Origin of the sequence: Vibrio floridensis, from assembly GCF_021852965.1 — a bacterium.
GTDB classification, from domain to species: Bacteria; Pseudomonadota; Gammaproteobacteria; order Enterobacterales; family Vibrionaceae; genus Vibrio; species Vibrio floridensis.
On sequence record NZ_JAKGCY010000001.1, the window covers coordinates 1 to 57671 of the forward strand.

A 57671-nucleotide genomic window follows, 5' to 3' on the forward strand; every position below is an offset into this window, starting at 1 on the left:
TCTGTGCTGCCGCTCGACTTGCATGTGTTAGGCCTGCCGCCAGCGTTCAATCTGAGCCATGATCAAACTCTTCAATTTAAGATTTTGTTCGGCTCAATGAATACTGACTTCAAAACTACTAATGTAATTTTAAAGCTATTATCGTTCCAACAGAACGATAATGAATTGACTGTGCCAAGACTAAGTAAACTTAATCTCGATTGGTCACTCAGTTCATTGATACCTAATTTGAAACCGAAGTTTCTAATTGGATTATCATCAACGAGTGCCCACACAGATTGATAGGTTTATATTGTTAAAGAGCTTGCTTTTCGAGAAGTTTTTCTCTCAAAGCGGAGGTGCATTCTAGCGAGTTAATTTGAAGAGTCAAACACTTTTTCAAATTTATTTTCTCAGAAGTTTTTACCTCACCCGACCTTGCTGAAGCCTTACGCTGTCTGCCGTGTCGGTGGATGCGCATTATAGGGAACGAAGTTTCTTTGGCAAGTGCTTTTCGATAAAAAATGTCACAAAACCGTTCGTTCGCGCAAGAAACAATCAAAGGGTTATTTTTCTTGGTTCCATGTTAAAAAAAAGCATCTGTTTTCGTCAGAAATCGTTCAACCAAACAGCTTGGAAATCGGATGCATTGAGCACTCTGTGGTTTTGTTCCCACTGACGAATCCTTTCCAGCTCATTCAATACACTCTTTATTGTCAGTGTATTGTTGTCTAACTCGTACACTTGCTGCTGAGTTTGATAGTAAAACTTAAGAATGGTCATTGCTCTCTCATTGTGTTCGTTATGAGCAGCATGTTTGAGGATAGTCACTTTACGATAGATCTTTAAATGAGTCTGTTTAAGCTTCCATACATACAAAAGCTCATCAAAATAGCGATGCGTCTTTATTTGATTCAAGATTGAAAGCGTACTGACAAGAGCAATAACTACTCCGACTAGGTTCCAAACAAAGTTTCCCGTTGATTCGCCTTCAACAATGTCTGTATTACCAAATAGGGCAATCAACAATGTACTAAATGCAATGGCAGAACAGGCAAAAGCCAGTAGAAACGCCACTATCACCATGTTCCCTTTCTTTCTATATGCTTCTTTATTTATTTGACGCACGAATACCGCCCTCCTTCTTTTAGTGCCAGACTAGTTTAACCAAGCAATACGCACTCGCAACGTTTCCTTTGTAAGCTTTCTCTCAATTGCTCTCTCTTTCACTCTACTTCGAATACTCACTTTGATAACAGCATGACTCGCAACAAACTATTTGTTAGGTATATACTCCGTGCATTCGAATTCACTGCAAAGGTCTATCATGCGTACATTTGTATTACGCGCACGCGCAGCGCCGACAAACAGTCGAGCGTTATTAGAAGGGGTCGGTAACGAGGCTCATACTGAGATTCTTGCACATACTCTGATGAACACGATGTTTGTTGCTCAGTCACATCGTGAAGACATCATTGTTCATTTAGTGCTAGAAAGCACAAAAGATTTCTCTCGTACCATAACGATAAACTCAAATGAGATCTCAAATGTCGGAGGGTTTCACGAGGCAAACTTGTTGAACATTGTTGTTCGTGCGCTTGATGCTTCTACGGGTATGGGCAAAGAAGAATTAAGAAATGTCGAACCGGGTGTGACCGTTCGTACAATTAGCTTTGAACGATTGGTCCAGCAGCTGGCTGAAGACCATCAGTTATATATGTTAGAAAAGAAAGGCGAGTTTGTTCGCGACATTAAGTTTGCTGCCAATCCTTGTTTTTTACTTACTGACCATATTCCGATGCCAAAGAAAACCTTTAACAGTCTCAAGCGCCTCGGGACGCAAAACATTAGCCTTGGCCCTAAAATGTTGTTTGCCTCCCAATGCGTCACTCTGATTCAAAACGAACTGGATCTGCAACAATAGCAACGCTCTTGCGAGCATTAAACTCGCAAGAGAATCGCCTATTGTGTGTCACGATTACGTACGGATATGCGATACCACACCGTTGAGGTCATCAACATTACGTTGCAGATCGACGACAATTGGACCAAGTTGATTGATCGCTTCATTCATTTCTGAAGAGAGATTTTTGATATTAGCCAAGTTACTGGAGATCTCGTCACTAACCGCCAATTGCTCTTCGGTTGCCGCCGCAATCGCGGTGTTAAGTTTATGTATTTCAACCGCAGAGCCTTGAATCGTTCCTAGTGCATCGTTCGCCACACCCATATTCGAGCGTGTTGACTGCATCTTATCGGCACTGCTTTGTATGGTCGACGTTGACCGCTTAGCTTTCTCTTGCAGTGTCATGATGATGCTTTCAATTTCTCCTGTAGAGTCTTGCGTGCGTTGCGCCAACGAACGCACTTCGTCAGCAACCACAGCGAAGCCGCGACCTTGTTCACCCGCTCTCGCGGCTTCTATCGCTGCATTGAGTGCCAACAAGTTGGTTTGCTCGGCTATTGCCTTGATGACATCCAATACATTGCCCACGTTATTGGACTCTTCCGCCAACTGTTGGATGATCTGCGATGTATTGGTGAACTCCCCTTCCAACTGGCTAAATTCTCGGGTGGTCTTGTCGAACACCGATTTGCTGGTTGATGCTTCTTTTTCTGCGCTACCTGCGTACTGTTCCGCCATCGTTGTGCTTTCTGCCACATTCGACAAAGCTACGGTCATCTCTTCCATTGCGGTAGCCGCCATTTCCATCTCTTGGTTCTGCTGACCCGCCATCGAGATATTTTGTCGGGTAATACTCTGAATGGCTTCAGAAATATTGGAGATAGTGGTATTTACTTGGTTGATCTTGCTGATGGTTTTCGCATAGCTGATCAACACTTTGTTAATGGTGGTGCCGATGACGCCAAGCTCGTTATTGCTCTTGTCATCCACACGCAAAGTCAAATCAGAGTTAACGTCGACCTCTTTCAAAATATTGGCCATTTGGTCGATGGGTTTTACCACTTTGCGGTTAACCAAAATGTAACCGATGATCGCAATAACAAACACCACGATGAGAGAGACATTACCAATCATCACCGTGGTTCTTACATCGTGCGCCGCCGCTTCAAACTGACGATTTGTCCGTGCTTCCAACTCTTTAAAGAAATCATCAATCGGTGCCATGATTTTGGCTTTTTCTTGGTGATATTCTTTGCTGTGCAAGAGTTTCGCCGCCATTGCCATATCTGGCTCAGCTCGACGAGTGTAGTTGCCTGCACTATCTGGATAGAGCCCCTTGACTGCATTCATCGCTTTGACTTCCATGTTCACCAAAGCATCGGAGTTTTGTTGGGCTTGTTTAAGAAGTTGAAACTCAGATTGGGTGAAGCCCAGATTTTCCATCATTTTCTGCAATGAGATTCTTGCACCATCGGCTTTGGGTTTTTGCCCATAGTTCAACACCAAATCCCAGTAGATGGTGTGGTAGTTTTGCGGTCTCGGTTTGTCACCATTTCGAATGGCAAGGATGTCCATGTACATTTTTTCGTAGGTTTCATCACCTGTCAGCACATAGGTACGTCCTAAACGTGTTAGGTCATCAGAGCTTTGGCGTAGCTCATCCGCAGCTTGGTAAGATTGATAACGGACCTGCGACATCTGATTTACTGTTTGCAGTAATCCGTTAAGCTGCAACACCGTTACCACACTGATTACGATGCCAAGGCCAATAACCCCAAACACCAGTTTCATCGTGCTATTGATATTCATACTGTTCATTCCTTGTTAATTTAACTTTGCCAACTACGTTGTTGTTATAGGGAATTAGGGAACAGCATCCCTCCAGTTATCATTAACGCTTCGCTCTTCGTCGTTGCGCTTTTTCTCCGTTTACTCAGGTTTTGGAAATGCCGTCAGCATCTCTTTGGCCTGCTCAAACTCAAAACTTTCAATGGCATTGATAAGCAGCTGCTTTTGCTCATCCGTCCATACATCGCAATCTTTGGCCTGCTTAATCACATCCACCGCCGCCACATCGTATTGCTCAACGAGCTCGACCAGCCGTTTGTAGAGCTCTGCCGCTTCTCCACATTCTTGCTCACTCACATTGACATGCCGCTTTTGCCATTCCGATAATTGTGCGTGAAGTTTGTCGAGCGCGACGCCTGCTAATTCCAACTCGCCAATCACGGTTTTACTGCGATGGTCGATGCTCTTTTCCATTTTTACTGCCAACTGAGCAAGGGGAGTAACGCCAAGATTGGCCGCAGCGCCTTTGAGGGTATGAGCCATACGCGACGCCATATCCCAATCTTCTTTTTCCACTACCTCTTTAAACATAGGCAACTCTTCCAATTGCATCTCTAAAAAACGACTTAAAATCGACAAATAACTTTCCTTATTCCCGCCAGTGTTAAAAATCGCTTCTTTTATATTAATACCGGATAAGGTGGGTAAATCGTCTTCATCGGCAGAGGCTGGCCGATCTGGGTTGCTCTGTGAACCCGAGGTCGAACATGATGACGAGGTGTGACTCGCTGCATTAGCGACATTGCTTGCTGACAAGTACTGAGAAAGCACTTGGTAAAGATTATGCACATTGATGGGTTTTGCGACATGGTCATTCATGCCCGCGTCATGGCAGCGCTCTACATCGCTTTGCATCGCGTTGGCCGTCATGGCGACAATCGGCAATGTCGCCCACTCAGCTCGCTCACGGATCGCTTTGGTGGCGGTAATGCCATCCATCACCGGCATTTGCATGTCCATCAAAACAAGATCAATCGGATGATGCTCGAGTGCTTCTATGGCTAACTTGCCGTTATCTGCGGTGATAATGTTGAGATTTGTACCATTAAGAAGACCAATCGCCACTTCTTGGTTCACTTCATTGTCTTCCACCAGCAACAAGGTTTGTCCATCAAACACCGGTTTCTCAAACGTCGTGGTCGTGCTGCTTCGTGTCACATGTTCAATGCCATAGCTGTCCATAATGGCATCTAGCAAATTGGACGGATTCACCGGTTTGACGATTAAAGAATCCACCAGCTTACTGCTGTTTTCATCCATGGAAATTTCGCGTCCATAGGCGGTCACCAAGAAGTTTTTCGTTTCTGCGAGTAATCGCTCTTGATGGGCCGTTTGCAACAGCTCTAACCCGTTCATGCCCGGCATGTTCCAGTCAACAAACACCATATCAAAGGTGCTTTGACGGAGCTCATCTAAGGCTTCGAAGCCATTGCTCACCGCTTTGGCATCAAATTGCATCGCGCTCAGTAGCGTCATTAAAATGTTTCGTGCGGAATCGTTATCATCGACAATCAAGGCACGTTTGCCTGCCAAGCCACTAATTGGTTTAGCAATGTCACGCATTTTCGCTTCTTGCAAACCGCAGTGAATCGTAAAGGTAAACGTCGAACCCATACCGACTGCGCTGCTGACCGACAACTGCCCGCCCATCAGTTCCACCAACTGCTTGCTGATGCTGAGCCCTAACCCTGTGCCACCAAACTCGCGAGTAATGCTGGTGTCCGCTTGTGAGAAAGCGTTAAAGAGATCGGCTATTTTCTCTTTATCGATACCGATGCCAGTGTCTTTCACCGAGAAGCGAAGCGTCACATCATCACTGGATTGCGACTCCGGCATTACCGACACCAAGATCTCGCCTTTTTCGGTAAATTTCACCGCATTTCCACACAAATTCACCAACACTTGGCCAAGACGAAGTGGATCACCCACCAAGCCGACAGGCACTCTTGGGTCGATATCCAACAAGAACTCAATGCCTTTTTCCTGTGCTTTAAACGAAATGACGTTGGTCAAGTTTTCAAACACTTCATCCAAGCTGAAATCAATCGACTCGACACTCAGTTTGCCCGCCTCAATTTTGGAGAAATCGAGAATGTCATTGATGATGCCCAGTAAGTTCTTCGCGGACTCATTAATGCGTGTGAGGTACTTGCGTTGGGAAGGGTCCAGTTCGGTATTGAGCGCAAGGTGCGCCATGCCTAAGATGGCGTTCATCGGGGTGCGGATTTCATGACTCATATTGGCGAGGAAATCCCCTTTCGCTCGGCTCATCGCATCGGCGGTGTCTTTCGCATCTCGCAGTTCTGACTCCATCTGCTTGCGCTCGGTGAGATCCAACAAGATCCCCACGATCCCAGAAACACGACCTTGGCTATTATTGAACGACGCTTCGCAAACCAACATATCGCGGCATCCACCTTGGCTATCAAGCAGCGACAGCTCATAGTTTTTACTGCACTGCTCTTGGCTAAGCTCTTGATGTACTTTGGTAAAATGATGCGAGGCCTCTTGCTGACTGAACACTTCTATCGGGGTGCGTCCGACAATTTCGTGCATCGCCAAGCCCGTCAACTCACTGAATTTGGCATTGACGGTTAAATACTTGCCTTGCGCTGAAAGGCAGTACATCGGATTGGGGGTCGCGTTGAGGATTTCTTGATTGAGCTGTGACTGTTCCAGTACTTTCTGCTCCGCTTTTCTTTGCAGCTCCACATTTTGGCTCAGCTGAATACTCACAGAAAGATCATCCAGCATCTGTGATAACCATTGATACTGTAACGGAGTAAGCGTATCGATCGTACCAATTTCCAATAGCGCCACCGGCTGTTTGTTCACACACAACGGGAAATAGTAAATTTCATTCAGTTCCAGCACGCCGCCATTGACGTGCGTGGTGTATTTTCCCTGCAATGATTTCATGCTGTAGGGTTTATCGGACAGCAACACGCTCAGCTGCGTTGAGCTCTGATCGCTGATCTCACGGCTGATGGTGTCGTCGTAACCCGCCCCGGCGATACGAATCAGTTTGTCATCGCGGTAGATCGCAATACTGACTTGCTGCACAGGAAATTGATGAAGCAGAAACTGGGTGACTTCATGGCACAAAGACTGCGTCGATTGGCTGGTTCGCAACACGATGTTGAAATCTTTCACTAAAGTGTTTTGGCTCAGCTGCTCGGAAATATGGTGGAAGACCACATTCAAACTGTCGATGAATTTTTGCAGCTCGGCATACGCGGTTTGCGTAATCGTAAAGGCGTAATCTTGCGCTTTCACTTGATTCACCACCGTACGCAGTAGCTTACTCAATGGGCTGATGTACAAACGCCACAACAGCGTGAACGAAACAACGATCGATGCGAGTAAAATGGCCACCAACACTCGATACACATACTGATATTGCAGCTCCTGAGTGTCGGTTTGTTCTATGTTACCTTCAATACGGTGAACGATCGCTTGATGCGCTGAGCCGATCGCTTTCATGATCTTGGCTTTTTCTTCAAAGTAGACTTTGCCGTACAGCAATGATTGCGCATAAGGCAGATCCGGTTTGCCCGTATAAAGCTCTTTACCATCGGGCTCTAACTTAAATCCCTTTACCGCTAAAAACGCTTCACGCTCAATATTGACCAAGTTATCCGACAGCATTAAGGCGCTTTTCAGCTCTAAAAACTCGGTGGCGCTGATGCCAGAATCACGTAATCTTTGCAGTAGCGGAATGCCTGTCTCACTGGTAAACGGTGGAACATATTCGGCAGAGCTGGCAGCGAGGTCCCAATACTCGTATTCATTTCCCACTGGCAAAGGCAATTTGCCGTCACGAATATCCAACACCTTGTTGAACAGCGCTTCCCAGTCATCATCTCCGGTCACCACATAAGCTCGTGCAAACTTAGTCAAATGATCTGAGCTTTGCTTGAGCTCTTGAGAAAGACGGTAAAACCGATGAAGGTCTTGCTGATAATCCCGACTTTGGGTTCGAAGCTCCGCCACCTTTTGCGTGACAGACAACATGGCAATAGAACAGATCCCCATCGCCAAAAACAGCAGCATAAATAAAGTTCTAATTGAGCGCATTCGCTGGGCCTTTTTGCAAGGTAACAGTGCAATAAATCGATGCTTGTCTATAGTTACTGATAAGTTTAGTTATTGTTCAGCAAGTTGCAGGAAAACTTTTTCAGGATTGATATATGCCTATTGAAAATCTGGATGATTGCACCGTTTTGATTGTCGACGACTCCGCAGACAATCTGGCGTTTATGGCTCAAGGACTCTCCAGTCGCTACCACGTGAAAGCGGCCAAATCTGGGGAGATGGCGTTGCATATCTTAGAGCAGTTTGAGATTGATTTAGTGCTGCTCGATATCGTGATGCCCGAGCTATCGGGTTATGACGTGATCAGAAAAATTCGAGCCAATCACAAAACTCAAGACATTCCTGTGGTCTTTTTGACGGGTAAAGATTCACCCGAAGATGAGAAACTAGGGTTTGAGCTTGGCGCTGTCGACTACATTCACAAACCTGTCAGTATTCCTTTGCTGCGCTCGCGAGTACAAACCCATCTGCAAAATAAACGCTCGAAAGATTTTCTGCGCGATCAAAATGGCTACCTAGAGAAAGAGGTACTCAAACGTTCACACGAGCTTGACCGCATGCAAGATGCGGTGGTGTTTGCCTTAGCCAGTTTGGCAGAAACGCGCGATCCGGAAACGGGCAACCATATTTTGCGTACTCAGCATTATGTGCGTTTACTGGCGGAGCAGTTGGCGTTGCTTCCCAAGTATCAAACGGTTCTTACCCCCAAAATTGTGGATACCTACTTTAAAGCCGCGCCGCTGCATGACATCGGCAAAGTGGGCATAGTTGACTCCATTTTGCTCAAACCTGGCAAGCTCACCGCAGAAGAATTTGAAGAGATGAAATCTCACACCACACTGGGATTATTGGCTCTAGAGAAAGCAGAGAAACTCTCCGGCGCGCAAAATGAACTCATCTCTGCGGCAAAAGAGATTGCTTATGGGCACCATGAAAAGTGGGATGGCTCTGGTTATCCCAATGGTTATGCGGGTGAGCGTATTCCGCTCAGTGCTCGGCTCATGGCCATTGCCGACGTGTATGACGCGCTGCGCTGCAAACGTGTGTATAAAGGCCCGATGAGCCATGAGGAGACACGCTCAATCATTCTCGAAGGCAATGGGACACATTTTGATCCCGAAGTGATTGAAGCTTTTTTGGAGCAAGAAGACATGTTCATCAAAATCGCCAGCGAATTCGCGGATGAATAATTCATCAAGAAAGAAACACAACGCCACAATTACCATGATCTGCTCCAGCCAAACTGAACACTTCATTAAGTGATATTTTGCTGTTCAAAGTTAACTGGGCATAGATACGTTATGTCACCCGCCCATTTTTGATTCAGAGCCGTTACATGAAAGTATTGGTCATGTAGACAACCCTTAAACACGGCAGATTTTCGAGCATAAATTCATAGCTATCTACTTTAGATTTTTCGCGAAGTCGGTGACGGCATTTTTAAGATATCTAGTTCTTCTGCTTTGTCTGCCATCGGTCGAACTTGTTGATGGATTAACAATACTCTTCTCAGTCCAGCTTGTGCTAAACAGCCAAAACTATGACAAAAATTATTCATATTATATAAATACAGAAATGTCATTTGCATACTTAAGTGATTCAAGCCCAAAAAATGACATTATAGTTTGTATAAACATTTAACTAATAAGAGCATGTTTCTGCAGGATTCTTGGCGAAGAACATTATCATGTATAGACTTTTCTTCATATTACTCACTTTATCTTTTCAGGGAAAAACAGACCAAATGCAGTCAATTTTAAGTCCAGAAATAAGAGGAAAAATTGTTCTAAATGGAGAGTCATTTAGCGGATTAAAAATTGAAAGAACCATTATTTACAATGGTGTTTTAACTGACGAAGCGACAACTAACGAAGATGGCTATTTCTTTTTCAATTCAGTGGAACCCGAAAAAAAACATAAGCAAAGTAACTTACAAGACATTAGGGTGCAAGTCATTGTTAGAACTAATATCTCCAACAATGACATAACGATATGGCAATCTAAACTTCATACTTTCAGTCCATCGAATGTGATTGTAGCCTCTCTAGGAAATCTTTACTGCAATCTTACTAATCCCCTTAAAGTATATACTTATTCAGAAACGGAAGAGGAACCTGTAACGAACGAAGTTTATAGCATTTGTGATTTAGAAAAGTTGACTTTCGAGGAACTATACTAATGAAAACACTATCCCCTAAAGATGCACTCACTTTTGCAGAGCAAGCTTATGATATTGAGTTTGAAACAAATACATTTCGACCTGAACGCAGATTGGCAAAGAAATTTAACTTTGATGCAGGGAAAACAACTGTTAAGGCAAAAACAGGCTCTCCACTAGGATTATTATCAAATAGAATCTCCAATTTTGTACTTTGTGCTCAAGGTTATGGCTCTATGGATGGACAGTATGTGTTTGCATTTCGTGGAACGAATTTTGATTTTACTGCAGATAAGTTAACGGACATTAATATTGGAGTGAAAGGCAGCAGCAATGGTGCTTATGCTCATGCGGGATTTGTGAACACATTTAACAGCATAAAGGCATCACTAGCTCATTATATTCAAGCAAATTTAAATAATATAAAAACCATTCACTGCGTCGGACATAGCTTAGGCGGTGCGATTGCATCTTTGTGCGCTGACTGGGTTAAAGAAAAATATAAGATAAGTGTTGTTTTATATACTTTTGGTGCACCAAGAATAGGACTATTCTCATACGCTCAAAAATCTTCGTCATCTAACTTATGTATTTTCCGTTGTACCAATGGAGCAGATCCTGTCCCAATGGTGCCTTTATGGCCGTTTACACACGCGCCAACCAATAGCCCAGAGTATAGGCTAGATAACTCTTTTGGTATAAAACCAGAAGCTCACAAATTGGCATCATCGATTGGGTACAAAAAAGCCTTAACTTCTGACAGTTGGCAGCACATAAAAAGATTTTCTTGTGAAAACATATATAAGTCTACCCGACTAAAATTGCAAAACAGCCACAAAGTAATATTCAATAACTACTGGGCTGATAAGATCGCTTCCGCAATTAGAACACTGCTAAGGGATGCTGGCTATGTAGCGTTATTGTCTTTTCAGAACATGGCAATGAGTGGTTTGACTTTTTATGATCTAATTGCACAAGCCATTGAAAAAATTGCCAATATATCTCAGCGATTTAGAGAGCAGACCGAAGGGTTACTTGGACATATGCTAAAATTCGCTGGCAAGATTGTTCATAAATTGACTGATTTATCATCTAGATTCATAAAAAATGTATTTGGCTCGGTTTTGAAACGATTAAAAAGTTCAGTTTTTAACGCGATCAAGTGACTCGAATATTGAGAAAAACAACTGGAGTTTGATAACTAATCATTTATTCGAGTTTCGATAAATAGCTCGAGAAATTGACGCAATGAATGCTATGACACGCTTTTGACGTCCTGACAAATATTTTGCAGTAACTAGACAGCTCTTTACGTAGCTTGACGGATTCTTTACATAGAAATCTCTAGTATGGATTGGGTAGACAATAACACCAACCATAGAAGGTGATGACCATGAAAAAGACCATTCTGCTTGCTACCACGTTAATGCTCAGCTCGACCGCATTCGCATCCGTTGAAACTCAAATCGGCGAAACGTCTCTTCACACGGATACGTTCGCAAACAAACAAGCGGCCTATGATGCAGGTTTAATGAAAGCACAAGAGCTGCGCGCGATGACGCCAACTGAACTGACTCACGAGCTTTCCGTATTTAGCCAACGCCCAGTTTACGATTCACTGAAAATTTCAGACATTGAAGTGAAAGTAGAAGAATTTGCGAAAGAGAGCGGCAAAGTGGCTTACCGCGCGATTGTCGATGTTGACTACCAATACCAATACCGTGAAAGCAGCAATAGCTAGGTTCTAGGTTCTAGGTTCTAGGTTCTAGGTTCTAGGTTCTAGGTTCTAGGTTCTAGCAGCTAGTCTCTACTTCCAAGTTGCTAATTTCTAGTCCCTCGTACCTAATTTCTAGTCCCTCGTACCTCGCTTCCTAGTTCCTAGGTTCCTAATTCCAACAAACGGGCACTCATTTGAGTGCCCCTTTTCTTTTCAGCTTGGTGTTGAGTTTCCGCCTTAAAGCTTCGCGTCAACTTTATTGCAGATGTACTCTCCAATTGGCATCGCCGATGTCGCCGCAGGTGAGGGAGCATTGCACACATGTAAGCTGCGTGGACTTTCGGCAAAGAGAAAATCGTGCACCAACGAACCGTCTGAGAGCACCGCTTGGGCGCGAATCCCTGCGGGATAAGGCTGCAAGTCTCCAACTTGGATCATCGGACAATACTTGTTCACCAGTTTGAGATACCCCGCCTTCCACCAAGAGTTAATCAACTCTTTCACCCCGGTAGCAAAGTGCTGTTTGGTGACCTTCCAAAACCCAGCAAAGCGCAACATTTGCCAAGTGTCGTGAATGCTGAAGTTGAGTCGGCCATAGCCTTCACGTTTCCAACCTTGCACCGCATTCGGCCCAACCGTCACTGAGCCGTCGATCATGCGCGTTAAATGCACGCCCAAGAACGGTAAATCCGGATCAGGAATCGGGTAAATCAGATGTTTCACCACTTGGTTGTGTTTAGTCGGCAAACGGTAGTATTCACCGCGATAAGGGATGATCTGAAAGTCAGTCTCAATACCCAGCATCTTGGTCAATCGGTCCGCCATCAGCCCACCACAGGACACCAAAAAGCGCCCGTTAAGCTGCACCGTTTCCCCCGCACACTCACAGGTAACTTGCACTTCATCCGCATGCTCTTCAAGCGCGATCACCTTAGCGTTGAGGCGCACCTCTCCTCCTAAATCCACCAGTTCCTGCGCCATTTTTTCCGTCACCAAACGGTAATCAACAATACTGGTGGACTTCACATAAATGGCCCCTAAACCGACAATATTGGGCTCCGCCAGTTTCAATTGCGCCGCATCAAGCAGCTCGACCTCAATGCCATTCACATGGCAGCGCTCATAAAGCGCATTCATCCTTTCCACTTCTGCTGCCGTCGTCGCCACCAGCAACTTGCCACAGTTTTCAACCGGAATCTGATGCTTGGTGCAAAATGCCTTGGTGGCTTCCACGCCACGTTTACAGAAATCCGCTTTTAGACTGCCCGGCGCATAGTAGACCCCGGCGTGAATCACACCACTGTTATGCCCTGTTTGATGACGAGCAAAGCCCGATTCCTTTTCGACCAATAACACCGATTTTTCTGGATAACGCTGCTGCAATTGCCAAGCCGTTGAGACCCCAACAATCCCGCCACCCACAACAATAAAATCGTACACTTCACTACTCCCTTCTCATTCAGGATGCGCATTTGCACTACGCTCAAACGATGAGCGCAGGAGAATTAAGAAACCGCTGCCGCTTGTTGCGCCTGATATTGGCGACCACTGTACACGAAAATGACGGCGAATATGATGAGTGATGCCACACGTAACCAAAGTGGCACATCATGCCACACCATCAACGCACCAGAAGCGGCAAGCGCGAGGCGCAGCAGCCAATTGATTTGGCCTTCTAAATAGCCTTCCAGTGCGCCAATCAAGGCATAGGTACCAAAAATGGCGAAGAATCCCGTCACCAGCACCGTGGTCACGTCCCAACTTACCAAGCCGGTATAGGCAATCAGCAGTGGCACGAGATAAAGCCCTTTGGCGATTTTCCACGCGGTAAGCCCAGTGCGCATCGGTGGCGTTTTGGCGATGGTGGCGGCGGCAAAGGCGGTTAAGCACACAGGCGGGGTAACATTGCTGTCTTGTGAAAGCCAGAAAATAATCAAGTGTGCGGCTAAAAGTGCCAAACCTACGGCTTCTATACCCAAACTTTGCTGAAGTAAGGTTTCTTTGAAGTCGACGGGCACCAAAGCCAACATCTCTTTCGCGGTCTCGATGGCCATCGGGGCATTGAGCAAATCGAGCTTATCGGGCGCAGCGAGCATAAAAATTGCTTTCGCTTGTTCTGGCAATTGCCCCGCCGACATCAGGCTCAACAGTTGGTTTTCCGCAATCAATTGATACAAGGCAGGGGCAGAGAGTGTGCCCAACACGATGTAAGCCGCGGTAACTGGCAGGCCCATGCCCAACACCAGTGAGGCCAATGCAATCAGCACTAGCATGATCAACAAATCTCCCTGCGACCAACCGTTGATCATCAATGAGAAGGTATTGCCAATCCCGGTGGTGCTGATCACGTTGATCACCAAGCCAATGCCCACCAGCAAGACCGCAGTCGTCGCCATGTTCTTTGCCCCTTGGGCAAGTGCATCGATGATCTCTTTGGGCCCCATTTTGTGGTCTTTCGAGAACCAAGACGCCACCACCACCGAAAGGATAGACAAACCGGCCGCGTAGGTTGGAGTAAAGCCCTGTACCAATAGGGTAACCAGCACCGCCAGAGGGATCAGATTGTGCCAACCAGACAGCAGCACCTTGCCCAATGATTCATCGCTGGTGGTGATTTTCTGCACGCCGCTGCGTTTGGCTTCGATGCGCACGAAAAACGCCACCGACAGAAAGTAAATCAAAGCAGGGACAAATGACACCGCGACAATATCGACATAAGGAATCTGCGTGTAAGAGGCCATAATGAACGCCCCCGCGCCCATCACCGGAGGCATCAATTGCCCACCCGTTGACGCCGCGGCTTCTACCCCCGCGGCAAAGCGCGATGGAAAGCCCGCTTTTTGCATCAGCGGAATACTGATCACGCCAGTCGAAACGGTATTGGCGACACTAGAACCCGACACCGACCCCATCAGCCCAGAGCCCAACACCGCAATAAAACCGGGGCCACCGATGATTTTACCCGCCGCCGCACGCGAGACATTGATGATGTAATCCCCCACGCCCGATTTCACCAAAAACGCGCCAAAGAGGATGAACATGAATACGAAGGTCCAACTGATGCGTGAAATCGAACCAAACATCCCTTCAGAGGAGAAGAAACTGCGGTAGAGCAGGGTTTCCATGCTCAAACCGGGGAAATGGAAAATGCCGCCCGCCCATTTGCCCCACCACACCACGTAACTCAAACAGATGACGATCAAAACAGGAATAAACCAGCCCATGGTGCGACGAATGATCTCAATCGCGATTAAAATTGCGGTAATAGAAACCACCCAATCCGAGGTGACAAATTTCACACCACGCTGGTATAAAGCATCTTCCGCAAAGGGGATATAAATCAAACACGCCAGTGCTGCAATGCCAATCAGCACATCTACGGCTAACGCAATACGGCTGCGCTTCAAACTGGCGTGCGCCGGGTACCACAGCAAACATATCAGCGCAAAGCCGGCAAAATGAGTCGCGGAGATCCACAGCTCCGGCAAGGTCGATAAGGTGTTGAACCAAATATGCAGCAGGGAAAGCACCACTCCAATGCCAGTGATGGCGGCGGTTACCCACGGAAAATCCGTTCGTGTCGGTAACTCAAACTGCTGCAACTGTTGTTGTAAAGAATCACTCATGGTCAGACTCCGAGGGAACAAGAAACAATAACAAGCCTCACGCCCACCAACGTTCATTGGTGGGCAAAGTCGCTTACTTGCTCATCAGAGCATCAGGAATGGTGATGCCCACTTCTTTGTAGTAACGCGCCGCACCTGGGTGCAGCGGCAATGGCAGACCCGCAATCGCTTTTTCTATCGCCATCGCTTTGGTTGCTTTATGGATGCCTTGTAAGAAGGTAAGGTTTTCGTAAATCGCTTTGGTGAGCTGGTAAACGTCTTCGTCAGAAATGTCATCACGAACAGCAAGGAAGTTAGGCTGAGCGATGGTCGTCACTGGCTTATCCACACCTGGGTAAGTGTTGGCTGGGATGACGTATTTGGTCCAGAGCTGATATTTGCCGTTGGCTTGTTTGATTTGCTCATCGGTAAACGAGAGGAGCTGGATATCGTTCCCCAACGCAGCAAATGCTTGTGTTACCGCGCCCACTGGCACGCCAGCCGGGGTGTTCATACCATCGATGGTGCCATTTTGCATCGCACTTGCACTCGCGCCATAGCCCATGTATGCCAGATTGAACTCATCCGGATTGACACCTAAACCCGACATAATTTGACGACCTGAACTTTCCGTGCCTGAATTTTTGGTACCGATAGAAAACTTCTTATCTTTCATATTGTTCAGATCGGCTACGGTACCAGAGCTGGTTAGGTCACTGCGCACAATAAAGTGTTCGACGTTTTGCCACAGCATGGAGACTGAACGCAGTTTGGTTTGCGGGCCGCTTTGCGCGTATGGGCCATCACCGGTTGAAGCCCAAGCGCCATAAAGACCTTGCAGGATGGCGAATTGCGCTTCGTTGTCGTTCATCAGCTTGATGTTTTCGCCTGATCCCGCCGAGCTGATCGCAGAGAGAGAGAACTTATATTGAGGCTCAAGCTTCACTTTGCTTAGCGTCGCCAGTGCCACCCCTACTGGATAATACGTCCCGCCCGTCGAGGCCGTGGCCAAAATATAGCTGCGGTTATCTGCGGCGGCGACATTGCTGGCCGAGAAACAGACCATGGCGACAGCGAGAGATTTCATCAATAGGTTCTTTTTCATGGTTACACTCCGTTGTAGGGTAGTTGTTATGGTTTTGTTACCTACAACCTTAGAGCAAACAAGATGCCAATTTTTAAGTGATTGATATATAAAAGATACGTAACAATAAATCAGGAAAATGAGCAACATTTGGCTGATTTACTCTGCTGAAGATGAGCAAGATCTTGCTTATTGCGCGTGAAAGAAAGAAAGAAACAAAAAAGCAATTTAAAATCAAACAGTTAAACTAAAAAGAGCTTGAACCGTTCGCATCTGTATTCGCACTTCGTGATCAAGGTTATAAAAATGTTAACACTCGCAATGAGCAAAATCTTGCTCATTGCTTGTATCTGATTGTCTGCTCATCTGATCGTCAGCTTATCGATTTGCCTGCTGACCGATTTGTTTAATCAGTTATCGGTGTAATCGGCGCGATTCAGACCGAGCTTCTGCATTTTTTGATTGAGGGTGCGGCGAGGAAGATCAAGCTCGTTCATCACCTCCAAAATGCTGCCTTGGTGGCGCACTAAAGCATCGTGAATCACCTTGCGCTCATAATTGTGCAGTTGGATGGCCAGCGGCACACCAACGGGCAAGCTCTCTTGCACCATCGCCGCGCGGCTCGAAAGGATCTCCATCACCGACAAACTCTCATCCAGCGCAAAACGCACCGCGACATTGCGCAGCTCACGCACATTACCCGGCCACGCATAACTCAAGAGCGATCGTGATTCCGCTGTGCTAAGTACACGTTTGTTTGGGTTCGCTTGCGAGGCAAAGTGCTCAAACAAGAGCAACGCGTCTTCCTCTCGCTCACGCAATGGCGGCAAGTGCAACTGCGCCACATTGAGGCGATAAAACAGATCCTGACGAAAAGCGGGATGATTAAACAAGTTCTCTTTTGCTGCCGCCACCACGCGTAAATCCACATTCACTGGTCGGTTGGCACCCACGCGTTCCACCTGATTTTCTTGCAAACTGCGCAGCACTTTAACTTGCATCGCCATCGGCATGCTTTCAATTTCGTCCATGAACAAGGTGCCTTTATCGGCATACTCAAGCTTGCCAATGCGGCGCTTACTGGCCCCCGTAAACGCCCCAACTTCATGACCGAACAGCTCGCTTTCAAAGAGATTTTCTGGAATCGCACCACAGTTGATCGCCACAAATGGATTGGCTCGTCGAGCGCTTTCAGTATGTAAACTGCGCGCCACCAACTCCTTTCCGGTTCCCGTTTCGCCATAGATGATCACATTGGTGTCCATGCTGGCAACGCGTGCGACTTGCTCACGCAACTGGCGCATGATCGCGCTTTGACCAATCAAGACCTGCTCAATGCCACTGAGCTGCTGCAGATAATGGCTGCGATTGCCATAGTCTGCTTGCTGCTGATATTCACTCACCGCACGCTGCAGTGTCGACGCGAGGCGATCGGGATTAAACGGTTTCTCAATGAAATCGTACGCGCCATTTTGCAGCGCCTTAACCGCCATATCGACATCGCCATGCCCAGTGACCAAGATGATCGGACAGCCCACTTGTTCGCGCTGCAACTCCGCCAGCAGAGCGATACCATCCAAATCCGGCAAACGCACATCACTGACAATGCCGTCAAAATCGCCGGTTTTGATCGCCGTAAGGGCTGGAAGGCCATGACTAAATGCCTCAACGTGGAAGCCAGCCAATTGCAACCATTGGGCGGTTGCTTGGCGGACGATTTCATCGTCTTCAATCAGGGCGATATGGGGGAAAGAAACTGCATCCATCGAGAAATACCACTTGTCCATCGTGTCAAATTTTCCTGCTGCTACGTTAGCAAAAAGCACCGTTGGGAAAAGGAGCTGGATCTCACTTCTTAACAACAAAGCTTTAACAAACCCGACAAGCAGAGCAATCTTGGGCCAAGCAAGCAAGGAGGCAACGCGATGAAAAAACGAGTGGTAGTGCTCATCGCTATCGTCATGTGGTTGTTTGTCAGCCAATGGATGGGGAAGGAGTTGGTGCGCCAGTGGCAAACCTCGCGTTCAGTGGTTGACGCGCAGCAACATTTTCTCGATTACATTGGCGACGTGCGTCGCGCCTTACAGCGTTTTTATCACTTGCCCTATCTACTCACCAGCAACAATCACAGCGAGCGGTTTCTCAATGGTGAGCGCTCACTCTATTCTGAACTCAGACGAGAGCTGACTCTGTTGGATAAAGCGGCCAATACCAAAGGCTGGTATCTGCTCTCTGCCAGCGGCGATGTGCTGGTATCCAGCTTGGAAAACGAAGCGTTGAGCGAGCAAGATCTCGATGCCATTGTGGAACAAATTCACGCGCAAGGAGAAGGAGTCGCTCTGGTCAGCAAAGCCAAGGGTGCGTCACCGTTTTTCTATTTGGCGGCGCCGGTATACCTCGACTTTGGCATCGCAGGCATTGCCGTGGTGCAAATCAATTTGCGCCTACTCACCGAACAATGGCTGCTCAGTAGTGATGCGATTTTGTTTCAAAACCAGCGTGGCCACTATTTTCTTTCCAGCCACCCAACACTCACCGCCGATGAACTCAATGATCGCCTAAGTGTGATCCAGCAAAGCGAGGCGACACTGCGCGATGACACGCGTTTGCAATTCTGGCAACTCGAGCAACGCCGCTTTCTCGCCCAAACCATTGTGCTGGACGATCTCAAATGGCAGCTCACCTACCTCACGGATTACCAACCGATACAGCAAGCGAGCAACCGCGCAGGTTGGGCGATCCTACTGGCCAACTTTGTGTTGCTGTTGGTGGGCGTAATTGCCTACCAGCGCCATCAAAAATCGCTCAGCAACCAACGCATCCAGCGTTTATTGGATGAGTCGCGCCAGCGAATGAGTCAGATGATCAACAAAACTCATGTGGGGCTGTTGCTGCTCAATGGTCATGGTGAGATTGAAGATCTCAACCCGATGGCCAAACGCTATTTCAGCGTCTCCGATTCGATGAGTAAACTCGCCCCCGCATGGCAACTGTTTGATACCGGCAATGCCACCTCCACCACCTTGCAACTGCTGAGAAACTTACCCAAGCATCGCGATCTTGCGGAAGTGAGTGCGGTGGAAACCATGGGCAGGCGCAGTGATGGCAGCCAATTTCCATTGCTGTTTTCTCTCACCGCTTTTCCCTGGCATGGCGAGCTTTACTACCTCGCCACAGTGCTCGACATCAGCAAACGCAAAAAAGCCGAACAAGCTCTGCAAAAGGCCAACCACGAGCTGGCGGAACGGGTGGAAGAGCGCACCGCGGCGCTGCGTTCAGCGCAACAAGAATTAATCGAAAGCAGCAAATTGGCAGCGCTGGGCAGGATGTCGAGCGCGATTACTCACGAACTCAATCAACCGCTGACAGGGCTAAAAACCCTGCTCACCAGTAACGAGATATTGCTTGAACGTGGTGAAATGGCGATGTTGCAAGCCAACAATCGACTTATCCATCGCCTCATTGATCGCATGGGCAAAATGACCAGCCAGCTTAAATCCTTCGCCTATCAAAAGCCGGAACAGCTTTGCCCTGTCTCCCTGCCGGATGCGTTACAAGAAACCTTGCGCATTTACCAAGCCGAGCTCGCGCCCATTGATGTGCGGGTGCGTTTACCGCATCCACTGGCCGATGTGTTGGGAGAAGAACAGCGTTTACGACAAGTGCTGGGCAATCTCATCTCCAACGCTGTGGATGCAATGAAAAATACCGAGCAGCCTCAATTGATGATCTCAGCCACCACTTCAGAAACAGAGCTTACGCTTACCTTGAGTGACAACGGCTGTGGCGTCAGCGAGGCACAACTGAGCCAGATGTTTGAACCCTTTGCGACAAGCAAAAAAATTGGCGAAGGGCTGGGCTTGGGCCTGTCGATTACCGCCAACAACATGCGCGATATGCAAGGGCGTATTGCGGTCAACAAAAACGCCAGTGCCGGACTCACCTTTACACTGACGTTTTTACTTGCAAAGCCTTCCATATCCTAAATAGGCTTCTAGGCTTTATGCCCGCTAAATGGCTACTAAGCGGTTGCGCGAACGACTGTGCAAACGACTTTGCACATTACGGCGTCATGGTCTGCACAATCTGCAGCTCATGGGCCTGCTCGTAGCTGAGCTCATTATTGATTAACGCGCCAAGGGCCGCCTCACTTAATAGCATCACCTGTTGAGCATTTTCAGGCGGAGGAACATGAATGGTGAGCCCATCCGTTTGCCGCTTTGACCACAATTGGCTGTCCACCAGATAGATGTAGCTTTCCGCTGCGGCCTTATCCGGCCATTGCTTGTTGAGCAAGGTTAACCACCACTGCGCACGAGCCAGCCCTTTGCTGCCCGCCAATCTCTGCGGTTTGGTAATGTGTTGCGCATCAATCGCTTCGCGAGTGGCTATCGCGATGTCTAACGCGCCGGGATAACTCTCCGCAAACGGGTTATTAAATTGACCATCATAAGAACAAGCCAGCACAGGCTGGCTTGCCATTAAGGACAACAAACCCAAGAGAGGTAAGTGCCTACTTCGCACCATAACAATGCCCTCTCTATGGCGTCACGATGTTGAACCAGAAATCAAACTTATCCAGCATGCCAACAAAGTCTTTAAACACCTGCTTATTGCCTTTGAGTTGCACATCACCATCGGCAATCGCTTTCTCCAAGGTAATGTTGCCAAGCTGAACATCGTCCAAGGTCGCTTTGGTTAAATTCAACGTCACGTCGGCTTTTTTCGCTTGCTTACGCGTGTGATTGAGCACCGAGTTTTCCACATACAAGGTGTACTGCTCATCTAAGTCGGTGAAATTGATGTTGATGGCGAAGGTTTTACCCGCGGCTTTTTCTGGCAAAATGCGCACTGCTAGGTAATCAAACAACATCTCTGGCGGCATGTTTTTGATGATGTCGGGCGAGGCCGTATTGGTGCCTCCCGCTTTAGGCGTCCCGTTTCTCAGCTCATAAGCCCCTTGCAAGTAAACCGAGCGCCACGGGCCAGATTCCGCTTGATACCCCAACTGCTCGTAAGTATCGGCGAGCAACGCTTTGCCGCGCTTACTTTGTGGGTTAGCAAACACAACATGTTTGAGCACTTCCGCCACCCAGCGGTAGTTGCCTTGATCGAAATCCGCTTGCGCCTTGTCAATGGTTGCGCTTTCACCACCCATGTACTCAACGTATTTCACCGCTGCGTTGGTTGGCGGTAAGTTGTTGAGATCGGAAGGGTTGCCTGAATACCAACCCATGTAGCGCTGATAGACCGCTCGGCTGTTGTGGCGTAAGGTGCCGTAGTAACCACGTGTACTCCAGTTCTTCTCCAACTCCTCTGGGAATTGAATCACTTCCGAGATTTCAGAGCCGATGTACCCTTGGTTCATCAAGCGTACGGTTTGGTCGTGCGTGTACTTGTACATATCACGCTGGCCTTTAAAGTAAGCAACAATCTCTTTGCTGCCCCACATTGGCCAGTGGTGACTTTGGAATTTCACTTCCACCTCATCACCCCACATTTCAATGGTTTCGTTGAGGTAAGAGGACCACTTGAGCGCATCACGCACCTGCGCTCCGCGCAACGTGAGGATGTTGTGCATGGTGTTGGTGGAGTTCTCTGCCATCCACAACGCTTTTTTGTCTGGGAACCAAGTATTGATTTCGGTTGGTGCTTCCGTGCCTGGGGTGTATTGGAACACCATGCGCACGCCATCCACCGTCAGCTCTTCACCGGTTTTTTCAATAATACGGGTGGGGACAATCAAGGTTGGTAAGCCCGTTGACGTGGTTTGGCCTAAGCCGCCATTAACCCCGCCACGTTCATTGCGCGGCAGCAAAGCACCATACATATAGATAGCGCGTCGGCCCATCGCATTGCCTGCAATCACGTTTTCTGACACTGCATGTTCCGTGAAGCCGTGTGAGGCAATGATCTCCACCTTGCCCGCTTTCACATCTTCTTCATTCACGATGCCGCGAACCCCACCAAAGTGGTCAATGTGACTGTGCGAGTAGATCACCGCCGTCACTGGGCGCTCACCAAGCTGAGCGTTAACAAACTCCAGCGCCGCTTTAGCGGTTTCTTGGGAAATCAACGGGTCGAAGACGATCCACCCTTTGTCCCCTTTAATAAAGGTGATGTTGGAAAGATCGTAAGCGCGCACCTGATAAATGCCCTCAGTCACCTCAAACAGACCATTGATCATATTGAGCTGCGCGTTACGCCATAAACTGGGGTTCACGCTATCTGGCGCTTTATTTTCTAGCGAGATGAACTGCTTGTACGCTTCCAGATCCCACACCACATCGCCATTGGCGTTTTTGATGGTGACAACATCTTGTTTGGCGATCAAACCTCGTTGAGCATTCTTAAAATCGGTTTCATCCTTAAAATTTAACGCTTGATACACCGCCTGATTGGCTTCAATCGTGGCTTGTGTCGCCGGTTTAGATGGGATGGGTTCGGCCAGAGCGGCCCCTGACGTGAGCGCGAGCGCGATATACAAAGAGAGTGGTTTCATTGTCATTCCTTTTATGAACCTAACTGCACTCCAACAACGTAGACCACGCTCATCGCGTTCGCCATTTTCTACTGTTTTTTCATTGAGATATCGGGCACAGAATCAAACTTATCTTGCGAATGAGAGCCGTTGCACCCACGCAACAAAACAACATGACAAATTTGTCATCTCAACGACCCTTTCTCGTCAGCGCCGATCGATACACTTTGCTTAACCCCTAGATAACTAGAGTTAAGGAAACAACAATGAAAAAAGTAACCACCACTCTTCTTGCTTCTGCTGGCTTAATTTTCGCGTCAACCAGTTGGGCGGCGCTGCAAACGCCACCGCCAAACTACACGTTTACCACTAAGCACTACAGCAAAACCACCGAGTTGTATGGCAGCCAGCAAGCGGCTTACGACGCTGGTGTGGTGCTACTGGCCAACTTGCAAGCCGCATCGCCACAAGAACTAAAGGGCAAATTCAATGTCATAGCCTATGACCCAACGGAAACCAACAGTATTGAGCTCAAAGATGGCGCAGAAATCAGCACCAAAGTGATCATCGATGAGCAAGGTGACACCCGCTACCAAGGTGTGGTCAACGTGGGTTATCAATATTTGAAACGAGATGAGAACAGCTAATCTCCATCAAACCGCGTTTGGTAGGGCTCACCCCTAGCCCTGCCACGCTTTAGCTGGCCTCGTTGTGACACTCGGTTAAGGCAGTTATGAAACTTCTGATCATTGAAGACGAAAAGAAAACCGGGACGTATTTAAGAAAAGGACTTTCAGAAGCAGGCTATCTCGTCAATCTCGCCTGCGATGGGGTTGATGGCCTCTATCAAGCCACCAGCCAGCGCTATGATTTAATTGTATTGGACGTGATGTTGCCCCACCTCAATGGTTGGCAAGTGTTGCGCGCTCTGCGCAGTAATCAAGTCGACACCCCAGTGATTCTGCTCACCGCACGCGACCAAGTCGAAGATCGAGTCAAAGGACTGGAGCTGGGCGCCGATGATTACATCGTCAAACCCTTCGCCTTTGTCGAACTGTTGGCGCGCATTCGCACCGTGCTCAAACGCCAACAACCCACCACCCAAAGCACCACCCGGCTTTCCATCGCCAATCTCCATCTGGATCTGTTGCGGCGCAAAGTGTTTCGCGACAAAGAACCCATTGCCCTCACCGCCAAAGAGTTTGCCTTGTTGGAGCTGTTTATGCGCAAAACGGGAGAAGTGATGTCGCGCAGCCAAATAGCCTCTTCCGTTTGGGACATGAATTTCGACAGTGACACCAATGTCATCGACGTGGCCGTGCGGCGGCTGCGCAATAAAGTCGACAAACCGTTTGAGCCGAAATTGATTCACACTGAACGTGGCATGGGCTACGTGCTTGAGGAGCGAGAGCTTGGTTATGGGATTTAGATCAATCACCACTCGGCTGACTTTCTCCTACTTTTTTGCCTCTCTGTTGGTGCTCGTTTCACTGAGTGCCGCAGTACTGTGGGCGGTCAAACATCATCTTTACGAGCAAGATCGCTACAACTTACAGCAAAAGTTCAACACAATTAACGAACTGAGAGTGCGAGGCGATTTCATCAGCCAATATGGCCCTTTCTTTGAAAAAGGCGACACCAAACTCTGGCTGCTTAATGGCAATCAGGTGGAATACCAGTCTCAATCGCTCGCTTTGCCGAAAAGATTCATCAACAAAGCCAGCATGGAACGCATAGATTGGCAGGAAAATGGCCACCATTACCGAGCCATCCGTTTCCCGCTGAGCAGCTCGCCAGAGTGGTACGCAGTGTTGGGGCTGAACATCGACCTGCACATTACCTTTCTGTCCAACTTCAAACAAGTGCTGCTGTGGATCACCTTTTTCGCCAGCATCGTCAGTGGTTTTCTCAGTTGGTTCATTGCGCGCAAAGGGCTCAAACCTTTGGCCAAACTTGAGCAATATGTGGATGCCATTTCGACGGAAGAGCTCAGTGTCCGCGTCCCACAGCAGCCCTTTCCGGAGGAATTATTGCCATTGGTGGCGCGTTTCAACCGCATGCTTTCTCGCCTTCAGGGCGATTTTGAACGCCTATCGGAATTTTCATCCGACATCGCCCACGAGCTGCGCACCCCCATCGGCAATATGATGACGCAAACCCAAGTGATGCTGGCCAAACCGCGCAGTGAGCAAGAATATCGCGATATTTTAGAATCCAACGCCGAAGAGCTCAGTCGTCTCACCAAAACCATCTCCGATATGCTCTATTTGGCCAAATCGGAGCACAACTTGTTGATGAAAAATAACGAGCCGATCGACCTCAAATTGCTGCTGGAGGATCTGGCGGAATACTACGAGTTAGCAGGGGATGAAAAGTCTCTCACCATTACCTGTTTTGGTGAAGGCCAAGTGGTCGGGGACAGAACCATGCTAAAGCGTGCGTTCGCCAACTTGCTCTCCAACGCGGTGCGCCACAGTTACCCAGAAAGCAATATCACCGTCGAGATTTTCCCGCATTTGATCGGCTACCAAATTGCCGTGACCAATCACGGAGAGACCATCGAATCCACGCAAATCCCACGCTTATTCGAGCGTTTCTATCGCGCCGACAAATCGCGCACTCACCAACAAAGTGGTGGCGCGGGCTTGGGCTTACCCATTTCTCGTTCCATTGCCAAATTGCATGGCGGCGATATTTACGCCCAGTCCAAGCACGACTTAACCACCTTTACGCTCACCTTGAGTGATGTAGTTATCCATCCGGCTCACTGAAATTTTTCGCGAAACAGCTCAATCAGCACTTTCACTTTCTCCGGAAGGTAAAGTGCTGACGGGTAGATTAAGGTAAGGTGTTGTTTCGCGTGGGTGAGGTGGGGCAACACTTCCACTAAGTTGCCCTCTTCCAACGCGGGTTTGGAATGCACTTGCGGAATAAACGCAATCCCTTGCCCTGCCATCGCCATGGAACGCAGCAAATGCAGATCGTCCGATTTCAGTGCCAGCGGCAAACTGGGATCCAGCAAGTCAGCATTGTAGCGGTTGGTCAGCAAGCGGTGCTGGCGCAAATCTTCTAAGCAATGAATCGCGGGATGCGTTTCTAAGTAAGCTTTCGAGGCCACCAAATGCGAGCGATAAGGCAGCAAGCTAAACTGCACATAGCTGTCGTCACTGACCTTCGCCCCATCAGGCAAGAGCTGAAGATCGAACGCCTGACGGCGCAGATCGACACTTTGCTGATGGTTTTCAATCTCCAAGGAGACCGAGGGAAAATGCTGGCTAAATTGGCTGATGATGGCGTTAAACGCCGCCGAGGTCATCAAAGCCGAAGGGATCGCCAAACGCACTTTACCCCCCGATGGCTGATTGTGCTCAGACATCACAGCCAGCCCTTGTTGCAAATGCGTCATCGGCTGACCCACCAGTTCAATCAAGCGTTGACCTTGCTCGGTCAATTCAATTGAGCGCGTGGTGCGAATCAACAACTGGCACCCCAGCGCCTTTTCCAGCTCTTGCAAACGGCGGCTGACTTTAGAGCGCTGCATTTTCTGCGCGTTGGCTGCGGCACTGATGCCGCCATGCATCACCGTTTGGGTAAACAGATAGAGATCATCGAGACTGACGTTCATTGTCCTACTTTTAGCTCACTAATGTCTTTTTTCACATTCTACTGCACAACGTCGCCCTTCTCTATAATCGCACTCTTTCTTTTTAAACTGATAGATTCTATGACTGCAGAACATAAATTTCGCGTTTGGATGAGAAGCCTGATTGTCCTATTCATCGCACTATTTTTCTACATCATCCTGGCTGACCAACACGCTCCCATCACCACCGAAGGTCGCGTTCAAGGTTATGTTGTGCAAGTCGCCCCTGAAGTGTCGGGCAAAGTGACCCAAGTGCAGATCCACAATAACCAGCATGTTCAACAAGGGGATGTGCTGTTTAGCATTGATGCACGTAAATACCGCATTGCCTTAGAGCAAGCCAAGCTCTCGCTGCAATCTGCCTTAGAAAAAGAAGCGACGCTCTATTCTCAACGCGAAGCGGCACTGGCGAATATTGCGCGAGCACAAGCAACTTATGACAATGCCCATCGAGAGTATCTGCGCCTGCAAAAGCTCTCGACGCAGCAAGTGATTTCCCGCTCTAGCCTCGATAACGCCTTTGCGCAAAACCAAGTGGCCAACGCCAACTTAAAAGCCGAGCAGCAAAGCCTCAACGTGATTGAAGCGCAACTGGGCCAAGGAGAAGGACAAAGCACCGCAGTGCGCGTGGCGCAAAACGGCATTGAAAAAGCGCAGTTGGATTTGGCCAATACTCAGGTGCTTGCCCCTAGCGATGGGGTGGTGACCAACTTGCAATTGGAAGTGGGCAGCATGGCCAACGCCAACCAGCCCTTGCTGACTTTCATTCCAACCGGTTCACTGTGGGTAACGGGGGATTTTCGCGAAAAATCCGTCGCCAACGTGGATGATCGCTATCATGCCATGGTGGCGTTTGATGCCTATCCGGGCCAAGTGTTTAATTTCTCGCTCTCTAGCCGGGATTACGGTGTTGCTGCCGCGCAGCAAAAGCCTAACGGCTCATTAACCAGCGTGGAAATCAACAACCGCTGGGTACGCGATGCGCAGAGAACACGCGTCAATCTCGCCACTGACGATGCCATGCCTGCGGCACTGTTTGTTGGCTCTCGCGCCACCATCGTGCTCTACCCACCAGAGGAGACCTTCTGGCGTTGGATGGCCACTTGGCAAATCAAGCTCGCCAGCCTGTTCCACTACGTGTACTAGAGGGGCGAGATGAAAACTCAGCGAATTTGGTTTGGCTGCGCCAGCGGCCTTGCCCTGAGCATGCTCTTTGGTTGGTCTTACGGTTTTTTCGCCATCATGCTGCCACTGTTTATTCTCAGCAGAACCGATAGCTTTCAGCTTTCACGGCTACTGATGGTGGTGTTTTCCGCCGTCTGGACCACAGTACAAGCAACCTTTTTGTTGGAATATCTACAGTTCCATCCCGTGCTCATGACGGTGGCGGTGGGGCTGTTTTTCCTAATCAAATGCATTGCGATGATGAATCCCAACACCTACTTGTTTGGCTATATGGGGCTGTTGGTCGGGTCGATCGTACTGAACTTTGCCAGCTATGATTTCATCGATATCGAAGATTTTAACCTCAACTTATGGGTCATTTCCCTTGCAAACATTGCCATTTGTGCGCTGGCTTTTTGGCTCTTTCCCGAGCCCAAACGCGATGAGATTCAGGATGCCATGACCACGCCCGTCAAAAGCGATATGGACTACATCAGCCAAGTAGCGATGGGTTGGGTGGTCGCCATGGCCGCTTTTCTGCTGTTTCAATTTGCCGATCTTTACGACTCACTCTCAGCGCAAGCGTCAATCATCATCATTCTTACGCCAATGACCTTGGCTGGCTCCATGGCGATGGCAAAAATCCGCGTCATTGGCACCGCGCTGGGTTGCTTAGCTGGCTTGGCAGTTCAACTGGTGTTGAGCGGTTGGTATAGCAATGGCTTGCTGTTTTGGCTCGCGCTGACCATCGCCATGGGGCCATTTTGTTATTTGCTCACCAAGGGGCCAATCAAAGGCGCGATTGCGTTTTCGGCGATGTCGGCACTGGCCGTGCCGCTGACGGCGATTGTCCCCGAAGGCAAAGACGCGTTCTTTTCGATTTTATACCGTTTTAGCTCTATTTTTGTCGCCGTAACCGCCACAGCGATGTTGATGTGGGTACTGCATCATGGCATTCGCGCGTTGTTATTGAAGCATCCTGACATTCAGAATGTATAGAGAAACTGGGAAAAAAGAACCTTGCGGAGATTCCCACTCTGGCGAGTGACATGCTGATAAAACAAAAGCCAAGCGCTGAGCACTTGGCTTTGTTTTATCTAAGGAGTGGGGAAAATGCCCCGTGTTATTTCGCCAGCTCTTTTCGCACAATCGCAGCACCGGCGGCTAAAGCGTTGAGCTTGGCGGTGGAAACATCACGAGCAAGTGGTGCCATGCCGCAGTTGGTGCATGGGTAGAGCTTGTCTGCATCGACGTATTTCAACGCTTCACGCAGGGTGTTGGCCACTTCTTCTGGCGTTTCAATCTCGTTGGTGGCGACGTCAATTGCACCGACCATCACTTTCTTGCCGCGGATCAACTCAAGCAGCTCAATCGGCACGCGCGAGTTGTGGCATTCCAGCGAGATAATATCGATGTTGGATTTCTGCAGTTTCGGGAACACTTCTTCGTATTGTCGCCACTCAGAGCCAAGCGTTTTCTTCCAATCGGTGTTGGCTTTGATGCCGTAGCCGTAACAGATGTGTACCGCCGTTTCGCATTTCAGCCCTTCGATAGCGCGCTCCAAACAAGCAATGCCCCAATCGTTGACATCATCAAAAAAGACGTTAAACGCGGGTTCATCAAATTGGATGATGTCGACGCCCGCCGCTTCAAGCTCTTTCGCTTCTTGGTTAAGGATTTTAGCGAACTCCCACGCCAGTTTTTCACGGCTGCCGTAGTAATCATCATAGAGCGTGTCGATCATCGTCATCGGCCCCGGCAGCGCCCACTTGATCGGCTGCTTGGTTTGCTGGCGCAAGTATTTGGCATCGTCCACAAACACTGGCTTAGTGCGGCTCACCGGCCCCACGACCGTCGGCACGCTCGCCTCATAACGGTTGCGAATGGTCACCGTTTTGCGGTTTTCAAAATCCACCCCGCTCAGGTGCTCAATAAAGGTTGTCACAAAGTGTTGGCGAGTCTGTTCGCCGTCACTGACAATATCCACGCCCGCTCGCTCTTGCTCGTGCAAAGAGAGGCGCAGCGCATCGCGTTTGCCGTCCGTCAGTTCATCGCCTTGCAGTTTCCATGGCGACCACAGTGTTTCCGGCTCAGCCAGCCATGATGGTTTCGGTAAGCTGCCCGCGGTTGAAGTGGGTAATAGTGTTTTCATCGTCATTCCCTTCTCGATTCTACTGATTGCTTACGCGTAATTGGCCGACCATTGCTCAAGGAGCGACTGGTACGGTTTGATGAAATGCGCTTCGGCAAAGCGACCTTGTTCAATGGCCAATTGGCTGCGCTCTTCTCGGTCGTAGACGATTTGAGTTAACGAGTGGTCAAGGTTCTTCAAGTTGGGTTGGTAGCGTTGTCCTGCCACGGCATTGGCGTTGTAAATCTCTGGGCGGTAAATCTTTTGGAACGTCTCCATGGTGCTGATGGTACTGATGAGCTCAAGGTTCGAGTAACCGTTCAGCAAGTCACCAAAGAAATAAAACGCCAGCGGCGCAACGCTGTTTGGCGGCATAAAGTAGCGCACCTGCAAGCCCATTTTCTGGAAATATTGCTCTGTCAGCGAGGAGTCGTTGGGCAGATACTCATACCCCAACACCGGATGCTGGTTTTCCGTGCGGCGGTAGATCTTGTTGTCTGACACGCTCAGGCAGATCACGGGCAGCTTTTTGAAATGCTGTTGATACTCAGCCGAGCTGACAAACGCCTTAAACAGTTTGCCGTGCAGCTCACCAAAATTCGCTGGAATGCTGAACTGAGGCTGATTTTTGTTGTGATCCAGCAACAGCACGCTGAAGTCGTAATCACGCACATAAGACGAGAAGTTGTTGCCGACAATGCCTTCAATGCGCTCATTGGTTTTGCGGTCAAGAATGTTGGTTTTGAGCACTTCAATCGAGGGAAAAGCGTCGCCACTGCCGTGAATATCGATATCCACGGAGATGATGTCCAACTCCACCGAGTAACGATCGCCGGTTGGGTTATCCCAACTCGCCATGGCGTTAAAACGGTTGTCGATCATGCGAAGCGCATTGCGCAGGTTCTCTTGACGGCGCTGACCACGAGCCAAGTTGGCAAAGTTGGTGGTGATGCGCGTGTTGTCCGAGGGCTGGTAGTTCTCGTCAAAGCGAATGCGTTTGATCGCAAACGTGAAATCGTTGTTCATGGTGAGTTGGTCTCCTATTTCCTTAGATAACGCTGACTTTTCCTCTCTGGGCATGGGGTGGTTGTGTTTTTTGGTTTTCCCAATCGCCAGTTTGCGCTGCGTTTCGTCTTAGACACAAAAACGCACTCACCTTGGCAAGCACCAGAGCAGTCCGGTTTTTATACTTGCTTCGCGACTTGAAGAATATTGGTATTGTTTCACATTGAACATGAAGGAAATTCATGGTTAAAGCCTCCCGGCTCGCAGCGGATTCGCTTGTGCTATGTTTAATGGAACAGTTTGCCTCGGGAGCTCGTCATCATGCCTTTATTCATGGATCGCCATTTTTCAGAAAATGCCACGCGAGAGGCGATAGAAACCGCGCATCTCAAAGACCTCGACATTCAAGAGAAATATGGCGTGAAGTTTGTCACTTATTGGTTTGATGAAGTTCGAGGCACCACCTTTTGCTTAGTCGAAGCAGAAAGTGAAGCGATCATTCGCCAAGTCCACCAAGAAGCGCATGGCGATATGCCGGGCGAAATCATCCCAGTGGATCCCAATATCGTGCAGCTCTTTTTAGGACGCATTGCAGATCCAATTACACCAACACACGAAGAACCCGCAAAGATAGACAGCGCATTTCGCATCATCATGTTCACCGATCTGGCAGGTTCCACCGCCATGACCACTCGTTTGGGCGATCAAAAATCGATGCACCTGCTGCACATCCACAACGCAATGACGCGCAACGCGATAAAAATGCACAATGGCCGCGAAGTGAAGCACACGGGGGACGGATTTATGGTGTCATTTACCTCGGCAGATGATGCGGTTCAGTGCGCAAAGAGCATTCAACAGGCCTTTGCACAGCATAACCAAAGCCATCCTGAACAAAGTATGCACGTACGGATCGGCTTAAGCGCGGGTGAGCCCGTTCAAGAAAACAACGACTTATTCGGCAGCGCCGTTCAAATGGCGTCGCGCGTGTGTGATGCCACGGAATCTGACCAAATATTGGTCGTCGAACTCGTCAAACAAAGTTGCACGCTCCACCAGCTGCAATTTTGTGATTGCGGAGAAAAGACCTTTAAAGGATTCAACGAGCCAACCAAGCTGTATCAGGTTCTCTGAGTTTGCCACTCACACGCTTCCCTGCGGCTCACGGTGGGCACTCCCTCAACATGATGACAATCTAGACTGCCACCTGTGCGCCAAAACTGAACTATTCTAAAAAGGTTCACAAGGGAGTGGTCATGAAGCAAACCGACGATCAACATTCACTTGGCAAGCTACTGATAGCGCACGGTCACGCCTTTGCGCAGACAAGGCTATCGCATGCGTTGAACCAGCGACAACTGCGCTGTATTGAGGTGCAGAGCGAGCAAGAGATCCGCCAACACGCTCCAAATTTACTGATCTTAGATCAACCGCTGCTTGACGCTCTAAACCGCGACACTCTTTGTCAGTGGCGTGATCAATCGTTTCTTGTCGTGATTGCCGAACAGCACCTCGACGTCGACGCTGATCTTTACGTCCCCAGCGGATTTAGCAAAAAAGTCACGCTCAAACACATCGAAACCGCCCTTTTGATGCACACTCAACGCCAGCAGCAACAAGCATTAGCCGCTCTGCTGCACAACAAATCGAGCAACTTAACTCGCCTCACCGAGATTGGCATTGCACTCTCTGCGGAAAAGAGCTTGAGCGCACTGTTAAATCGGATACTCGACGAGGGAAGAAAGCTCGCCGTGTGCGACGCTGCCTCACTCTTTTTATTGGACGACCATGACAAGCAAAATCGGCACTTAGTGCTCAAGTTAACTCAAAACGCTTCCATCGACTTTGCTTTTGAAGAGCGCCGTTTTGAGCTGAACGACAGCAGCATTTCAGGCTATGTGGCGATGCACGGCGAGGAAGTGAACATCGACGATGTCTATGACATTCAAGCGCAGCCTTATCGCTTCAACCCCGTTTTTGACCACGCAACGGGGTATCGCTGCCAATCGTTATTGGCCTTACCGATATTCAATTATCAGCAGGAAATCATTGGGGTATTGCAGTTTATTAACCACACCAAACAAGCAGGGGTGCGCCTTTCTTCCCACGCGGTGACCAAAGACAATGTCATCCCGTTTGAGCCCGAGATTCGTCCGTTATTGCGGGCGTTAGCGAGCCAGTCTGCGATTGCGATCGAAAATCGACGTTTGATTGAAAGCATTCACCGTCTTTTTGAAGGGTTTGTGCAAGCCTCCGTCACCGCCATTGAGCAGCGCGATCCCACCACCAGCGGTCATTCATTTCGCGTTGCGGATCTCTCCATTGCGCTCGCCACCAGTTTGAATCACGCCAACCTCAAACAATATGAACAGCACCACCTGAGTAAAAAGGATCTGCGCCAGCTCAGATACGCCGCCTTGCTGCACGATTTTGGCAAGGTGGGAGTGAAGGAATCGGTGTTGACCAAAGCCAAAAAACTGACTGAACATCAACTGGATATCATCAAATATCGCATCCGTCTGACGCAGCAGTCCTTGCTTCGTCAGCGAGCCGAAATTGAGCTCAAACTGTTTGGCCAATTTGCCCACTCAAACTCGCCTTCAGCCTTACAACAGCTCGACAACATTCAGCAGCAAATCGCCCAGCTTGAGCAGTTTTGGCTCGATATTTTGCAAGCCAATGAACCTTCTGTTTTGCCGGAATCTGCCTCGGAAAACCTACATCAGATCCACGCCTATCAAGCGATGGATGACAACGGCATACTCACGCCACTCATCAACAAAGACGAACTGCTGGCCTTGTCTATCCCCAAAGGGAGCTTAACGATTGAGGAGATGGCGGAAATACGCTCTCACGTGGTCCACACAGAAACCTTTCTCAAGCAGATCCCCTGGACACAAGATCTGCAAGACATCCCGCATATTGCGGGCGCCCACCATGAAAAAATCGACGGGAGTGGCTACCCAAGAGGCTTGGCAGGCCAACAAATTCCCCTCGCCTCTCAGATCATGACGGTGTGCGACATTTACGATGCGCTCACCGCCTCCGACCGGCCATACAAAAACGCCCTCCCCGATGAGATCGCCTTTAAAATTCTGTTTAACGAAGCAGAAAAAGGGCAACTCAATGGCGATTTGGTGAAGCTGTTTGTCGACGCCCAAGTTTATCTGGTGATCAAAAACAAACAGTACAAAAACACCTGCTCGGAATGCGGCAACTTCCATCACCATGTCTGTGATTTTGATTTACTTGATCACCACTAGGGGTGGGTTGCGGAGTGTGTTGGCTTATTTTTGGACAAAAGCAATTCAGATGCTTCGAGAAGAATCAATCCATACTTTGTCAGAATAGATGGTGGGCTATCCATATCAATATTGATAGTGCCATCAAAGAATTCTTGAGCACTTTGGCCATAGTTGTTCATTACTTAGAGCTCACTGTTTTTAATGCTTCGATGATGAGATTGTTAGTATCTTTATCTTGCTTAGAGAATACCTGCATGATGAGTTTGATTTTTGTATCACGTTTAAACTCTAAAATTTCTTCTTCAGTCATATTTTTACAGGCTAGTGAGTTGGTAATTTGCTCTGCCAAGATCCCCGCTTTAAGCATGGTCATTTTTTCAGTGTTCAAAGATACAATGTGTTTAATTAGATAGAAGAACACCCCAGATAATCCGCCAATGATAAGTGTAGTTGCTGTAACTAATGGAAGTCGGCTTAACAGGATGTCCCATGCGCTCACATTAACTAAGTATGGAAGTGTATCACTGAAGTTTTGACCGTTCGTATAAACATATATAGCCATACAAGCAAGCCCAATGAAAGTAAGGAACGCAAAACAGTAATATGCTTTGAGCTGAACTTTAGTCTCTTCAGTGTGCCCTGCCGTATCAAAGCTGGTTGCATTGCGTTTTCGTTTAGTCTCTGCTAACTGCATTTTTACTTCCGTAAGTTCAGTGTCAGCCAGATTAAATTCTTCTTTGATACTTTTCAGTTTGGAGTCCTCACTTTCATAAAGTTTTTTGGACGCTTCAATTTTACCTTCGATATCTTCTATCTGATCTTCTTTGTCAGAAAGTTGAGAGATAATTGTCTGATATCTTTGGCTTACCTTGTCATGGTCTTTTTGAACACTTTTTAAAGTATTCTGTGTGTTGCTTATAATTGACTCTAAATGCTGTCGTTGTTGCTCTTGCAACTGTATTTCAGACTGTAACGTGTTAATTTTTTCGACGCTTCTTCGTAAAATCATATTGATTTCACTAAAAATTTTAGATGTATTTTCAATTGCTATGACTGGTATTTCTTGCGCGTTTTTTAGTGCTTTCTGGATAGAATCTATTTTATCGGGGCTTGTTAGTAGATTTTTTAGTGTAACTAGCTTCAACGATAAGAAGTCTGCATGCCTTGGTAGTATTAAACCATGAGCAACATCATGTATTTGATATGCAATAGCAGACTTGTTGTCTGAGGTATGATTGACGAATACTCTTTTTGTAACAACCTTTTTAGCGAATCCATTATAAGAAATTAGTCTGACTACATCAGTTCCATCGTTATAGAGTACTCTTGAGCAGTATAACTCTGATACTAAAACAGGCTCTTTGAAGAGAACAATCTGCTCCCCTTGTAGTGCGTTTTCATCATAATTTGCATGTTTTAAGGACTCTGTTACAAACGCCAAGTTATCATTATCTAATGAACTCAAGTTAAACTGTTGAAAGTGGCGCATTAACCAACTACTTTCATCAGCTTTGTGCATGCTATAAAGGGCGTTTAACGCTGCTAGGTATTCATTGAAAGGCTTTTTAATACTGCCTATATCTATTGAGCGAAATAACTCATCTAAGTCTTGCTCATGCCAACCTTGATTCTCACTTTCCACCGTAGCCATCTCTCTGTCTTAGTTAGTTTTTCTGACATAGATACTACCAGAATGATATGCCGATTGACTCACTGTTTCTGTGTTGCAGTTGGAGATTCGTGAATTTATACCTTTGGTCTTTTGTTAGTGAAGTTAGTTTGTTTGTTATACTCAACATCCACGTTCAAATAGTTCAAATGACTGAACGTTTACTTTCTCGCTCCTAGACACTAAATACAGATGTGGAAATAGAGAGACTTACTAACATTAGCTTAACGGAACTAGCAAGGTCGGGGCTTTCCTTTTGCTATTCATTACTATTGGTATATCGACATTACCAAACCATCAATACATAGGCTTCGATGAATGACTCACAAGGGAGAATTCCGATTCCCCAACTCTATTGCCCTTTGTTTTAACGCCCCAAAACGCGCTGAGAACCACCTTACTTCGCCCCCTTCTTCCCTTTTTCACCACTTTCGCAGAGACTCTGCGCGTTATTGTTTAGTTGGAAACCCTTATGCCTCAAGCCAATTCCGTTGTCGTACTCGACTTTGAAACCACTGGTCTCTCTCCAAACTTGGGGGATCGCGCGATTGAAATCGGTGCGGTTAAGATCGTTGATGGTGAGGTGGTCGATAGTTTTCAACAACTTATGGATCCTGGCTTTCGGGTCAGTTCCTTTATTGAAAGCAAAGTAGACGAATCTGTTCCCTTGGCAATATGATTTGATGATTGAGAGAAGCTGCCAAGGAGGCGGCATGACATAGGGAATAGAAGCGCTTTTGAATTATCAGACCGTTACGGGCGTTCTTTTAAAAGAAGACGGTTTCCAGCCTTCATCAAGTGGCGTAACGATATATCTAAACGGAGGAGACAACCTGCAGGTTGTTCTTGATGAAGTAGTGAAAAATCACGGGGAAATGATTATCCCTAAAACAGCGCTTGCCGATAACAGTGGCTTTTTTGCCATTTTCCTTGATTCTGAAGGAAATAGGATAGGGTTGCATTCTCCGAATTGATTCGTAGCCGCTCTGGAGAACCGCTTCAAGCAGCTAGCCATTGTATGTGAAGAAATGACCTTGGCTGCTTGATACTGAAGAGTGTCGTGCTTCGCAGTTGAATTTGGTAATCGCTAGTTTCTATTGATATATTTTTCTGCGTTAGCGAACAGCTTATCACATAATTTTTTCTGGTTAGTGTACTCTGAAGTTCCTTGCTCCATCGCGTCAAGTAGCGCTTTAGCTTCTTGATACTCTGTTACCATTGCCGCAAAGCGCTCTTCAAAGTTATTTTTTTGCGTTTTTTTGCTCGATTTTCTTGTTGGTTTTTTCATATTCTATTTCCTATATCTTATAGCTAAAACTTTTCACAAACTCGAAGAGGAACTTATGTTGTTTCTTATATTAACGATTCTATTGAACAGCTTATTATTCTAAACAATCCAATATTTAGACATAGTTTTAACACGCAATATTAAACATGGCAGGCATAAATATTAACTGCCAAAAGAACAGTACTCGATTTTAAATAAAAAGATCTCACACAGAGGCGAGATCTTTTCATGAATACTTACAGTACAGTAACGTTTGATGCCTGTGGGCCTTTGTTACCTTGCTCGGTGTTGAAGGAAACCTTTTGGCCTTCAGCTAGTGTTTTAAAACCAGCGCTTTCAATTGATCTAAAGTGAACGAACAAATCCGCACCACCGTTATCAGGTGTGATAAATCCAAAGCCTTTTGTTTCATTAAACCATTTTACTAAGCCAGTTGTTTTATTTGACATATATATATCTCGATTGATGTATTAAATTAGGAGAAAGCTACTAAATAATGAATGAAGAAAAAGGTATCGCAGAATAGATATGACAAACTAAATCGAAAAACTGAGAAGATCTTGAACTAAATATGTTATCAATAGCTCACTACCAGAGCTGCGGACACTATACACGATATACACATAATAGATATTAATTTCTCAATTAAATTTAAAAACAATTAAAATCAACAAGTTAAACGCATGTCAACTATTATTGCTCGCTATGAATAGCCAGCAGATACTAACTCACCCGAGCGGAAAAACGTGATATTTGAGGCCTACTTTTTAACCCAATACGAACTGAGCTTCGCCTTACTTCGACACCTCTCCTTCCCTTTTTCACCACTTTCGCAGATACTCTTGCGCGTTATTGTTTAGTTGGAAAGCCTTATGTCTCAAGCCAATTCCGTTGTCGTGCTCGACTTTGAAACCACTGGTCTCTCTCCGAACTTGGGGGATCGCGCGATAGAAATTGGTGCGGTAAAACTGGTGAATGGCGAGGTAGTGGAGACGTTCCAGCAGTTGATGAACCCTGGCTTTCGGGTCAGTTCATTTATTGAAAGCTACACCGGCATCACCAATAACATGCTGCGCAGCGCGCCCAGTTGCGATGAGGTGATGGCATCGTTTAGCGAGTTTATTGCGGGTGAAAACCTGATTGCGCACAACGCCTCGTTCGATAAACGCTTTCTGGATGCAGAGCTTGAGCGAATCAACTGCGACTATTCAGGCGAGTTTGCCTGTTCACTGTTGGTGGCAAGACGGCTGATTCAAGACGCGCCGTCACACAAGCTTGGTGAGTTGGTTCGCTATAAAAATATCGACAACGACGGCGTATTTCACCGAGCGTTGGCCGATGCTCAAATGACAGCCAAATTGTGGCTTCTGATGGTGGAAGAGTTAGATAACTCGGGCATCGCCAATCCAAGCTTTCAGTTTATGCAAACCGTGAGTAAAACCACCAAAGGCAAAGTGGCTCAGCTACTGGCAAAAAGCCGTCGGTAACGAACTGCCTTTCGACAGTTGCCTCTCTTGATAGCACCGTATTTATGCAGGTGTTAGAGACCAAGAAACCTTGCGCAAGCCGCTGTCACTGCGTTCATTCCCTTAACCAAACAACTTGGCATTGCAACGAACGAAGGTCGCCTACACTTCTGTCGCTTCAATTAGGAACGAATATTTCATTTCAACCATTTTTTGAGATAGTAATTTACCTAAAAACGCGCATAATCTTGCTATCGACACTCAAAGAAGAAATGACCTATGACTGATTTTCAATACTACTTTCATCAACTTCCATGCTTTGACTGCAAAAAGACCACGGTAAGTACGGATCTGGGTTGGTTAACGGCAGCAATGAAAGAGGATGTGCTTGCCCAAGTGGCTGAAATCATCGCGCAAGATAACGTTGAGCCCGATCTTGCGGTGAACGTAACGTGCACAAAAGAAGAAGCACGTGACTACTTGCTGCTGAACTTCTACGGCTATTCAGAAGAAGAACTGGCTGACCAAGTGGAAGCAGAAGATGAGCAAGAAGTCGCGGATGAAATCGCCGAGTTACTCGCCGAGGGTAATGAAGTGATGGTTTTCGAACACGAAATCGCGCTGCAAAGCTGCACCGAGTGTGACATTGAGGAATAATCAAACTCACTGAGCATGACTAATAATCATGCGCAATTGTGGTGGAAGGCGTTAGCAACCTTGGGGTGCTAACGCCTTTGTTGTTATTGGTGACCGGATTTTTAAGATTTGTCGTTACCTGAGAAAGAGTGTTGGGTGAAATCAAGTTGTCCACTGCTGGCTGACGGTGGCTCATCATTGGCAACGGTATCTGCCAGCAAGCTTTCTTCTAGGTCGTCTTCAAACGCCAACGTTTCTGTCGGGCTGTCTAAGCTGGCTTCTAACGGTGGAAAATAACTCGTGCGCTTATACACTTTGTTCAGCGCTTTGATGATCGCGTGCTTGCCGACTTTGCCTGTTTCAAGTTTTTTCATTAATGGTTTGGCCACCGCTTGTAGCCCTACCACGATATCAACGCCGATTTTCGATGCCACTTGGTCGCGCATCACGCGAGCTTTTTCATAGCCAAAATGTGACGCAAGAAAAAACCAAACGTAAGAGAGGGCATTCCCTGTTTTTCCTCTGTCTCGCCATGCCTCACCCGCATGAAACATCGCTTCCGCGCTACCTCTTTCCGCAGCTCGTTCTAACCAATATGTTCCTTTGGCGTGATCGGTGCTCGTTCCCAGCCCCGAGAGATAACTCAATCCAAGTTGAATTTGCCCATCGACACTGCCCTTGTTCGCCGCTCGATAGTACCACTGGTAAGCATTACCATTGGACTTCTCTGGGTTCTCGGCTGACTGGCTCCACTCTCCCATAAACAACATAGCGTCGAGGTTGCCTTGAACCGCGGCTTCTTCGACTAAGCGATAGCCCTTGGGCAGATTTTTCTCAACCCCGCGTCCATGCACCAGCGCTTTTCCTGCCTCAAACTTCGCATCGAGGTTACCTTCCAATCCAGCGATCGCCATGCGCCAAAAATTGGCTTGCTCTTTGAGGATCAAGTCTTCACGCATACGCTCACTCATGCGAACAATGCCGTACATCGAGTTCACGTTATCTAAACGTGCTCCCTTGTTATACCAATAAAGCGCTTCCTTTAAGTTCGTTCGCTCTGCTTCCTTGGCTAAATACAAGATTGTCGGAACATGGCCACCTTCGGCTTTGAATAGTCGTTCCTGTCTCTCTTGTTCTCGCGCTTTTTCGATTGCTTTTCGGTTGGCAATTTCTCTCGCTTTTCGCTCTTGCTCGATGCGCTGTTTCCTTAACGACAAGGAAAACATCCATACGAACACCAACAATAGCGAAAGGCTGGTTGCACCGATGGCAATGGCCATCATACTCATAATGTCATTTCTTTATTGATCAGCTCACTCTGAGCCTAATTAAAACACGCTTCTTACCGAGGTTAACGGCATATTTGTTAAAATCTTGAGCTAAGGTTACTTAAGTATACACATTGCCACAGATAACCCGCTTTTAACCCTCTCTACGCCCCCAATGAGGAGGAGTTCAAGCGGTGTCATATCCGTTAAGTTGCCCCAATAATAATGCCCCTACAAACATGGGATAAATGTGAAATGAAGAAACAAAAATTCACCGTTTACCAAGTCTTTACTCGTTTATTTGGCAACAAAGTTCAGCACAGCCGACCTTGGGGAAGCAAAGAGGAAAATGGCGTTGGCAAGTTCAGTGATTTTACTGACCTCGCACTCAAAGAAATTCGTCAACTTGGCATTAGCCACATTTGGTACACGGGCGTGCCACACCATGCGTTGGTGGCGGATTATCAACACTATGGCATTGGACACGATCACCCTGCCGTCGTAAAAGGGCGTGCCGGTTCGCCCTATGCCGTCAAAGATTACTACTCGGTGAATCCCGATTTGGCCGACAATCCAGCAGAACGATTGTCAGAATTTGCCGCGTTAATTGAGCGTACCCATCGCCACGGCATGAAAGTGATCATCGATATCGTACCCAATCACGTTGCGCGCAAGTATCACGGATTAAATAACCCTGAAGGGGTGCGCGACTTTGGTGCTGACGACGACACCTGCGTCGAATATCACCGAGACAACAACTTTTACTATATTCCAGGGCAAGCCTTTCAGCTGCCTGACTTTCCAGCGCCCTTTACCCCACTCGGCGGCGAGGCGCACCCACAATTGCAGTGGCCTTACGAAGAATTCCCTGCCAAATGGACGGGCAACGGCTCGCGCTTGGCCAAACCTCAGTTTGATGATTGGTATGAAACGGTCAAAGTCAATTACGGCGTGCGACCCGATGGCAGCAAAGACTTTGCCGAATTGCCCGCGGATTTCGCGCAGAAAACCGCAGCAGAGCATTTTGCCTTTTGGCAGCAGCAAGACGTACCTGACTCGTGGAAGAAATTTCGCGACATCGCTCTGTATTGGCTCGAATTCGGCGTCGATGGTTTCCGTTACGACATGGCAGAGATGGTTCCTGTCGAGTTTTGGAGCTATCTCAACTCACACATCAAAATGCGCAATCCTGATGCGTTTTTGATGGCCGAAGTGTATCAGCCTCATCTATACCGCGATTACATCCACTTGGGCAAAATGGATTATCTGTACGACAAAGTGGATTTGTACGACGGACTCAAAGCGGTGATGCAAAACCGCGCTTCCACCGCCATCATCGGTGAGATCCAAGCGCAAATGATGGACATTGAGCACCACATGCTGCATTTCCTCGATAATCATGACGAGCAGCGCCTCGCCTCACCTCAGTTTGCTGGGGATGCGGAGTTTGGTCGCCCTGCAATGTTGGTCTCGGCTTTACTCAGTAGCTCACCCACCATGATTTATTTTGCTCAGGAAGTGGGCGAAGCAGGAGCGGAGTTGGGCGGTTTTGGTCTGCCCAGCCGCACGTCGATTTTTGATTATGTGGGCGTGCCCGAACATCAAAAATGGATGAATGAAGGCCAGTTTGATGGTGGTCAACTGAGTGAAAAACAACGCGCACTGCGGGCGTTCTATGCACGTTTACTCAACTTCACCTTAACCCACTCGGCAATGAGCGGTGAGTATTACGATTTGTACCCCACCAACCAACAAGCATTGAGCCACTTCTGCCATCTTTTTGCTCGCTACGACCAACAACAATTGGTGCTGGCAGGCAGCAATTTCTCGGCCCACCATGAGAATGTCTGCCAAGTGGTGCTGCCTGAGGCGTTGATCGCGCAACTTGGGCTGGCGGACGGGCAATATACCTTAGTGGATAAACTCAGTGACCAATCCAGTCATCATGCCAATGAAACCCTGCAACTGAACGTCAATCACGGTCAAGGTCGAGCTTGGCTCACCCTGCCGCCTTTTGCCGCCAGCGCATGGGTACTTGAGCGATAACTGGCTCAAATTCGACCATAAAAAAAGCACTGGTGATGCCAGTGCTTTTCAATCAGTCTCGGTTACTTTTTCTTGTTAACGGCGTTAACGAACACCGCTTGCGCCCCTTCAATATTGAGCGCCTTGGCTTCATCCAGTAGGCTCAACGCTTTAGGGATGTCGCCTGCCTCAACCGCTTGTTCAATTGACTGGAAATAGTAGGCCTGAGTGTCTGGCTGAACTTGCGTTTTCGCTGCATCGGTTGATGTCGTGGTTGGACGCTCTTCCCGACGGAGCTGCGACAAAAATGACGGGCCAGAGATATCCAGCTCAATGGTTCCCGTTAGCGCATGTGGAATGGGAATGTCTTTCGCTTCAGGAAGATAATTCCCCCTCGCCTCAGCATCAATTCGGGCGGGATGCGCAACATAAGTGACGCCTTGGCGATCTTGTTCTGTGGTGTAAATCAACAGATTGAGCGATTTGTAGCCTTGTGGGGGATAGAAATCCAGTTCCGCCACTAATCGGTTGCCAAGTTGTAACCGTGGCTTGCGATACTCAAACACCGTACTGTCATAAGATTCGATCAGCTGACCCGCTGAATCCACAATCATCACATGCGGAAAGAAAACCGAATCACCAATTTCACTGGTAATGGTTAACGTCATCTGGCCACGATCCGCTGGGATCTCAAACAATGCAACAGGGCTTGCAATCACCGATGTGCGCAAGAACTGCGTTTGATCACTTAAAACCACTTTGGTTGTGCTCGGCAATTTCACTTTCATTGCTTGCAACTGAGCAATTTGCTGAACTTCTTGCCCCGAGCTCGCGTTAACTTGTTCAACCACCGCCGCACTTTGGCAGCCAGCTAAGGCAATACATCCGCCGAGTAATAAAGCTCGAAACACCATAGGAACACCTCTTGATTATTTTTTTAAAGGCTCTTATCAAACCAAAGGGATAGGAGCCTTGAAAAAAATAGCCGATCAACATCGGCTATTCAGATTATGCGTCACGTATTTCGTGTAAGGGGCTTGATTACCACCAAGCTTCGACTTGAACACCCACTACGAAATCAGAGTCACCTTTGCTACCGAACGTTGTGCCTTCGTGATCCGTTAAGTATGAACCGTATACACGCAGTTCAGGACGAGACCAGAAGCTGTTACCCATAGCCCATGCTTGAGCAACCGTCAGCTTGCTGTAGGCGAAATCCGCACCCTTGTCATCTTCACCGCCGTTGTAACCCGCTTCAAATACAGTGCGCATTGTATCATTCCACTTGTACATTGGGCGTGCAACCGCAGAGAATTGGCTCGTATCCGCTTTTGAAGCACCAATGTCACTGCCCGCTAGGTAAGCCAACTGATGGCCCATTTCCCATGCGTCACTCAAGTTAACCACACCCCAGTTCAACACACGGAAACCCATCGCATCGTTATTGTCTGCAGAACCACGACCGTAGTAAGTACCTGCGCCCCAGAAGTTAGCCACTTGAGCACCGTAACCTGCTGTGCCTGCTTGGAAAATCGTTTGGTTGAAGCCGTTGCTTAGGCCTTTGTGGATAATCGCCGTTGCCATTAAACCATCATCTGCTTGCTCAGTTTGACCGTCTTTCTCCGTTGCAAAGTTATACGCCAATGCAAATTCAAGAGACGCGTTTTCACCAAAGCTAATGTTAGCTAGGCGTGCATCCAGAATGTAACCAGAAGATGCAGCGTGATCACCATCTTGCACAAGCGCCACTGATAGCTTTTGATCGCCCACAGATAGGTTTTCGATACCACCACCAGTACCTGATGTGTTCAAGTAGTAGAAATCCGTAATGTGAATGTCTTTACGTTGGTAGTAGCGTTTACCCGCCCACAATACCGCTTCTTTGTCAGAAGCCAATAGGCCCTTAGCCTGTACGTTGAACTGAGCAACGTTAAAGTCGCCGTCTTCCCAGCCGTTTGCGCCATTGTTGCCTTGTGCAATCATTGACTCAACTTTCCAGGTTTGCTCACCGCTTTTCAGTTCTTCTGAAAAGCCAAACTCATAGTAGTTGTCGTTTTCGTTACCTAGACGGCCAACACCCGATTTTTGAAAAGCAACATCCGCAGTACCGTTACCACTAATACCAGTACCAGCACGCATGTAACCATTGAAATCCACAGCAAACGCACTACCCGCTGCTAACGTAGAAGCCACTGCGGCAGCGATTAAACTTACTTTTTTCATTCTTAACTCCATTAAGGACTATTCTTATGTATCTCTCCATGAAGTCACTCACCAGGCAGTAGAGTTTGTGTGTTCAAGAAGAGAGGTAAGACGGGACTAGGTCCCCAGTTGTTTCAACATTGGCTATGCTATGAAAGGCGGAGATGAAAAACGTCCTCCACCCCGAAAAAAAACAGGGGGGATGAGAAAGGATGAGATCATTTACAGAACAATATTTTATCGATACTGATCACTGATTTAGGGTGGAGTTGGTAAGTTTATTAGTTGTTGATGGGCTACAAAGTGAGGGCTATTTCATATTTTCACCCAAGATGAACAATAGAAAGAAAGTTTATTACATTAAGAATAATCACTGAGGGCGCTTGACCTCAGTAAGACAAAGTTTTTTACTAGTGGTTCCGAAAGATGGAAACTGAACTAAGAAAAATAACTATGACAACATCGCTCGCTCGTCCCTATCCCTTAGGAGCAACGTTACACGAGGCAGGTTGTAACTTTGCCATTCATTCACCGGATTGTGCGTCTATTCGTCTGGCTTTGTTTGACGACAACAACGAATTTAAAACTTTTGAGCTCAGCGAAGAGTACGCTGGCATCCGCTATGCCTTTATCGACAACGTCCAACATGGGCAAAGATACGGTTACATTGTCGATAGTGACGATGGCCCGCTGCTTCTCTCCGACCCTTATGCTAAAGCTCTTGATGGCCCACTTCACTACCAAACACCCTACAGTGCAGAGAAAAGCTTCTCCATGCCCAAATGCGTGGTGTATCAAGATGATTTTGATTGGCAAGACGTGGAGCCCCCACGAATTTCCCGTGAAGAGATGGTGCTGTTTGAGACCCACGTAAAAGGGCTAAGTCAGCTTCATCCGGAAGTGGCACCTGCGGCACAAGGCCGCTACCTGGGTTTAGTCAGTAAGGCCATGCTGGCATTCTACAAACAACAAAACATCAACACGCTGCAACTGCTGCCGATTGCGGCCTGCATGCATGAACCTCACTTGCTCGATATGGGTAAGGTCAACTATTGGGGCTACAACCCCTATTTGTTTATGGTCCCTGACCCTCGCTACGCTGACAAAGATGCCGTGTTGGAACTGAAAACTGCCATTCGAGAACTGCATCGCCACGGTATCCAAGTGATTTTGGATGTGGTCTACAACCACACGGCGGAAGGGGGCGCGGGCCCAACCGTATTCAACCTCAAAGCGCTCGATTCGCGTTGCTACTTTAAGCATGGCAGCCACTTTGCTAACTTTACGGGCTGTGGCAATACCGTCGATCTCACCTATCAGCCAGCGCTAAATTTGGTGATGGACACACTGCGTTATTGGGTGAGCGAGTTTAAAGTCGATGGTTTCCGTTTTGATTTGGCCGCCACACTGGGCCGTCAAGGGGATGACTACAGCCGAGATGCGGCCTTTTTCAAAGCGGTCGCGCAAGATCCTGTCCTCAAAGAGACCAAGCTGATTGCCGAACCCTGGGACATCGGGCCCAATGGCTATCAAGTGGGCAATTTCCCATTTGGGTGGAACGAGTGTAACGACAAACTGCGTGACATCACCCGCAGCTTTTGGCGTGGTGACCAAGGCTATTTGAAAGAGTTTGCCACCCGTTTGATGGGGTCACGCGATATCTACAGTGCGGCCAACTGGCCTTACAAGCTGACGGTCAATTACATCACCTATCATGATGGCTTTACCATGCAGGATTTGGTGTCGTACAAGCACAAACACAACGAAGATAACGGCGAACAGAATCGCGACGGCCACGGTGACAATCGTTCAGAAAACTACGGGGCAGAAGGGCCAACAGAAAATCTGATGATCATCGCCACGCGTGAAAAGCAGAAGCGCAATTTCATGGCGAGCTTGTTGTTTGCGTTTGGTATCCCGCATATTTTGACTGCCGATGTGCTGTCGCACAGCCAAAAAGGCAACAACAACGCCTATTGCCAAGATAGCGACATCAGCTGGTTAAACTGGGAGCACTCTGAGCGCAAGAACGATTTTCGTCACTGGTTGGCACAAATGGTGGAAAATCGCCAACGTTATATGCTGCCGTTTATTCGCGCCTTCAGTGGCCCGAGCCGCAATCTCAACCGCATCTACTGGCGTCGGGTTGACGGCGTTCATATGGAGCACGATGATTGGAACCGTTTGAGCGCGGTTTCTCTGCACATTGGCATTGGTGAGAAAGGCGCTGAGTTGGTCTATTTAATCAACCAAACCAGTGCACCAGCGCGCTTTACGCTGCCTAATGACAACCAACAAGAGTGGACCTACATTTGTGACACCAACGTGCGCAATGTCTCGCCAGACAGTGCCAAAGGAGAAGTACTGCTCTCCCCCGTCTCGATGGCGATTTTGCATTACCAGCCGCAGGAAAGTGCATTAGCCAAGCCTAAAGTGTAGCGGTTTGCTTTTCCACCCAAATCTCATCAAAAGACCAGCAAGTTGCTGGTCTTTTCATCACTCAGGCCCTCTACCAAATAATACGCATTGAAGTGCACATCAGAACTCTCTAATATTGCGAGCCATATAACAGTTTTAATAACGTCACTGGCAAAATGGAATTACCGAAAATACTGATGCGGCTTTTACGCCCCTATCTTGCTTTACTAACGATCATCATGATCTATCTGGCTTACCACCAATTCAAACAATCCGAATCCCAGGTTTACCACCAGTCCCAATCCAATATTATTACCGCGAGCAGTTTGGTCCATGCACAAATCGAAGCGGTGTACAGCAAGTTCTACTTGTTGGAAAAATCGTTACTGTCGTCCAACTTAAACCCTAACAATGAAGACAGCGAAAAGATCACGCAGCATATCCTTTCTCATTCCAGCAACTACTCTAACATTCTGTTTTGGCGAAGAAATCACTCCACACTGGTTGACTTGTCGGGAAAACAGCAAACCATCAACCCTTATAAACTCTACTGGCATCCTCTCAAAACCGTTCGCGACAAGTTTGAAATCTCTTCCATCTATCAGAACAATAAAAACCGCTGGGTGTTCGCCGTTCGACACGCCAACCCGGCTCTGGATGGGCAACTCTGGATTGAGTTTGATTTATTGTTTACCACGCAATATTTAAAAGGACTAAAAACCCTTGAAAATGGGTATGTCTTTGTGGTCGAGAAGGCGACAGGCAAACTCGTTTTCCATCCCGATCCCAACCGGATCGGCACACACTCCTTTAGCTTTAACAGCGGTATCGCTCAACAGATCGCACAAGGCATACAATCTGGTAAACACGAATATTACTATCGCGACAACTTTAAGCTGACGGTGTTTGAGGCAGATAACGATCTTGATTGGATTTTTGTGGCGGGCACTGACAGAAGCGATATCCTTTCAAGCAGCAATCAGTTCAGCCTTACAGCGCTTGTCATCGCCTCGCTAATTGGCTTTACCATCGTGATTCACTACTTGGCTTATCAGTTAGTTGAAGAGCTGTCGCGGCTTGGTCAGGCCAAAACAGTGGTCGAGTTCAAACAGCAACTCAAACTCCTGTTCGATCGCTTCTGCCCGCACTCCGGTGTGCAGTTTTGCCTGTACGACAATGCGAACCACCTTTTTAGCACCTTGGATTATCACGGCAACAAAAAGCCATTATTGCATGACGTTTCGCTGGCCAGTCAGTTTACGTCGTTGAGCCACCATCGCCACAGTGACGCTCTAACACTCAAACTGAAAGTGCATGGCCACCATTACCGAATGCCACTCTTCGATGGCACCTCACTGCTGGCAGTGGTCTACATTCGACAACGCTTCCCAATGCAAAAAGCCATTATGATCTTGATTCAGAACTACGCACAAACTGCACTGGCCAATTTGCTGCTCCATCAGCAGTTACGTCACCAAGATCCGATGACACAACTGGAGAACAAAGCCAGCCTGGCAAATGCAATGCAACGTGAGTTAGAGCAAGAGAATATCTACTTCGCCATGCTTAATATCGACAATTTTAAACGCATCAACGATTCGTTTGGTCACCCTGTCGGGGACATAGTGATCCGCAAAACTGCGCAGCTACTGCGCGATAGCTTTCAAAAGCCACATGGCTTATGCATCGCGCGTTATGGCAGCGAAGAATTTGCCGTGTTATTTCGAGCCTGTGATGAAACAGAAGCCAAAGCACAGCTGGACACGCTACGGCAAGCCATCAGCCATACGCGCTTATTGGAAGCTGGGTTACCCGTTGCCTATTCCATTAGCGTTGGCATGACCAAACTCGAACAGAGCTACCACGCCACCATAGAGGCCGCGGAACTGGCGCTGCAACGAGCAAAGAATCTTGGTAAAAACAGAGTGGTGACTCAAGAAGCACTCGTGGCGAACATCACGAGATAGCGTAATCAGCTCACAAAAAACAGAAAGCGCGATTTTCAGAATCAAGTTCGATTCGGAAATCGCGCACTTTTTAAATCTAATTAACTGAATAGAAACAAAACAAATCAAACCTCACTGAAAAGCTCAATCATTTACCAAATAGCTCACGAGTCACTTAAACTATTAGACTATTTTTTCATCAAAACCCGTTTTTTATAACCAGAAAAATGACGTTAAAAATAGCCCCTCTCTCTCCTTTTACTGCTCATTTTCCGGCCAGCCCTTACGTACTCGGATGCGACTAACGTCTACCGACTTCTCTTTTTTTCTGCATCTTAATTACACAATAAGAAATAAAACACATAAGAAACAAGATACTTATCACATTAAAAGTAACGTGATATTGCTTCAAACTTCTATTTCTCTCCTAGAATTAAGTGGCGGGAAAGCGACTAAAGTGCAACTTAAAGGGTAAAAATGACTAAATTAGTAGGGCAACATCTTGAAGAAATGGCAGACATTCGATCAACAAGAAAGAAAAAAATTGTTGGTCTGTATTCTGTTGCCGCTTCTATGATGTTTTTCTACTGCGCAATAACCCAATTTACACACTCAGATTTTGCTTTAGCGGCGTTAAACGGTTTGGCGGCCATGATTTGTCTTGGCAATTTCTTGTACATCAAGTCAGTAGAAAAACCACACTACGCCGATTTGGTCCTGAGTTGTTTGATGCTCTTGGATGCACTGCTGTTGTTTTTGTATGGCGATGCTACCGCCGACAAAATGCTGGTCCTTTTTCCTCTGTTAGCCATCGTCATTTTAATCAACAGCTTCAATATTGGTTTAATGCTGAGTGGCTCTTTCTGTTTTATCATCGCCTATTCGCTGTTCTTTGCCAAAACGGTCGTGCTAACAGGTTTACTAGATGCGACCCAATTTTTCATCGCTCTCGTTGCTACCTGCATTGTGTGTCACACATCCACTTTCTACTACAGCAAAGTGGTTCGCTATGTTCAAAGCCTATACCAAGAAGGGATTGAAGATCTTGCCTACCTCGATCAACTCACTGGTTTGGCGAACCGTTGGAGTTTTGAAAACTGGGCGAAAGATAAACTGCGGGAAATAGATGCCACACCAAGTACATGCATCACCGCCTTGGTTTTTCTCGATATCGACAACTTTAAACACATCAACGATGCCTATGGCCACGATGTGGGTGATCGCGTCTTGCAACACTTTGCCCACCGTTTGAAGAACAACGTTCGTAACAAAAATCGCAGAACAGACAAGCACGATTATTCGATTGCACGTTTTGCCGGAGATGAGTTTGTACTGATGCTTTATGATGTGAAAACCAAGCAAGACCTCGACAGAATTCTGCAACGGATTGTCGGCTTGTTTACCACCGGTTACTTAGCGCATGAAAGAATCAATGAGTTGACACTTAGTGTCGGTGCGGCGATTTACCAACAAGACGCTTTTGAGCTTTCTGAGTTAACACGTTGTGCAGACAAAGCGATGTATTCCGCCAAGCATTCAGGCAAAAACCAATATGCCTATTACGAAAACTGCGCACCGCCCCTATCACAAACACAAAAAAAAATGATGAACAGTGAACTTTTACCGCCAACGGATAACGTGTCGCTCTTTGTAAAAAAAGTGAACTCATCGTCAGAATAGGCGGCAGAATCGTTAGCCAGACATATACATCAGCCAAAGACAAACCAGCAAAAACGTACACAACCAGATGGCATAGCGAGTTCGATTCGGTTTGTCTGGGCGTACTTTGACCACCGGTTTTAAAGCAGCACGTTTCGCAGCTTCAATGATGGTCGGTTCTTCTTCCAATCGTTCCCTGCGCGCTTGAGCCTGATTCGCCACCGAGGTGAAGCGATGGCGCTGTTCAGCTGTTAAATCGGGCGCTTCGTATCTTGGCGGGCGATCGCCATGTTTAGCTTGAACAGACAAGGGGCACCTCCTACCTATCTCTTCTAAAGTATAGACAAATTTGACATCGACAATCCGTATAGAGTCGCACAATCAAAATTTTCGAATAAGCTGATCACGTTTTCCCTCTGCTCAAATCGCCGCTTGCCACTAAACTATCACTAGAAACATTGAAACATGCCATGCCAAAGGAGCAAGTGATGGTCAAACTAAGAACGGTGAAGCAAATTCGCGAATCTATTGCAACTAAAGACGGTGATGGTGTCAACATTACCCGTTTAGCCGGTTTTGAATGCCCTGATTTTTCGCCCTTCCTTATGATAGATGAACTGAAGTCACAAGACTCTGCCGACTATGTTGGTGGGTTTCCACCACATCCACATCGCGGTATTGAAACCTTAACCTATATGCTCAATGGCCACTTTCAACATAAGGATCACATGGGAAATGTCGGTGAGCTAAGAAGTGGTGGCGCACAGTGGATGGCCGCTGGTAAAGGGATCATTCACAGTGAAATGCCCATCATGACGGAAGGGCAGTTGCATGGTTTTCAGATCTGGATCAATCAACCCGCCGCGAAAAAGCTGACTCCCGCGCGTTACCACGATTTTCAACCAGAAAGCATTACTGAGCACCATCGCGAAAAAGACACCTTACGCGTGATCGCTGGCGATATAGAGGTCGATGGCAATAAACTGACGGGCCCGTTATTGGAAACGGGTGTACCCGTGACCGTTGCCGATTGGCAAGTCGCTGCGCCCACCACATTGGCCGCCAAGCTCCCCTCTCGCTTTCAGTGTATGCTGCTGGTGTATCAAGGCTCCGTCACGATTGATGGACGAAAATTGACTCAGGGGCATTTGGGGCTGCTCAGCGAGGGAGATGCGATCAAGATTAAGGCCGAACAACCTTCTGGCGTACTCATTTTTGCTGGAGAGCCAATTCACGAAGCCATCGTGCACTATGGACCTTTTGTGATGAACAGCATCGATGAAATTAACCAAGCGATTGATGACTATAATACTGGTCGATTCACTGACTAATATATTTTATATCTATCACAGCATTCATTGGCTGGTTATTTTTAGTTCAACTCCATTTGTTAAATTACATTTAGTTACTAAAAACCAGCCAAACCGATCAAAAAATGATCACTCGCTCAATTTTGAGACGAAACTAATAGATCCTCAAGTAGCATATAAATAATATATATAAAAAATTATTATTTATATTTTATGTTGGCTAAATATTCACCTCGACCTCTATCTATCCTGATCGCCGTTTCATTGCTTTCAGGATGTTCTTCGTTATCCAGTAATGGAGACCTTGATAATTTTAATAAATACATCTCAAACGGTGATTTTTCCTCTGCAGCTTCCTATGCCAGTCAAATAGCGCAGTATGACAAACAAACTCGTCAAGTCGACGATGTATTTTGGGGTCTACAAGCTGGTTCGGCTCTGAACAAGTCTGAACAATTCATTGAATCTAATGAAATTTTAGATTCTGTAGAGCAAGGTATGCGCTCTAAAGATACGCAAAATTGGGCATCAAAGAGTCTTGAAGGTTCTGCAGCTATTGCCGTGAATGACAAGGTCATGGAATATCAAAGTACACACTATGATGGAGTCATGTTAAATACCATTAAAGCATGGAACTTTATTGCTCAAGGCGATTTCTCGAATGCACGTGTCGAATTTAATCGCGCCTATGAAAGAGAACGACGGGCTGTAAATTATTTTAATAGCGAGATTTCTGAGCAGAACAAAATAATTAAACAGAACGATGTGGTTGAAAAGTACACGAATCAAGCCGTGCAATCACAGAGCATGAAATACGCGTTACAAGATGCTGGAATATCGTTAAATCGCTGGCAACCATATCAAGGTTATACCAATCCGTTTGTCAGCTACTCTCAAGCTCTATTTTATCTATTGAATGGAAAAGATCGCTCCGACTATAAGCGTGCCGTCGATAATCTCGAACGCGTTTACGGTATGACGGGGGCGAAAACGGTCGCGGATGATCTCACTCTCGCCAAACAGTTGGTGAAAAATCCGTCACAACGGGTGAGCAACCAAGTTTGGGTCATCTTTGAAAATGGCCAATCGGTTATCAAAGAAGAAAAACGTCTCGATCTGCCGCTATTTTTAGTCAGTGATGGCATCTCTTACGTCAGTGCCGCTCTACCTAGACTAAAAACTCGTGGGACAGCTTATGATTCCATTAAAGTTGCCCAGCAATCCACTGAACTACTGAGCGATATGGATCGAGTGATCGCGGCTGAGTTTGACAAGCAGTTTCCCATCATCCTTACGCGTGAAGTGGTTCGCTTACTCGTCAAAAGCTCAAGTCAAAAACTACTCTCGCTAGAGAACGATTGGCTAGAGGGTGCGGGTGCCATTTATACCGCAGCCACAACAGGCGCAGATACGCGTAGCTTTAGTGCTCTTCCTTCCCAGTACCAAGTGCTGAGACTCAACAAACCGGGCGACCAAGTGCCTATCGTTGTTGGGAACAAAACCGTTTCAGTTGCACTTAACAACCAATTTGACCGACACATTATTTGGGTCAGTGTGCCTACAAAGCATGCCGAGCCACTGATTTCGGTCATCAATCTATAACAAAAAACAAGGTTTCCAGAATGAAAAAAACTGCTATTGCAGCCGTCATTTCGTGCGCGCTGCTTTCTGGCTGTCAAACGCCAACGGCTTATATCGATGCATCAGATACACAAAATCACGTGGCAGCGGCTCTGACCTATGCCGATTTCAACAAGGCTGCCACTGAGCTTGCAGAAGAGGTCATTGCAGCACCAGGCATCGGCCAAAAAGACGGCAGTCGCACTATCGTTTACGTTGCAGAGATCACCAACGATACGATGCAGCGCATTGACACCGAGCAACTGACGAAAGGCATTCGTGTGAAAATGCTTCAGTCAGGCAAATTTGCCATGACAACAGCGATGGGCGAAGACAACACCATCCACAAAATGTCTGAACTGAAAAAGTCCAAAACCTTCAACGAAGCCACGGTAAAAACCGGTGGTAAAGCGCTGGCTCCAGATTTCAGCCTAACGGGCAAAATCATGCAACGCGACCTGACCCTAGACAATGGTGACACTCGCATTGAGTACTACTTCCAAATGTCGCTAACGCATCTAGAGTACGGCATCGCGTATTGGGAAGGCGAAAGAGTGATCGGCAAAATTGCCGATGGCGATACGGTTAGTTGGTAAACAGGGCGAATATTCAGATGAAAATGAAATACACACTGCTTGCTGGTCTCATCGCCAGCAGTCTTAGTACTCAAACGTTGGCACAAGATATTGTTCAAACACTTGAGAATGCGGATCAAAACGTCAATGCTATCGTAGTAAGCCACGAGGACACGGCAGACGCGGTCGAAAGCAAAATTGGCGAATATATCGCTCAAAAAGAGCAACTTATCGAAGCTGCCAATAAGTCACACCTTATCCGATTCTTCGGGGGGCAAGCGGAGATTTCGGTTACCACCAACCACCCTGATTGGGCTGTCTATCGGGCAATGGCATTGGCTGAAGCTATGCACCGAGCTCGCGACAGTTACCTCAAAACACTCAACCGCGATTTTGTCGAAGAGCAAGTCCGCGAAACGTTTCACCAACATGGGTTACCAGAACCCACCGCGAAAGATTTTCAGTCGGACAATCGCTTCCAACAATTATTGGGCAAAGCCGTAGCGCTGTTTGACGGGCACCTATCCAAAGAACTGGAAAAGTTCGGTATTAGCGCCCCTGAATTTGCGCAAGCTCCCCCAGAGAAGAAGCAAATTTTGATGCAGCAGTACTTTGAAAACCGCAGCATTTCTAAAGCGTACGGTGACCTTTCGGGTATGTTTGTCACCAAAACGTATGAACAGTACGATGAATCTGGCAAAGGCACCATTGGGGTGGTGATGACGTTATCGCTCAACAAACGCGATAAAGTGGTTGACCTCATCAACTCGAAAGGTGATGTCCAACCGGACCCAACACGTAAAAATCCCACGGCCGCCAATCTAAAAGAGTACTTTAAAAACCAGTCAGTGCCTTATATGAATGCTGGCACAGACCTGATGTATGATGCTCAAGGCTACCCAATGCTGGTCTCTTTTGGTCAATATGGTGTCGTACACACGAGTGATCGCGATATGCGATCTATCGAGCGTGAAGCGGCAGAAGGGTTTGCCGAAGATGCGGCTTGGAGTGCATTGGCCAGCGCCTATAATTTAAGTGGTGATTTCGCACGTGAAAGCATCAAAAGAACGGCCAAAGAGAAGTCTCGCACCACCACGCTGATTGGGCCAGATGCAACACGCACCGCGGAAGGTTCGCTGCAACGCACAGTTCAAACAACCTCCACGGAAAGCTCAAAAATGACCTCGTCGTTAAAACAAATGACTGGCGTTTCCATCGAGCACAAATGGCGAGCAAAACACCCGGCTACTGGGCATGAAATGGTTGGGGTGGTATTGGTGTGGCATCCTATCAAAGTTCAAAATACCGTGAAGATGCAAAGCGGTGCTCGTGCCGATGAACTGGAAAAACCGACATCATCGAATGCCTCTCCGTCTAATCTCAAGACCGAATCAGAATCGGCAGATCGCTTCGATCTCTCTGATTTTTAGCCAGGAGATTGACGATGAAAAACGGTTATACACTCAGCGCAGTTGCGCTGAGTCTACTGATGATTTTTCCAGCGCAAGCGGACACCATTAGCGTTGAAAACACCGGAGTTGGTCAGACCTTGGATCTCGCCATCGACCAAGCCGTCAGACGTTCGATCGAACAAGTCAAGGGCGTCTCGATGGACAGTGAACGGCTAAGCACCACCAGCTATCAGCGAGAAACTGGCAAAGAGAGCCAATCCTCCACTCGCGCGGTGACGGGACAGCGAACGTCCAGTGCTGGCGATGCCACCTACCGAATATTGAGTGAGAAATGCTCGCCTTCTGAATGCCGTGTTCGCCTTGCGGTAGAGGTGGATGTGCCTGAGGGCTTTGAACGTCAAAAAAAGTTGGCGGCACTCAATAAAAATCGACGAACCATTGCGGTAAAACCCTTTACCGGTCCTCATGGTTCAACCATCACACGTCAGGTTGAAGCCAACATAGTTCAAGATCGCAAGTTCAAAGTGCTGCAAGATGTGGACAGCAGCAACTTGGATTACGTGCTTGAAGGACGCGTTGTTGAGGCACGTACACGTAAAAATGTGGTCGACAACTCTACGACTATTGAGCTAACGGGCGAACAGATTAAGGATGTCAAAACCTACTACGACTCCAAGGTCATTGTTGAATACAAACTGATTGACCGCGTGACTCAGCAAGTCAAGTGGAGTGATAAAGTGCCAACGACTTCTTCACGCAATAATTTAGACCTGTTACTCAACCTGACAGCAGGCAAAATTTTCCAACAGCTGAAAGAAAACATTTACCCTTTAGTCGCCCTAAAAACAGGCAATGAACTGATCCTCAACTCCGGTGGCGACAATATTGTCGCAGGCCAACTGTACGACATTTTTGTGATGGGCGAACGGCTGACAGACCCTTACACCAAGGAGACATTAGGCTATCACGAACGAAAAGTGGCGCGAGTGAAAGTGGCGCGAGTGAACCCCAAAGTGAGCTACGTCAGCTTGGTCAGCGGTTCTTACGATGAAATCAAAGAACACGCGATTGCAAGGCCAGTCAAAGCACAAGCTAAGCCTGCCGCCAAACCAGCGAAATCAGCGAAACCCGCGGTGGCCGAAGAAACCAGCCCAACACGAGTGACGTTTTAACCATCACGAAAGTAAATACCTTTTTAGCCAATTTATTTCAAAACAATAAAATCAACGGAAAGACATTTAGATATGAAACCAACATTACTCATCAGTGCTCTTGTTGGAGTGCTGAGCAGTCCAGTTTTGGCTTATGAACTGACTGCGCCGAGCAACCAAACCGTCAGTGAATCAAAGTTCCGCGACGCCGCTGGCGCGCCTAGGGTGTCGTTTGGTAAACGTAATCCCGAGTGTAAAGAGGATTGTGAACAAGAGCTGATCATCGGTGGCTATGCACACCGCTTTAACTCAGACGCTGAACTGCTTACGGTGACTCGCTACCAAGATCGCGCCTTCGCTTTAGTTCGACAAGAGCATGTTAAAAGCAACGGTAAAAGCAGTTCGCGCGAAGATTACCATTTCGTCTCAGGCCGCAATAACCAACGTTTGACCAAGCGCATCTTATGTGAAGGGTCGCAAGCGACCGGTTTTAACTACTCTGGTGAGCTCGTCTGTTTGAACGAAGAGAACATCCAGATCTACACCGTCAACTCCGCCCGTGAAATCAAACTGCCTATCGAGTCGGATTTTGGTCAGATCAACAATAACCTCGCAGGCACCCTTGCGATCGCTTTTGTTAATGCCGACAAGCGAACTCTGCATTACACCAATCTCCACACCCTCGATCGTCAAGGAGACTCAGCGTGGCAACAGCTACCGACACGCCTCCACAATCGTTCGGATCGCCGAGATGTGATTGCTACTTACCCAGTAAACCGAAGCACTGGCTTGGTCGCGATGTACGAGTACATCAATCCGTTCAACAAAGGGTTAACGCTCTACTCATTTGATAAGGCAGAAACTCGACGCCACGTGGTCACCAACAGCGAAGATGGCAGCAACTTTGGCTTTAACCCAGAGGTGTTTGTCTACGGCTCTCAGTACGCCATCACCGCGGAAGATCC

General features: G+C 47.5%; 45 protein-coding genes, 1 rRNA gene and 2 pseudogenes (1 of these 48 running past the window's edge). 27 read left to right on the top strand and 21 right to left on the bottom strand.

Annotated elements, in window-relative coordinates; all coding sequences use genetic code 11:
- Positions 1 to 78: ribosomal RNA gene (locus tag LZU85_RS00005) — 16S ribosomal RNA — on the bottom strand; the annotation flags it as partial.
- A 510-nt stretch (positions 79 to 588) separates the two neighbouring features.
- Positions 589 to 1107 (bottom strand): DUF3087 family protein, encoded by a 519-nt coding sequence (locus LZU85_RS00010; protein WP_176297768.1) that lies wholly within the window; start codon positions 1105 to 1107, stop codon positions 589 to 591.
- 199 nt (positions 1108 to 1306) lie between these two features.
- On the opposite strand from LZU85_RS00010, the gene trmY reads away from it, so the two are divergent.
- Positions 1307 to 1903, top strand: a complete 597-nt coding sequence (trmY, locus tag LZU85_RS00015; protein ID WP_176297767.1) for a tRNA (pseudouridine(54)-N(1))-methyltransferase TrmY — start codon at positions 1307 to 1309, stop codon at positions 1901 to 1903.
- A 54-nt stretch (positions 1904 to 1957) separates the two neighbouring features.
- Here trmY and LZU85_RS00020 read toward each other — a convergent pair whose 3' ends face one another.
- Positions 1958 to 3694, bottom strand: coding sequence for a methyl-accepting chemotaxis protein (locus LZU85_RS00020; protein WP_237286031.1), 1737 nt, complete (start codon positions 3692 to 3694; stop codon positions 1958 to 1960).
- Between the two features lie 120 nt (positions 3695 to 3814).
- Positions 3815 to 7810, bottom strand: a complete 3996-nt coding sequence (locus tag LZU85_RS00025; RefSeq protein ID WP_237286032.1) for a response regulator — start codon at positions 7808 to 7810, stop codon at positions 3815 to 3817.
- 113 nt (positions 7811 to 7923) lie between these two features.
- On the opposite strand from LZU85_RS00025, the gene LZU85_RS00030 reads away from it, so the two are divergent.
- Positions 7924 to 9018, top strand: a complete 1095-nt coding sequence (locus tag LZU85_RS00030; protein ID WP_176297764.1) for an HD-GYP domain-containing protein — start codon at positions 7924 to 7926, stop codon at positions 9016 to 9018.
- Positions 9019 to 9166: 148 nt separating this feature from the next.
- Here the strand turns inward: LZU85_RS00030 and LZU85_RS00035 are convergent.
- Positions 9167 to 9293, bottom strand: a pseudogene (locus LZU85_RS00035) (IS3 family transposase); the annotation flags it as partial.
- 222 nt (positions 9294 to 9515) lie between these two features.
- Here LZU85_RS00035 and LZU85_RS00040 point away from each other — a divergent pair.
- The 3 genes from LZU85_RS00040 to LZU85_RS00050 all read left to right on the top strand — a co-directional run bounded on the left by LZU85_RS00040 (position 9516) and on the right by LZU85_RS00050 (position 11727).
- Entirely contained in the window at positions 9516 to 10007 is a 492-nt protein-coding gene (locus tag LZU85_RS00040) for a DUF6795 domain-containing protein (protein ID WP_237286034.1), read from the top strand.
- A complete protein-coding gene (locus LZU85_RS00045; protein ID WP_237286036.1) occupies positions 10007 to 11152 on the top strand; it encodes a lipase family protein in 1146 nt (381 codons plus the stop codon). Before LZU85_RS00040 ends, LZU85_RS00045 begins: the two co-directional genes overlap by 1 nt.
- Positions 11153 to 11379: 227 nt before the next feature.
- Positions 11380 to 11727 carry a DUF3316 domain-containing protein gene (locus LZU85_RS00050; protein WP_017421450.1) on the top strand — a complete coding sequence of 116 codons (348 nt, stop codon included), beginning with the start codon at positions 11380 to 11382 and terminating at the stop codon, positions 11725 to 11727.
- Between the two features lie 213 nt (positions 11728 to 11940).
- Here LZU85_RS00050 and lhgO read toward each other — a convergent pair whose 3' ends face one another.
- The 4 genes from lhgO to LZU85_RS00070 form a co-directional block, all read right to left on the bottom strand.
- Positions 11941 to 13143 (bottom strand): L-2-hydroxyglutarate oxidase, encoded by a 1203-nt coding sequence (gene lhgO / locus LZU85_RS00055; protein WP_237286037.1) that lies wholly within the window; start codon positions 13141 to 13143, stop codon positions 11941 to 11943.
- A gap of 65 nt (positions 13144 to 13208) precedes the next feature.
- Positions 13209 to 15329 carry a TRAP transporter permease gene (locus LZU85_RS00060; protein ID WP_130200724.1) on the bottom strand — a complete coding sequence of 707 codons (2121 nt, stop codon included), beginning with the start codon at positions 15327 to 15329 and terminating at the stop codon, positions 13209 to 13211.
- A 73-nt stretch (positions 15330 to 15402) separates the two neighbouring features.
- A complete protein-coding gene (locus tag LZU85_RS00065; protein ID WP_237286039.1) occupies positions 15403 to 16413 on the bottom strand; it encodes a TAXI family TRAP transporter solute-binding subunit in 1011 nt (336 codons plus the stop codon).
- 389 nt (positions 16414 to 16802) lie between these two features.
- A complete protein-coding gene (locus LZU85_RS00070) occupies positions 16803 to 18179 on the bottom strand; it encodes a sigma-54-dependent transcriptional regulator (RefSeq protein ID WP_225452851.1) in 1377 nt (458 codons plus the stop codon).
- 138 nt (positions 18180 to 18317) lie between these two features.
- Here LZU85_RS00070 and LZU85_RS00075 point away from each other — a divergent pair, with 138 nt between their 5' ends.
- Positions 18318 to 20378, top strand: a complete 2061-nt coding sequence (locus tag LZU85_RS00075) for a PAS domain-containing sensor histidine kinase (RefSeq protein ID WP_237286040.1) — start codon at positions 18318 to 18320, stop codon at positions 20376 to 20378.
- A gap of 76 nt (positions 20379 to 20454) precedes the next feature.
- Here the strand turns inward: LZU85_RS00075 and LZU85_RS00080 are convergent, their stop codons facing one another.
- Positions 20455 to 20919 carry a hypothetical protein gene (locus tag LZU85_RS00080; RefSeq protein WP_038969136.1) on the bottom strand — a complete coding sequence of 155 codons (465 nt, stop codon included), beginning with the start codon at positions 20917 to 20919 and terminating at the stop codon, positions 20455 to 20457.
- 13 nt (positions 20920 to 20932) lie between these two features.
- Positions 20933 to 22900, bottom strand: coding sequence for an alkyl/aryl-sulfatase (locus tag LZU85_RS00085; RefSeq protein WP_237286042.1), 1968 nt, complete (start codon positions 22898 to 22900; stop codon positions 20933 to 20935).
- 239 nt (positions 22901 to 23139) lie between these two features.
- Between LZU85_RS00085 and LZU85_RS00090 the strand changes: the two genes are divergently transcribed.
- The 3 genes from LZU85_RS00090 (at position 23140) to LZU85_RS00100 (ending at position 25644) form a co-directional block, all read left to right on the top strand.
- Positions 23140 to 23520 carry a DUF3316 domain-containing protein gene (locus LZU85_RS00090; protein WP_237286043.1) on the top strand — a complete coding sequence of 127 codons (381 nt, stop codon included), beginning with the start codon at positions 23140 to 23142 and terminating at the stop codon, positions 23518 to 23520.
- Positions 23521 to 23606: 86 nt separating this feature from the next.
- Positions 23607 to 24302, top strand: coding sequence for a heavy metal response regulator transcription factor (locus LZU85_RS00095; protein WP_072610427.1), 696 nt, complete (start codon positions 23607 to 23609; stop codon positions 24300 to 24302).
- Positions 24253 to 25644 carry a heavy metal sensor histidine kinase gene (locus LZU85_RS00100; protein WP_053543451.1) on the top strand — a complete coding sequence of 464 codons (1392 nt, stop codon included), beginning with the start codon at positions 24253 to 24255 and terminating at the stop codon, positions 25642 to 25644. Before LZU85_RS00095 ends, LZU85_RS00100 begins: the two co-directional genes overlap by 50 nt.
- On the opposite strand, the gene LZU85_RS00105 is transcribed toward LZU85_RS00100, so the two are convergent.
- Positions 25638 to 26498 (bottom strand): LysR family transcriptional regulator, encoded by an 861-nt coding sequence (locus LZU85_RS00105; protein WP_045619094.1) that lies wholly within the window; start codon positions 26496 to 26498, stop codon positions 25638 to 25640. The two genes, LZU85_RS00100 and LZU85_RS00105, sit on opposite strands and share 7 nt — an antisense overlap.
- A 99-nt stretch (positions 26499 to 26597) precedes the next feature.
- Here LZU85_RS00105 and LZU85_RS00110 point away from each other — a divergent pair, with 99 nt between their 5' ends.
- Positions 26598 to 27662 carry an HlyD family secretion protein gene (locus LZU85_RS00110; protein WP_045619093.1) on the top strand — a complete coding sequence of 355 codons (1065 nt, stop codon included), beginning with the start codon at positions 26598 to 26600 and terminating at the stop codon, positions 27660 to 27662.
- Between the two features lie 9 nt (positions 27663 to 27671).
- Entirely contained in the window at positions 27672 to 28679 is a 1008-nt protein-coding gene (locus LZU85_RS00115; RefSeq protein WP_176299728.1) for a DUF2955 domain-containing protein, read from the top strand.
- 124 nt (positions 28680 to 28803) lie between these two features.
- Here the strand turns inward: LZU85_RS00115 and LZU85_RS00120 are convergent, their stop codons facing one another.
- Complete coding sequence (locus LZU85_RS00120) at positions 28804 to 29838, bottom strand: methionine synthase (RefSeq protein ID WP_045597335.1); 1035 nt, start codon at positions 29836 to 29838, stop codon at positions 28804 to 28806.
- A gap of 24 nt (positions 29839 to 29862) precedes the next feature.
- Positions 29863 to 30837 (bottom strand): DUF1852 domain-containing protein, encoded by a 975-nt coding sequence (locus LZU85_RS00125; protein ID WP_176299729.1) that lies wholly within the window; start codon positions 30835 to 30837, stop codon positions 29863 to 29865.
- A gap of 300 nt (positions 30838 to 31137) precedes the next feature.
- Here LZU85_RS00125 and LZU85_RS00130 point away from each other — a divergent pair, with 300 nt between their 5' ends.
- Together LZU85_RS00130 and LZU85_RS20880 are read left to right on the top strand one after the other, a co-directional pair.
- Positions 31138 to 31950: a nickel-binding protein gene (locus tag LZU85_RS00130; protein WP_176299730.1), complete on the top strand. Its 813-nt coding sequence runs from the start codon at positions 31138 to 31140 to the stop codon at positions 31948 to 31950.
- A gap of 122 nt (positions 31951 to 32072) precedes the next feature.
- The gene (locus tag LZU85_RS20880; protein WP_176299731.1) at positions 32073 to 34079 is read left to right on the top strand and encodes an HD family phosphohydrolase; all 2007 of its coding nucleotides are present in this window, start codon (positions 32073 to 32075) and stop codon (positions 34077 to 34079) included.
- A gap of 160 nt (positions 34080 to 34239) precedes the next feature.
- On the opposite strand, the gene LZU85_RS00145 is transcribed toward LZU85_RS20880, so the two are convergent.
- Positions 34240 to 35712 (bottom strand): hypothetical protein, encoded by a 1473-nt coding sequence (locus LZU85_RS00145; RefSeq protein ID WP_237286044.1) that lies wholly within the window; start codon positions 35710 to 35712, stop codon positions 34240 to 34242.
- A 490-nt stretch (positions 35713 to 36202) separates the two neighbouring features.
- On the opposite strand from LZU85_RS00145, the pseudogene LZU85_RS00150 reads away from it, so the two are divergent.
- Positions 36203 to 36376: pseudogene (locus LZU85_RS00150) on the top strand (3'-5' exonuclease); the annotation flags it as partial.
- 91 nt (positions 36377 to 36467) lie between these two features.
- Complete coding sequence (locus LZU85_RS00155; RefSeq protein ID WP_217904678.1) at positions 36468 to 36704, top strand: VOC family protein; 237 nt, start codon at positions 36468 to 36470, stop codon at positions 36702 to 36704.
- 113 nt (positions 36705 to 36817) lie between these two features.
- Here LZU85_RS00155 and LZU85_RS00160 read toward each other — a convergent pair whose 3' ends face one another.
- The gene (locus LZU85_RS00160) at positions 36818 to 37018 is read right to left on the bottom strand and encodes a hypothetical protein (RefSeq protein ID WP_176299733.1); all 201 of its coding nucleotides are present in this window, start codon (positions 37016 to 37018) and stop codon (positions 36818 to 36820) included.
- Between the two features lie 236 nt (positions 37019 to 37254).
- A complete protein-coding gene (gene cspE / locus LZU85_RS00165; RefSeq protein ID WP_176299734.1) occupies positions 37255 to 37467 on the bottom strand; it encodes a transcription antiterminator/RNA stability regulator CspE in 213 nt (70 codons plus the stop codon).
- A gap of 423 nt (positions 37468 to 37890) precedes the next feature.
- Between cspE and LZU85_RS00170 the strand changes: the two genes are divergently transcribed.
- Both LZU85_RS00170 and LZU85_RS00175 read left to right on the top strand, forming a co-directional pair.
- Positions 37891 to 38505 carry a 3'-5' exonuclease gene (locus LZU85_RS00170; protein WP_176299784.1) on the top strand — a complete coding sequence of 205 codons (615 nt, stop codon included), beginning with the start codon at positions 37891 to 37893 and terminating at the stop codon, positions 38503 to 38505.
- A 258-nt stretch (positions 38506 to 38763) separates the two neighbouring features.
- Positions 38764 to 39141, top strand: a complete 378-nt coding sequence (locus LZU85_RS00175; RefSeq protein ID WP_176299783.1) for a hypothetical protein — start codon at positions 38764 to 38766, stop codon at positions 39139 to 39141.
- Between the two features lie 101 nt (positions 39142 to 39242).
- Here LZU85_RS00175 and LZU85_RS00180 read toward each other — a convergent pair whose 3' ends face one another.
- Positions 39243 to 40409, bottom strand: a complete 1167-nt coding sequence (locus LZU85_RS00180) for a tetratricopeptide repeat protein (protein WP_176299782.1) — start codon at positions 40407 to 40409, stop codon at positions 39243 to 39245.
- A gap of 234 nt (positions 40410 to 40643) precedes the next feature.
- On the opposite strand from LZU85_RS00180, the gene LZU85_RS00185 reads away from it, so the two are divergent.
- The gene (locus tag LZU85_RS00185; RefSeq protein WP_237286045.1) at positions 40644 to 42434 is read left to right on the top strand and encodes an alpha-amylase family protein; all 1791 of its coding nucleotides are present in this window, start codon (positions 40644 to 40646) and stop codon (positions 42432 to 42434) included.
- A gap of 62 nt (positions 42435 to 42496) precedes the next feature.
- On the opposite strand, the gene LZU85_RS00190 is transcribed toward LZU85_RS00185, so the two are convergent.
- Positions 42497 to 43327: a MalM family protein gene (locus tag LZU85_RS00190; RefSeq protein WP_237286046.1), complete on the bottom strand. Its 831-nt coding sequence runs from the start codon at positions 43325 to 43327 to the stop codon at positions 42497 to 42499.
- Between the two features lie 127 nt (positions 43328 to 43454).
- Positions 43455 to 44636 (bottom strand): maltoporin LamB, encoded by a 1182-nt coding sequence (gene lamB / locus LZU85_RS00195; RefSeq protein WP_237286047.1) that lies wholly within the window; start codon positions 44634 to 44636, stop codon positions 43455 to 43457.
- Between the two features lie 432 nt (positions 44637 to 45068).
- Here lamB and glgX point away from each other — a divergent pair, with 432 nt between their 5' ends.
- The 3 genes from glgX to LZU85_RS00210 all read left to right on the top strand — a co-directional run bounded on the left by glgX (position 45069) and on the right by LZU85_RS00210 (position 50659).
- Entirely contained in the window at positions 45069 to 47054 is a 1986-nt protein-coding gene (gene glgX / locus LZU85_RS00200; RefSeq protein WP_237286049.1) for a glycogen debranching protein GlgX, read from the top strand.
- A gap of 155 nt (positions 47055 to 47209) precedes the next feature.
- Complete coding sequence (locus LZU85_RS00205) at positions 47210 to 49000, top strand: sensor domain-containing diguanylate cyclase (protein WP_237286054.1); 1791 nt, start codon at positions 47210 to 47212, stop codon at positions 48998 to 49000.
- A 456-nt stretch (positions 49001 to 49456) separates the two neighbouring features.
- Positions 49457 to 50659, top strand: a complete 1203-nt coding sequence (locus LZU85_RS00210; RefSeq protein ID WP_237286055.1) for a GGDEF domain-containing protein — start codon at positions 49457 to 49459, stop codon at positions 50657 to 50659.
- A 12-nt stretch (positions 50660 to 50671) separates the two neighbouring features.
- Here LZU85_RS00210 and LZU85_RS00215 read toward each other — a convergent pair whose 3' ends face one another.
- Entirely contained in the window at positions 50672 to 50947 is a 276-nt protein-coding gene (locus LZU85_RS00215; RefSeq protein WP_176299775.1) for a hypothetical protein, read from the bottom strand.
- A 179-nt stretch (positions 50948 to 51126) separates the two neighbouring features.
- On the opposite strand from LZU85_RS00215, the gene LZU85_RS00220 reads away from it, so the two are divergent.
- The 6 genes from LZU85_RS00220 to LZU85_RS00245 all read left to right on the top strand — a co-directional run.
- Positions 51127 to 51969, top strand: a complete 843-nt coding sequence (locus LZU85_RS00220) for a pirin family protein (RefSeq protein WP_176299774.1) — start codon at positions 51127 to 51129, stop codon at positions 51967 to 51969.
- Between the two features lie 192 nt (positions 51970 to 52161).
- Positions 52162 to 53550, top strand: coding sequence for a COG3014 family protein (locus tag LZU85_RS00225; protein ID WP_237286056.1), 1389 nt, complete (start codon positions 52162 to 52164; stop codon positions 53548 to 53550).
- Between the two features lie 20 nt (positions 53551 to 53570).
- Positions 53571 to 54164 (top strand): penicillin-binding protein activator LpoB, encoded by a 594-nt coding sequence (gene lpoB, locus LZU85_RS00230; protein WP_176297775.1) that lies wholly within the window; start codon positions 53571 to 53573, stop codon positions 54162 to 54164.
- 17 nt (positions 54165 to 54181) lie between these two features.
- Positions 54182 to 55573, top strand: a complete 1392-nt coding sequence (locus LZU85_RS00235) for a DUF6844 domain-containing protein (RefSeq protein WP_237286058.1) — start codon at positions 54182 to 54184, stop codon at positions 55571 to 55573.
- A 14-nt stretch (positions 55574 to 55587) separates the two neighbouring features.
- Positions 55588 to 56727 (top strand): hypothetical protein, encoded by a 1140-nt coding sequence (locus LZU85_RS00240; protein ID WP_176297777.1) that lies wholly within the window; start codon positions 55588 to 55590, stop codon positions 56725 to 56727.
- A 72-nt stretch (positions 56728 to 56799) separates the two neighbouring features.
- On the top strand, positions 56800 to 57671 hold the beginning of the coding sequence (locus tag LZU85_RS00245) for a hypothetical protein (protein ID WP_237286060.1). The gene runs 1033 nt beyond the window's last position; only the first 872 of its 1905 coding nucleotides appear in the window; the start codon lies at positions 56800 to 56802; its stop codon lies beyond the right edge, outside the window.

Excerpts from the sequence above, each read along its gene's own strand:
- trmY (WP_176297767.1), top strand. The coding sequence starts at position 1,307 with ATGCGTACATTTGTATTACGCGCACGCGCAGCGCCGACAAACAGTCGA.
- LZU85_RS00020 (WP_237286031.1), bottom strand. The coding sequence starts at position 3,694 with ATGAATATCAATAGCACGATGAAACTGGTGTTTGGGGTTATTGGCCTT.
- LZU85_RS00025 (WP_237286032.1), bottom strand. The coding sequence starts at position 7,810 with ATGCGCTCAATTAGAACTTTATTTATGCTGCTGTTTTTGGCGATGGGG.
- LZU85_RS00030 (WP_176297764.1), top strand. The coding sequence starts at position 7,924 with ATGCCTATTGAAAATCTGGATGATTGCACCGTTTTGATTGTCGACGAC.
- LZU85_RS00040 (WP_237286034.1), top strand. The coding sequence starts at position 9,516 with ATGTATAGACTTTTCTTCATATTACTCACTTTATCTTTTCAGGGAAAA.
- LZU85_RS00045 (WP_237286036.1), top strand. The coding sequence starts at position 10,007 with ATGAAAACACTATCCCCTAAAGATGCACTCACTTTTGCAGAGCAAGCT.
- LZU85_RS00050 (WP_017421450.1), top strand. The coding sequence starts at position 11,380 with ATGAAAAAGACCATTCTGCTTGCTACCACGTTAATGCTCAGCTCGACC.
- LZU85_RS00060 (WP_130200724.1), bottom strand. The coding sequence starts at position 15,329 with ATGAGTGATTCTTTACAACAACAGTTGCAGCAGTTTGAGTTACCGACA.
- LZU85_RS00065 (WP_237286039.1), bottom strand. The coding sequence starts at position 16,413 with ATGAAAAAGAACCTATTGATGAAATCTCTCGCTGTCGCCATGGTCTGT.
- LZU85_RS00070 (WP_225452851.1), bottom strand. The coding sequence starts at position 18,179 with ATGGACAAGTGGTATTTCTCGATGGATGCAGTTTCTTTCCCCCATATC.
- LZU85_RS00075 (WP_237286040.1), top strand. The coding sequence starts at position 18,318 with ATGAAAAAACGAGTGGTAGTGCTCATCGCTATCGTCATGTGGTTGTTT.
- LZU85_RS00080 (WP_038969136.1), bottom strand. The coding sequence starts at position 20,919 with ATGGTGCGAAGTAGGCACTTACCTCTCTTGGGTTTGTTGTCCTTAATG.
- LZU85_RS00085 (WP_237286042.1), bottom strand. The coding sequence starts at position 22,900 with ATGACAATGAAACCACTCTCTTTGTATATCGCGCTCGCGCTCACGTCA.
- LZU85_RS00090 (WP_237286043.1), top strand. The coding sequence starts at position 23,140 with ATGAAAAAAGTAACCACCACTCTTCTTGCTTCTGCTGGCTTAATTTTC.
- LZU85_RS00095 (WP_072610427.1), top strand. The coding sequence starts at position 23,607 with ATGAAACTTCTGATCATTGAAGACGAAAAGAAAACCGGGACGTATTTA.
- LZU85_RS00105 (WP_045619094.1), bottom strand. The coding sequence starts at position 26,498 with ATGAACGTCAGTCTCGATGATCTCTATCTGTTTACCCAAACGGTGATG.
- LZU85_RS00110 (WP_045619093.1), top strand. The coding sequence starts at position 26,598 with ATGACTGCAGAACATAAATTTCGCGTTTGGATGAGAAGCCTGATTGTC.
- LZU85_RS00115 (WP_176299728.1), top strand. The coding sequence starts at position 27,672 with ATGAAAACTCAGCGAATTTGGTTTGGCTGCGCCAGCGGCCTTGCCCTG.
- LZU85_RS00120 (WP_045597335.1), bottom strand. The coding sequence starts at position 29,838 with ATGACGATGAAAACACTATTACCCACTTCAACCGCGGGCAGCTTACCG.
- LZU85_RS00125 (WP_176299729.1), bottom strand. The coding sequence starts at position 30,837 with ATGAACAACGATTTCACGTTTGCGATCAAACGCATTCGCTTTGACGAG.
- LZU85_RS00130 (WP_176299730.1), top strand. The coding sequence starts at position 31,138 with ATGCCTTTATTCATGGATCGCCATTTTTCAGAAAATGCCACGCGAGAG.
- LZU85_RS20880 (WP_176299731.1), top strand. The coding sequence starts at position 32,073 with ATGAAGCAAACCGACGATCAACATTCACTTGGCAAGCTACTGATAGCG.
- LZU85_RS00145 (WP_237286044.1), bottom strand. The coding sequence starts at position 35,712 with ATGGCTACGGTGGAAAGTGAGAATCAAGGTTGGCATGAGCAAGACTTA.
- LZU85_RS00160 (WP_176299733.1), bottom strand. The coding sequence starts at position 37,018 with ATGAAAAAACCAACAAGAAAATCGAGCAAAAAAACGCAAAAAAATAAC.
- cspE (WP_176299734.1), bottom strand. The coding sequence starts at position 37,467 with ATGTCAAATAAAACAACTGGCTTAGTAAAATGGTTTAATGAAACAAAA.
- LZU85_RS00170 (WP_176299784.1), top strand. The coding sequence starts at position 37,891 with ATGTCTCAAGCCAATTCCGTTGTCGTGCTCGACTTTGAAACCACTGGT.
- LZU85_RS00175 (WP_176299783.1), top strand. The coding sequence starts at position 38,764 with ATGACTGATTTTCAATACTACTTTCATCAACTTCCATGCTTTGACTGC.
- LZU85_RS00180 (WP_176299782.1), bottom strand. The coding sequence starts at position 40,409 with ATGAGTATGATGGCCATTGCCATCGGTGCAACCAGCCTTTCGCTATTG.
- LZU85_RS00185 (WP_237286045.1), top strand. The coding sequence starts at position 40,644 with ATGAAGAAACAAAAATTCACCGTTTACCAAGTCTTTACTCGTTTATTT.
- LZU85_RS00190 (WP_237286046.1), bottom strand. The coding sequence starts at position 43,327 with ATGGTGTTTCGAGCTTTATTACTCGGCGGATGTATTGCCTTAGCTGGC.
- lamB (WP_237286047.1), bottom strand. The coding sequence starts at position 44,636 with ATGAAAAAAGTAAGTTTAATCGCTGCCGCAGTGGCTTCTACGTTAGCA.
- glgX (WP_237286049.1), top strand. The coding sequence starts at position 45,069 with ATGACAACATCGCTCGCTCGTCCCTATCCCTTAGGAGCAACGTTACAC.
- LZU85_RS00205 (WP_237286054.1), top strand. The coding sequence starts at position 47,210 with ATGGAATTACCGAAAATACTGATGCGGCTTTTACGCCCCTATCTTGCT.
- LZU85_RS00210 (WP_237286055.1), top strand. The coding sequence starts at position 49,457 with ATGACTAAATTAGTAGGGCAACATCTTGAAGAAATGGCAGACATTCGA.
- LZU85_RS00220 (WP_176299774.1), top strand. The coding sequence starts at position 51,127 with ATGGTCAAACTAAGAACGGTGAAGCAAATTCGCGAATCTATTGCAACT.
- LZU85_RS00225 (WP_237286056.1), top strand. The coding sequence starts at position 52,162 with ATGTTGGCTAAATATTCACCTCGACCTCTATCTATCCTGATCGCCGTT.
- lpoB (WP_176297775.1), top strand. The coding sequence starts at position 53,571 with ATGAAAAAAACTGCTATTGCAGCCGTCATTTCGTGCGCGCTGCTTTCT.
- LZU85_RS00235 (WP_237286058.1), top strand. The coding sequence starts at position 54,182 with ATGAAAATGAAATACACACTGCTTGCTGGTCTCATCGCCAGCAGTCTT.
- LZU85_RS00240 (WP_176297777.1), top strand. The coding sequence starts at position 55,588 with ATGAAAAACGGTTATACACTCAGCGCAGTTGCGCTGAGTCTACTGATG.